Raw genomic sequence first — 56,530 nt, forward strand, 5'->3', positions numbered from 1 at the left:
GCGTTGTGCGCGGCGGGCGCTCGGAAACCGGAGATCTTCCTGACGTACTGCAGCGCCGCCGCGCGTACGTCCTCCTCGGTCACGCTCTCGGTGTAAGGGGGACGCAGGGTCTTGATGCTTCTGCACATGCCCTAACGGTAATAGCCCATGCGCTGGCTTATCTCCCGCGCGCCCTCCACCAGCACCTCGCCCACCTCGGGCAGCCGGTCAGGCGTCAGCCGGTAGGAGGGCGCGGAGACGCTGACGGCGGCCACGACGGAGCCGTCGTTGCCCCTGATCGGCGCGGCGACGGCGTTGAGCCCGACCTCGAGCTCCTCCACGGCCGCGGCCCAGCCGCGCTCCCTGATGGCGTCGAGCTCCAGCTCGTCCTCGGAGGTGATCGTCCTGGGGGTGTAGTGGTCGAGCTCGTCGGGCATGCGCAGGGCGCCGAAGGCCAGCAGCACCTTGCCGCTGGAACTGGCGTGGGCGGGGGTGCTCTGCCCGACCCAGTTGTGCCCGCTGATGGCGGCGGGGCCGCGGATCTGGGTGAGGTTGACCGCGTCGCCGTCCTGCGGGACCGCGATGTTGACGGTCTCGCCGATCTCCTCGGCCAGGCGCAGGCACACGTCCCTGCCCTCACGCGACAGGTCGAGCTGGGCCGTCGCCGCGCCGGCCAGCCGCACCACGCCGAATCCGAGCTGGTAACGGCCGCGGTCGCTGCTCTGCTCCACCAGACCGCCCTGCTCGAGAGCGGCGAGTAACCGGAACGCCGTGGACTTGTGCACGTCGAGCTCCGTCGCGAGGTCCGTCACTCGGGTCGAACCCTCACGGGCGAGGATTTCCAGGATGGCGATGGCCCGATCTACTGATTGTACGGTCGCGGTGTTGCTCATACCGCAACAGCATACTTCGCCGCACGGAGCTTCTCACGGGGATCTTCGTGGCCGGTGAGGGGGATTCGCCGCGTTCTCGCACGTCAGGAGGCTCGGAAAGGTAATTGACTACTCAACTGCCGCCGGCCACCGGGCTGAGCTCGTTCCCGAAGTCGAGCGCGATCTTACGCATGCCCTCCGCCAGCTCGTCACGGTCGAGCCCGTCGATGCGTTCCGCCGGGCCCGACACCGACATCGCGGCCACCACCCGGTCGCCGTCCCAGACGGGCACGGCCAGGCAGTGCACGCCCAGCTCCTCCTCGCCCAGGTCCATGGCGTAGCCGCACGACCTGACCCGTTCGAGCTCGGCGAGCATGGCGGTCAGCTCGGTGATCGTGTTGGGGGTGCGCCGCGGCATGCCGGTGCGCTCGAACACGGCGACCGCCTCGGAGGCCGGCCGCCCGGCCAGCAGCACCTTGCCCACCGCCGTGCTGTGCGGCAGCACCCGCCTGCCGACCTCGGCGAACATCCGCAGCCTGCGCGGCGAGGGCGCCTGGGCCACGTAGACGATGAAGTCGCCTTCGAGCACGGCCAGGTTGGCGGTCTCGCCGGACAGCTCGACCATCTTGCCGAGGTACGGCTGCGCCCACACCCCGACCATGCTCTCCGCGATGCCGCCCAGACGCACGAGCCCGCCGCCGAGGGCGTACCGGCGGTCGGACTCCTGACGTACGTAGCCGCGCGCGAGCAGCGTCTGCAGCAGCCGGTGGATGGTCCCGTACGGCAGGCCCGTCCTGGCGGCGATCTCCGACAGGCCAGCCTCGCCCCCATGTTCGGCCAGCGCCTCCAGCACGTCGAGCGCCCGCTCGACCGACTGGACGCTCATAGGCGCACACCGCGGAGCGAGGCGTCGAGCACCTCGGCCGTGTGCGCCACCCTGATCTCCTCGCCGGCACGCCGCATGGCGGCGGCGATCTGCATGGTGCAGCCGGGGTTGGCGGAGACCAGCAGGCCGGCGCCGGTCGTGCCGACCGCACGGGCCTTCCTGTCGCCGAGGTCGCGGGCGGCCTGCGGCTGCAGGATGTTGTACGTGCCCGCGGACCCGCAGCAGATGGCCGACTCGGGGATCTCGCGCAGCTCCAGGTCGGGAATGCCGCGCAGCAGCTCGCGCGGCTGGTCGCGGATGCCCTGGGCGTGGGCCAGGTGGCAGGCGTCGTGGTAGGCGACGGTGAGCGGCAGCGGGTGCCGCTTGGCCACGGGGCCCAGCTCGGCGAGATATTCGGACAGGTCGGCGACCTTGAACCGGGGCTCGCGGCCGAGCAGCTCGGCATATTCCTTCATGGAGGAGCCGCATCCGGCCGCGTTCACCACGACGGTGTCGACGCCCGCCTTCTCGAACGTCCTGACCGTGCGGCGGGCGAGCCTCGTGGCCTGCTCGGCGCGCCCGGAGTGCACGCTGAGCGCGCCGCAGCAGCCCTGGCCACGCGGGATGACCACGTCGCAGCCCTCCAGCGCGAGCACCCGCGCGGTGGCCGCGTTGACCTGGGGGAAGAACTCTCCCTGTACGCACCCGGTGAGCATGCCGACCACGGCCCTGCGCTCTCCCCTGGCCCTGACGACGCGCGGCATGCGCTGGCGGTGCTCCACCCGCGGCGCCAGCCCGGCCATGGAGCCGAGGCCGGGGTGCACCCGGGCCAGGAACGGCGCCATCCGCCCGGCCAGCCACATCGTCGGCCGCAGCAGCCGCAGCCTGCGCGGGTAGGGGAAGAGGCTGAAGACGATCTCGCGCACGGCCCGGTCCTCCGGCTCGCGCACGTGCTCCCGCTCGACCACGGCCCTGGTCTGCTCGATCAGCCGGTCGTACCGGACTCCGGACGGGCACGCCGTGACGCACGCCATGCACCCCAGGCAGGCGTCGAAGTGCCCGGCCATCTCCGGGGTGATGGGCGTGCCCTCGACGTGCTGCTTCATCAGGTGGATCCGGCCGCGCGGCGAGTCCATCTCCTCGCCCCACAACGCGTACGTCGGGCACGTCGGCAGGCAGAACCCGCAGTGCACGCAGTCGTTGATCAGCTCAGGATCCACGTCAGATCCCTCCCACGAACCGGCCGGGGGACATCCTGCGCCCGGGATCGAACCGTTCCTTCACCCGCCGCATCAGCGGCAACGTGCTCACCTGCCCCCACCTGTCGACCCCTTCGTACGGCGAGGCGGGAACGGTCAGCCGCCCGCCCAGCGCCTCGATCCGCGCCCTGAGCCGGTCGACGGTGGCCGTCAGCTCCTCCTCGGAGACGTCGCCCCAGAGTTCCAGGTAGGCCTGTCCCGTGACCGGCGAGCCGCGGAACGAGAACCCGGTCTCGCCTGCCGCGGCCAGCGTCTCGACCGTGCGCGCGGGCGGGAAGCGCACCTCCAGCAGCACGTCGTCGGTGAGGATCAGCCCCCACCAGTCCGGCGGCTCCGCCGTGATCGTGCCGTCGCCGAGCACATCGCGCAGGGCCGCCGCCCGCTGCCCGGCGGCCGACCCCTCCACCAGCACCGCGATCGTCGCGTACCGGCCGTCAAGGCAGTCGATGTCCACGGCGGAGGGCTCGGCCTGGGAGGAGGCCAGGCGCCGCAGCGTCTCGCCGGCGAGGTCGGCGACCTTCGTGCCGGTCACGATCCAGCGCCGCTCCGCGGGCAGCGGGTGCAGGCGGAAGGTCGCCTCGGCGATCACGCCGAGCGTGCCGCGGGAACCGGTGAAGAGCTTGCCGAGGTCGTAGCCGGCGACGTTCTTGACCACTTTGCCGCCCGACTTCGCGACGGTGCCGTCGGGCAGCACGACGGTGATGCCGATGAGCAGGTCGCGGGCGGTGCCGTAGCGGAAGGCGCGCGGGCCCGCGGTCGCGGTGGAGAGCGTGCCGCCGACCGTCGTGTGCTCCGCGAACGGCGGGTCGAGAGCCAGCTCCTGCCCCTTGTCCGCGAGCGTGGCGGCCAGGGCGTCCATGGTGACGCCTGCCTGTGCCCGCACCACGAGGTCGCCCGCCGCGTGCTCGATGATCTCGTTCATGCAGCACATGTCGAGCAGCACGTCGCACCGCTCGGGCGGGTGTCCCCAGTGCAGCTTGGTGCCGCCGCCCGCGGGCACCACCGCGAGGTCCTGCTCCGCGCAGGCCCGCAGCACCGCCGAGATCTCCTCCACCGTCTCGGGCAGGGCCACCCAGCGCGGGACCACGCCGCTCACGGCGTCCTTCTCGCCGGCCCGCCTGACCGTCACGCCGGTCGCCGCCAGGGTCATCAGAACTGCTCCGCCTTCCCCGACTCGACCAGCGGGTGCACGCCCTTGCGCACGCCCGGCACCTCGCCGCACAGCCGAGGCGTGGGGAACACCTTGCCCGGATTGGCCAGGCCCCGCGGGTCGAACGCGCACCGGACGAGCTGCATGGTGTCCAGGTCGTCATCGCTGAACATCCTCGGCATATAACGTGATTTGTCGACCCCGACCCCGTGCTCGCCCGTGATCGAGCCGCCGTGCTCGATGCACAGGTCGAGGATCGCGCCGGAGACCACCTCGGCCCGCTCGCCCGCGCCAGGCTCCGCGTCGTCGAACAACACCAGCGGGTGCAGGTTGCCGTCGCCCGCGTGGAAGACGTTGGCCACCTTGATCCGGTGCTCGGCAGAGAGCCGGTCGATGGCGGCCAGCACGCCGGGCAGGGACGTGCGCGGCACCACGCCGTCCTGGACGATGTAGGCCGGGCTGATGCGCCCCACGGCCGCGAACGCCGACTTGCGCCCCTTCCAGATCGCCGCCCGCTCGGCGGGATCGGCCGCCACGCGCAGCTCGAACGCGCCCGAGCAGATCTCTTCGAGCTGGGCGAACTGCCGCTCCACCTCCGCGGCGGGCCCGTCGAGCTCCACGATGAGCACGGCGCCCGCGCCCTCGGGATAGGCGCAGGCCACCGCCGCCTCGGCCGCCTCGATGGCCAGCGCGTCCATCATCTCGATCGCGGCCGGCACGATGCCCGCCCCGATGATCGCCGAGACGGCCTCGCCGCCCTGCTCGATGCTCTCGAACGCGGCCAGCACCGTGGTCACCGACTCGGGCGCGCGGCAGAGGCGTACCGTGATCTTGGTGGCGATGCCGAGCGTGCCCTCCGAGCCGACGAACGCCCCCAGCAGGTCATAGCCGGGGTCCATGCGGTCGAGCGTCACCAGGTCGCCGTCGGGGGTGACGATCTCGCAGGCCTCGACGTGGTTGACGGTGAAGCCGTACTTCAGGCAGTGGGCGCCGCCGGAGTTCTCCGCGACGTTGCCGCCGATCGAGCAGATCTGCTGGCTGGAGGGGTCGGGGGCGTAATAGTAGCCCTGGTCGCGCACGGCCTCGGTGATGGCCAGGTTGGTGACGCCCGGCTCGACCACCGCCCTGCGGTTGGCGAGGTCGACCTCCAGGATCGCGCGCATCTTCGAGGTGACGATGAGCACGCCGTCCTCGCGGGGGAGCGCGCCCCCCGACAGGCCGGTGCCCGAGCCCCTGGCCACGAAGGGCACGCCGAAGTCGTTGCACAGGCGTACCACGCGGGCGACCTGCTCGGCCGTGCCGGGGAGCACGACCACGCCGGGGGTCGCCCGGTGGTAGGTCAGGCCGTCGCACTCGTACGTGCGCAGGCGTACGGGATCGGTGATCACCGAGTCGTGGGGCAGCCGCGACCGCAGCGCCGCTATCAGCGTTTCCATCACCGATCCCCCTTTTCCTGTGGATATCTGCCTTTTCTATGGCATTTGAGCATAAGCCGGAAGAGTCAGGAACTCCGCGAAGTCGTCATCCAGCGCGACCTCCTTGAACAGCGCGGTGGCCTGGGCGTACAGCCCCTCGTCGTAGCCCGGCTCCTGCGCGATCTTGGCCAGCTCCTCCGCGATGATCTGCTCGACCAGCTCCTTCGTCACCCGCGCGCCCGTGTCGGCGAGCTCGATGTCGTTGTGGATCCACTGCCAGATCTGCGAGCGCGAGATCTCGGCCGTGGCGGCGTCCTCCATGAGGTTGTGGATCGCCGCCGCGCCCTGACCGCCCATCCAGGCGGCGAGGTAGCGCAGCCCCACGTCCACGTTGTTGCGCAGCCCCGCCTCCGTGATCTCGCCGGGCGTCTCCGAGACCGCCAGCAGCTCGGCGGCGGACACGCTGACGTCCTCGCGCAGCCGGTCGAGCTGGTTGGGCCGCGACCCCAGCACGCCGTCGAACACCTCCCGGCAGACCGGCACCAGGTCGGGGTGCGCCACCCACGACCCGTCGAATCCGTCGCCGGACTCGCGCGTCTTGTCGGCCCGCACCTTCTCCAGCGCCACCGCGTTCACCTCGGGGTCACGCCGCGAGGGGATGAACGCCGCCATCCCGCCGACGGCGTGCGCGCCGCGCTTGTGACAGGTGCGCACCAGCAGCTCGGTGTACGCGCGCATGAACGGCGCGGTCATCGCCACCGCGTTCCGCTCGGGCAGCAGGAACTCCCTGCCCCTGGTGCGGAACTTCTTGATCACGCTGAACAGGTAGTCCCAGCGGCCGGCGTTGAGCCCCGCGGAGTGGTCGCGCAGCTCGTAGAGGATCTCCTCCATCTCGAACGCCGCCGGATAGGTCTCGATGAGCACGGTCGCCCTGATCGTGGCGTGCGGGATGCCGAGCAGCTCCTGCGCCCGGGTGAACACGTCGTTCCAGAGCCGCGCCTCCAGATGCGACTCGATCTTGGGCAGGTAGAAGTACGGGCCCTTGCCCTTGTCGAGCTGCCGCTGGGCGCAGTGGAAAAAGTAGAGGCCGAAGTCGAACAGCGCCGCCGCGACCGGATGTCCGTCGACCTTGGCGTGCTTCTCGTCCAGGTGCCATCCGCGCGGCCGCACCACCACCGTGGCCAGCTCGTCGTCGGGGCGCAGCGCGTACGTCTTGCCGCCCGACTCGAAGTCGATCGTGCGGTCGAGCGCGTCGCGCAGGTTGAGGTGGCCGCTCACGCAGTTTTCCCAGAGCGGCGAGTTGGCGTCCTCGAAGTCGGCCAGCCAGACCTTCGCGCCGGAATTGAGCGCGTTGATGGTCATCTTCTTGTCGACGGGGCCGGTGATCTCGACGCGGCGGTCCTCGAGTCCGGGCGCCGGGGCGGCGACCTGCCAGTCGCCCTCCCTGATCTCCTTGGTCTCCGGTAGGAAGTCGAGCATGGCGCCGGCCGACAACTCCGCCTGCCGCGTCCGGCGGGCCTCCAGCAGCTCCAGCCGCCTGGCGTCGAACTCGCGCTGCAGAGTCGCCACGAACGCCTGCGCCTCCGGCGTGAGGATCTCGTCGAACCGGTCGAGCATCGGGCCGGTGATCTCCATGGAACCTCTTTCCGCACTTTTTCGCGATGTGGAAAACGACTTCTGGATTATGGAATCGACGCTACCCTTATGGTCCTTTCCCGGTCAAAGACGGGGTTCCCCCGGGGGATCGTCCGGGGCATCCCCGATGTGGGCGGGCGCCGCACCGCGAAAGGATGCGAGGCATGAGAACGATGGCGATCGCAGGCGGGCTGCTGGCCTCCGCAATGGCGCTGACCGGGTGCGGGCTCGCGAAGATCGCAGGCCCCACCGAGCAGGAGACGGCGTCGTACCAGGTGACGGAGAAGGTCACCAAGCTGCGGCTCGAGAGCGGCGCGGGCGACACCGTCATCACGGAGACCGGCGGCGCCGCCGTCCGGGTCACCGAGACGCTCCGCTGGAGCGGCGACGACAAGCCCACAGCCGAGCACAAGGTCGAGGGGGAGGCGCTGTTCGTCACCTACGACTGCCCGTCGAACTTCGGCAGCTGCAGCGTCGACTACAAGATCGAGGTCCCCAAGGGGCTGGCCGTCGACCTCGAGGCGGGCTCGGGCAACATCACGTTCAGGGACCTGACCGGGATGATCGACGTGAAGGCCGGCTCCGGCGACGTCGACGCCGCAGGGCTCGGTGGCAAGAAGGTGTACGCCGAGGCGGGGTCGGGGAACATCGAGCTCAAATACCGCAGCGCCCCCGACGACGCGCGGCTCAAGACCGGCTCGGGCGACACGAGACTCGTCGTGCCCGCGGGCAAGTACGCGGTGACGACCGACATCGGATCCGGCGACGAGAACGTCAAGGTCGACAACGACGGCTCCTCGCCGCACAAGATCTCGGTGACGGCGGGTTCCGGCAACGTCGATGTGGAGCCGGGATAACCAGGTGATTGCGCCAGGGATGTCATGCCACCATCGTGGGAAGACACCGTGGTGTCCAGACGTTTCCTCATAGAGATGACACGAATGCACGAATACTCCACGCTCGACGCGTACGAATCCGGCGACATGGACCTCGAGGAGCGCCAGGCACTGCGCCGTGTGGCGGGCCTGTCCACCGAGTTGCAGGACGTCTCCGAGGTCGAATACCGGAAGTTGCGGCTCGAGCGGGTCGTCCTGGTCGGCGTCTGGACCTCCGGCACCGTCGAGGACGCGGAAAACTCGCTGCTGGAGCTCAAGCTGCTGGCCGAGACCGCCGGGTCCGAGGTGCTCGACGGCCTGATCCAGCGCCGCCAGAAGCCCGACCCGGCGACCTACATCGGCTCGGGCAAGGCTCTTGAGCTGCGCGACGTGGTCGAGTCGACCGCCGCCGACACCGTGATCTGCGACGGCGAGCTGACCCCTGGCCAGCTCCGCCAGCTCGAGGAGACGGTCAAGGTCAAGGTGATCGATCGCACCGCGCTGATCCTCGACATCTTCGCCCAGCACGCCAAGAGCCGTGAGGGCAAGGCCCAGGTCGAGCTGGCGCAGCTCCAATACCTGCTGCCCCGCCTGCGCGGCTGGGGTGGCAACCTGTCCCGCCAGGTCGGCGGTCGCGCCGCTGGCGGCGTCGGCATCGGCGGCCGCGGCCCGGGTGAGACCAAGATCGAGCTCGACCGCCGGCGCATCCGCGAGCGGATGGCCAAGCTGCGCCGCCAGATCGGGAGCATGTCCACCTCGCGTGACACCATGCGCTACCAGCGCCAGCGGCGCGAGGTCCCGGCCGTGGCGATCGCCGGCTACACCAACGCCGGCAAGTCCTCGCTGCTCAACCGCGTCACCGGCGCGGGCGTGCTGGTGGAGGACGCGTTGTTCGCGACCCTCGACCCGACCGTGCGCAGGGCGCGCACGCCCGAGGGCCGGCTGTTCACGATCGCCGACACCGTCGGCTTCGTCCGGCACCTTCCGCACCAGCTCGTCGAGGCGTTCCGTTCCACGCTGGAAGAGGTGGCCGACGCCGACCTGATCCTGCACGTCGTCGACGGCTCCCACCCCGACCCCGAGGGTCAGCTGGCGGCCGTGCGCGAGGTGCTCGCCGACCTCGAGGGCGCCTCCGGCATCCGCGAGATCGTCGTGATCAACAAGGCCGACCTGGCCGACCAGGAAGTGGTCGACCGGATCCTGCGGCGCGAGCGCGACAGCATCGTGGTGTCGGCCCGCACGGGCAAGGGCATCCCCGAGCTCATGGCGCTCATCGACCGGGAGCTGCCGCGGCTCGACCACGAGGTCAACCTGCTGGTGCCGTACGACAGGGGCGACCTGATCTCGCGCGCTCACAAGGAGGGCGAGGTGCTCTCCGTCGAGCACGTCGAGGACGGCACCATCCTCCACGCCCGCGTGTTGCCGAGCCTGTCGCAGGAGCTCGAGCGGGTGGGCAAGCCGGTCGAGCGCGTCTCCTAGGGTTCTGGGCGGCCGGCGTGCGCCGGTATATCGCGGTGCGGTTGGGCAGCTCTCGCCGTAAAGCGTGCAGAGCTGCCCAAAAGCGGCAGTGGTCCCCGCACCCTGGGGTTGCTACCATTGGCCAGACCTAACGTTGGTCTGCATTTTGGGTTCGGGTTCTAGGTTTCGGATGATGACCAGTGGTGTGGATGTCGTCAACGGGGGCCATGGGGACGAGGCAGGGCTGGGTGACGGATGGGATCAGTGGTCTTTCTTCCGAATAAGCCTGTACACCAGCCCAGCCTGTGAAATAACGTAACTGAACTGAAATCGCCGGATCATGTCTCCGGCGATACGGTCACCGCACAGCATGACGCGGACTAGATCAGGAGACCCCCCATGTCGTCCGGACCCGGAGCGGACTCAGTGGGCGCGGCGCAGGCCGTGCGCTGGGCGCTGGGGCCATGCCGGGAAACGGGCAGAAGCGCTCCCGGGGCGGTGATGCGGTGACCGTTCGGCTGCTGACCAACATCGGCCGTCTCTGGACCGGCAACGAAGTCCTGAGCAACGCCGCCATCCTCGTGCACAACGACCGCATCGCGTGGGTCGGGCGCGCGCCCGACCTGCCGCAGACGGTGCCCGGCGTCGTCGACGACATCGTCGACGTCGACCACGTCGAAAACCTGGGTGGCGCTCTCGTCACGCCCGGCCTCATCGACGCCCACACCCACCCGGTCTACGCCGGCAACCGCTACGCCGAGCTGGCCATCCGCACCGGCGGCTCCACGTCAGCGTCGATCACCGCGGCCGGCGGCGGCGTGGGCTCCACCGTCACCGTGACCCGCGGCACCGACCCCTGGACGCTCTGCAACGGCGTGCGCGAGCGGCTGCGCGACTGGCTGCTCAGCGGCACCACCACCGTCGAGGCCAAGACCGGCTACCACCTCACCCGCGACGGCGAGCTGGCCGACGTGCGGCTCCTGCGCGAGCTGGAGAAGGAGCCGATGATGCCGCGGGTGCACGTCACCTTCCTCGCGGCGCACGTGGTCCCGCCGGAATACTTCGGCCGGCAGCGCGAATACGTCGAGGCCGTCGGCTCCTGGTGCGCCGACGCCGCCGCCGCGGGCGCCGACAGCGTCGACGTCTACTGCGACGATGGCCACTTCACCACCGAGGAGTCCCGCTGGGTCCTCGCCTCCGGCCGCAACGTCGGCCTGCTGCCGCGCATCCACGCCGGCCAGTACAGCCGCCGCGGCGCCGTCCAGCTGGCCGCCGAGCTCGGCTGCGCCTCCGCCGACGGGCTGCACCACATGTCCGATGAGGACATCGCCATCATGTCCCGCTACGGCGTGCCCGCCGTCGTCTGCCCCGCCACCGCCCTGCAGCGTGGCCACCTCCCGCCGGTCCGTCAGATGATCAAGCACGGCGTGCAGATCGCGCTAGGCAGCGACCACAACCCCGGCTACTGCGGCATCACCTCGATGGCCCTGGTCATCGCCATGGCGGTGTCGGCGTTCGGCATGAGCGTCAACGACGCGCTCCGCGCGGCCACCCTCGGCGGCGCCACCGTTCTGGGCGCCCCCGACCGCGGCGTGCTGGCCCCGGGCCGGCTGGCCGACATCGTGCAGTGGGACGCCGACCACGAGGGCGCCTTCGCCTGGTCCTTCGGCCTCCAGCCGCGCCGGGTGTGGCGGGGTGGCACCCCTGTCCAGTAACTGACCCCGGGACATGCCGCCCACGGTCGCCGTCGTCACCGACTCAACCGCCTATCTGCCGCCTGTGCCGCTGGTCACGGTCGTGCCCGTGCAGGTGATCGCCAAGGGCGTGCCTCATGACGAGGGCTCCTTCACCGGCGACCTCGCCTCCGCCACCACCTCCCGGCCCGCGCCCGCCACGTTCGCCTCCTGCTACGCCTCCCTGGCCGCCACGGGCGCCACGGGCATCGTGTCGGTTCACCTCTCGGCCGCGATGTCCGGCACCGCCGATTCCGCCGTGGCGGCCGCCTCCGACGCCTCCGTACCTGTGGAGGTGGTCGACAGCCGCTCGATCGCGATGGGCCTCGGCTACCCGGTCCTCGCGGCGGCCCGCGCCGCCGCCGGCGGGGCCTCCCTGGAGGAGGTGGCCTCGGCCGCCCGCAGCCGCGTGGCGCTCACCCGCACGTTCTTCTACGTCGACACCTCGACTACCTGCGCCGCAGCGGCCGCATCGGCACAGCGGTCTCCTCTTCGGATCGGCCCTGATGATCAAGCCACTGCTCCACATCGTGGACGGCCGGATCTCCCTCCTCGAGAAGGTCCGCACCTCGTCGCGCGCCATCGCCCGGCTCGAGGACCTGGTCGTGCAGGCGGCGGGCGCGGGGCCGGTGGAGGTGGCGGTGCAGCATCTGCGGGCCCGGGAACGCGCCCGGGCGCTGGCCGATCGGCTGTCCAGACGGATGCCCGCACGGGCGGAGCTGCGGGTGGTCGAGGTGGGGGCGGTGATCGGCGCCCACGTGGGGCCCGGCATGCTCGGCCTGACCGTCACCGCTCTCTAGCGCGCCGACCACTGACGTCCGCCGCCGGCGGACGACACACCGGTGGGCGTGCGAGGGATGGCCCGGCTCTGTGCGGCTCACATCCGATCCGGTGGTGTTCGGGTCGAGGTTCGACGCCGTCGCGCTTGTACGGGCTCGGCCATGCACCCTCCGCCGGCCGGTGCCGATCTCGCGGCCCAGCATTGTCCACACCCCTTTCTCGGCCGCCGATGTTGTCCACAGAACGTGACTCGGTCTCCTGGCACAGCCGCCCGCAGCCCTATTTTCACCTGCGTGCGAACCCCCGATCCGACGGCCGAACGAGCCATCGCCGAGTCCCGGCTGCGCTCGATCACCACCCCGCCCCGCCGCCCCCGCCGCCGGCCCGCGAGGGTGGCACGCAGGCCCGCCGAGGGTCGAAGAATGCCTTACGCCACCGGCTCCCACGACGGCCCACGCGCCCTCTCCCCTCAGGCACCGAGGTCCGTCGATGGAGATCGTGCGGTCGTTGACCGTTCTCCTGGGGAGCCGCGCGACGGTGTCCGTCAGCCCGTTGACGGGTTCCTCGGCGAGCCGCGGAACGTCGAGAGATTCCCTGAAACTCATGAGGCCCACGGTGGATTCTTCAGGGCGTCCGGCCAGTCGCGGACCGTGGAGAGCGTCAGTGAGGCCTGTGAGCCTTCTGAGGCCTTCGACCTGGCTCCTGAGCCACCATGGTCGTTCGGCTCCGCCTACGACCCCCCACAGCCTCACCTATCGCCTCGCTCACAGCCCGCACGGCCCACAGAGCCCGGACGGTCCGGACAGCCCGCGCAGTCCGGACAGCCCACACAGACCGCGCAGACCGCACGGCAGTGCGGTCCGGCCCCGGTTCCGCCGACCTTCCAGGCGTTCCGTGCGGCCCTGGCGTCCCAGAGCCCCGCCCTCGATCCCGGCAAGCCCGGTCTTCGTGTCCTCATGGCCGTGGGCGCCCTGGCCATAGCCGTCGCGGCGTTCTTCGTCTGGCGATCCCAGCCCTCGCCCGCGCCGCTCCCACCACCCACCCCCGTGTCGTCGCCGACCCCGTCCACGACCCCCACCGCACCCAAGGTGACGGTCCACGTGGCAGGCAAGATCCGTAAGCCTGGCGTCTACCTGCTCCCCGCGGGTGCCAGAGTCACGGATGCGGTGACCGCGGCCGGGGGAGTGTCACGAGGAGCGTCCCTGGACTCACTCAACCTCGCCAGACGGCTGATCGACGGAGAGCAGATCGTCGTGGGCGCACCTCCCGGCACGATGGCCCAGGGTTCGCCGATCACGGGCCCTGCCGGAGGCGTCATCGACCTCAACACCGCCACACCAGACCAGCTCGAAGAACTGCCGGGCGTGGGCGAGGTGCTGGCGGCACGCATCGCCGAGTTCCGTACCACCCACGGCGGTTTCACCTCCGTCGAGCAGCTTCGCGAGGTCAGTGGCATAGGGCCGCGCAAGTTCGACGAGATCAAGCCGAAGGTGCGCGTCTGACATGACCGGCCACCCGCTACCGCCCGTCACAGGCAAGAGCCACGCCTGGCCCCTGCTGCTCCCGGCGATCGCCGCCTGGGCCTGTGCGCTGGTCCTGCTCGGCTGCTCCGCACGCATCGGCACGGCCGTCGCCCTGGCCGCGGCCCTCGGCGCCGTCGCCGTGGCCTGGCACACCCGCTCACTCCCCGGACGACGGGACGGACGCTGCACCAGCCGGCCGGCCGCGTGGCGCGGTGTCATCCTGGCCACCCTCGTCTGCGCGGCCGCGGCATCCGGATCGGTCGCCTTCAGGGTGCACGCCGTGACCACCGGTCCCGTGGCCGAGCTCGCAGCCGCGAACGCCTTCGTCACCGCCCAGATCGTGCTGACGGACGACCCGAGACGCAGATCCAGCCAGAACATTCCGTTCGCCCCGGACAGCTACGTGACCCCGGCCACCCTGACGATCATCCGGACGGCTGAGGCCCGGCAGGCGGTCAACGTCCCCGTCACCGTTTTCTCCAGCGGGGCAGCCTGGGCCCGTCTCCTCCCCAGCCAGCATCTCGAAGTCACCGGCCGGCTCGCCATGCCGACCGCAGGCGACCTGGTGGCGGCCGTCCTCCTCGTACGCGGCCCGCCGCGGGTCCTGACACCACCGTCGGAGCTCCAGACGGCGGCGGGCGCCCTCAGGTCGGGCCTGCGGTCTGCCGCCGACGTGCTCCCTCCCGACCAGCGCGGCCTCCTTCCCGGCCTGGTCGTCGGCGACGTCTCGCGTATGGACCCGCAGGTGACGGCCGACTTCAAGGAAGCGGGCCTGAGCCACCTCAACGCGGTCAGCGGGGCCAACCTGGCCATCGTCGCGGGCGCGATGCTGGCTCTCTCCCGTCTGTTCGGCTTCCCGCTGCCCGTACGCGCCGTTCTGGCCGCGCTCTCCATGCTCGCGTTCGCCGTGGTGGCCCGTCCGTCCCCGAGCGTCCTGCGTGCTCTGCTCATGGGCCTGGCCGCCGCCGTCGCGCTGGGCACCGGCAGGGCACGAGACGGTTTCGCGGCCCTTTCCGCAACGGTTCTCCTTCTGGTGCTCTTCGTCCCCGAACTCGCCAGGTCTTACGGGTTCGCCCTCTCGGTGGCCGCCACCGCCGGGATCCTCCTCCTTGCCCCTCGCTGGCGCGACAGGCTGTCGGCGGCCCAGCAGGAGGAGAATGACGCGGGTGCGGCCGGCAGGCGGCAGGCTGGGTCCCGGTCACGGGTGCGGTTGCCGCGCTGGCTTGCCGAGGCCATCGCCGTGCCGGCGGCGGCGCAGGTGGCGGTGACACCGGTTCTGGTGTTGATGTCGGGACAGCTCACCCCCGTCGCTCTCATCGCCAACCTCCTCGTGGCTCCGGCGGTGGCTCCCGCGACCCTGCTCGGTTTCGGGGCTGCCCTGGTGGCCCCGGTGTGGCTTGAGGGTGCCCGGTGCCTGGTGGTCCCGGCTGGTTACGCGGTCGGGTGGATCATCACGGTCGCCCGATGGTCGGTGGGGCTGCCGTACGCCACCGTCCCGTGGCCGGGCGGCCTTCCCGGGCTGGCGTTGCTCGCGCTCGCGGTGGCGGCCGGGATACTGATCCTGCGGCGGCGCGCCTGGCGGGCGATCGTGCTGACGGCGGCCGGTGCCGCTCTGGTGGCGGTGCTGGTGATCCGGCCGATCGCGACGCCCTGGCCGCCGAAGGGCTGGCTCATGGTGATGTGCGACGTGGGTCAGGGCGACGGGATCGTCGTCGCGGCAGGGCCAGGACGAGGGGTGGTGGTGGACACCGGGCCCGACCCGGTCGCGATGGACCGCTGCCTGCGCGGCCTCGGCGTCGACGACGTTCCGCTGCTCGTCCTCACCCATCCGCATGCCGACCACGTGGGCGGCCTGCCCGGAGTGCTCCGGGACCGGCGCGTCGGCGCGGTGGTCGTCAGCCCGCAGCGGGCCATGGCGCGCGCCTCCGCACGCGTCTCGGGCACCCTGGAAGGGCGCCGGATACCGGAATGGACGGTCTCGCCGGGGACTCGCTGGACGTTCGGCCCGTCAGAGGTGACCGTGCTCGCCCCCGACCCGGCCTCCGGGGAGGTGACCGGCCAGGGCGAGGGCAGTGCGATCAACAACTCCAGCGTGGTGCTCCACGTACGCTGGCGATCGGGCTCCGTGCTGCTCAGCGGCGATCTGGAGACCGAGGCCCAGAAAGAGGTGTTACGCCGCTCCGCGGTCCGGGCCGACATCCTGAAGATCCCGCACCATGGATCCAACAGGCAGTCACCAGCCTTCCTGGAAGCCGTGGGTGCTCGAGCGGCGCTGATCAGCGTGGGGACGGACAACGACTACGGCCATCCGGCGCCTTCCACGCTCGCCCTGCTGCGCAGGCTCGGCGCCGCCGTCTACCGGACCGACCACTCAGGGGATATCGCCGTGGTGGAGAGGGAAGATGGCATGGCCGTGGTCTCGCGCGGCCGGGCATCCTGACTCCGGGCACCGGCCTGTCCGGCGTTGCCGCGGCGAATACCTGGTTGTCCTTGGCGTCTGGCATGCTTCCCCCATGGCGGGAACCGATCCAGCGCTCGTGACCCTGGTTGTCGGCGATGAGGAGTTGCTGGCCGAGAGGGCGGTGACCGGGGTCGTCGCGGCGGCGCGGGCAGCCGATCCCGAGTCCGAGGTGCATGACCTCCTGGGCGGCAAGGTGTCGGTGGGCGAGCTGACGCAATTGACCTCCCCGTCGTTGTTCGGCGGGCGGTCTGTCATCGTGATCCGGTCGGCGCAGGATCTGCCGAAAGACGTCATCGCCGAGGTCGTGGCCTATGCCAAGCAGCCCTCCGACGACACCGTGATGGTGCTGGCGCATCCGGGAGGGGTCAAAGGCAAGGCGCTGGTCGACGGGGTGAAGAAGGCCAAGGCCCAAGTGATCACCGTCAACAAGGTGACCAAGGCGGGGGAGCGGCTGGAGTTCATCAAAGGGGAGTTCAAGCGTGCGGGGCGGAGCATTTCCGGCGACGCCGCCACAGCGCTGCTCGATGCCGTGGGAAATGACCTGCGGGAGCTGGCGGCCGCCTGCAGCCAGCTGGTGTTCGACACCGAGGGCAAGACGATCAACGCGTCCGCCGTGGCGCGCTACCACAAGGGCCGGGCCGAGGTCACCGGCTTCAACGTGGCCGACTCCGCGATCGAAGGGCGGCTGGCCGAGGCACTGGAACAACTGCGGTGGGCGCTCGGCACCGGCGTCGCCCCCGTGCTGCTGGTCAGCGCGTTGGCAGGTGGGCTGCGGTCGCTGGCCAAGGTCGCGAGCGCGCCGCGCAGCCTGCGGGGTGGTCAGCTGGCGAGTCATGTCGGTATGCCGCCGTGGAAGGCCGACCGGGTGAAGCGGCAGCTGAACGGGTGGGGCCCCGACGGATTGTCGAAGGCCATCCAGGCGGTGGCCGAGGCGGACGAACAGGTCAAGGGCGGCGGCGCCGACCCGGCTTACGCGCTCGAGCACACGGTGCAGGTGATCGTAGCCAGCCGCACGGGCCGGTGAACGACGTCAGGTGAGGGCTTCCTCGCGGACCACGCCGTCACTGATCTCCAGCACCCGGTCCGCCAGCGTCATGAGGCTCGGGTCGTGGGTGGCGACCAGGGCGGTGACCCCTTCGCTCCGTACGAGTGCCCGCAGCAGCTCCATGATCTGCCGTCCCGTCTGCGAGTCGAGCTGCCCCGTCGGCTCGTCGGCCACCAGCAGGCGCGGCCGGTTGGCGAGCGAGCGGGCGATCGCCACCCGCTGCCGCTGCCCTCCGGACAGTTCGTACGGCCGCTGGTTGACGTGCTGTTCCAGCCCGACGAGCGCCAGCAACATCCGGATCCGCTCCTCGCGTTCCTTCACCGGCATGCGCACCAGCCGCATCGGCACCCCGACGTTCTCGGCCGCCGACAGTACGGGGATCAGTCCGAACGACTGGAAGACGAACCCCACCACGTCTCTGCGCAGGGCGAGGAGTTCGTCGTCGGACATGGCGGTGACCTCGTGCCCGTCCACGACCACCCGTCCGGCGTCCGGTTTGTCCAGGCCGCCGATCTGGTTGAGCAGCGTCGTCTTGCCCGACCCGGACCGCCCGCGGATCGCGACGAGCTCTCCGGGGAACACCGAGAACGACACGTCCCGCAGCGCCTCGACCTCCTTGGGCCCGCTCCGGTAGATCTTGCGCACCCCTTCCACCACGACCAAGGGCGACTCACTCACCTGACGGCTCCTCTCGCGCGGGCCACACGCCGATGTGGTCGGATTCGAGCTCGAGACGTACCCGGCGTTCCATCTCGAGGGCGTTCATGAAGTCGCGCGGGAGTTGCAGGCGCCCCACCCGGTCGAGTACGGCGTACTCCTCGGCGATGATCTGCCCTTCGGCGTCCTCGCGCCGCAGCGTCTCGCTGCTGGTGCGGCCGTCGCGGATGCCCACCGTCCGGTCGACCTGCTCGGACACGAGCGGGTCGTGGGTGACGACCACGACGGTCACGCCCAGTTCCCTGTTGGCCTTGCGCAGCGCGTCGAACACCAGCTCCGACGTCTCGCTGTCCAGCTCGCCCGTCGGCTCGTCGGCGAGGATGAGCTGGGGGGAGTTGGCGAGGGCGACGGCGATGGCGACCCGCTGCTGCTCGCCGCCCGACATTTCGGGAGTTCTGCGGTTGGCGCAGTAGCCGACGCCGAGCAGTTCCAGCAGCTCGCCCGCCCGCTCCCGCCGTCCCCCGCGCCCGCCGGCCAGCTTCATCGGCAGCTCGACGTTCTCCTTGGCGGTGAGGTACGGGAGCAGGTTGCGGGCCGTCTGCTGCCAGATGAAGCCGACCACGGAACGCCGGTAGCGCAGCCGGGCGCGGGCGTTCATCGACAGCAGGTCCATGCCCGCCACCCTGGCCACCCCGGCCGTCGGGACGTCGAGCCCGGACAGCACGTTGAGCAGCGTCGACTTGCCCGAGCCCGACGCGCCCACGATGGCCACCAGCTCGCCCTTGTCGATCACCAGGTCGAGGCCCTGCAGCGCGACGACCTCGACGCCTTCGGTCTTGTAGATGCGCACGAGGTTGTCGCACACGATGTGCGCGTCGCCGCCGAACGCGGCCTTCTGCCGCGTGGCCTTCGCTTCCAGCTCGGACAGGGTCGGGTTCACGTGAGGTCTCCCACTCGAAGGACGGCGCCGAGTCTGCGGCGGCGGCTGACGGCGGTGTGGGCGTAGGCGCCGAGCACGGCGACGGCGGCCAGCCCGGCCGCCAGCGCGCTCGGCAGGAACAGGTCGAGAGAGTAGTCGCCGACGGGCAGGTCGCCGGCGTAGGAGGACAGGTCGACGCCGGGCCCGAGCGCGGCGGGCAGGCCGAGGCCCAGGCCGAGCCCGACCAGCGCGGTGACGAGGATCATGGGGAGGATCTCCAGCACGGTCAGCCGCTGCGCCTGACGTTCCGACAGGCCGAGGGTGCGCAGGAACGACACCGCCCTGGCCCGGTCTGCCGCCCCGACCACCAGCGCCAGCACGACGGCGACCAGCGCGTACGCGGCCAGCGCGATCGTCACGACGACCATGGTCCAGCGTACGGTGCTCGTCAGCGGGTCGTCCTGGATGGCCCGGAGCGTGCCTTCCTGCGACACCACGGTGGCCGACGGGACCAGTTGTTTCAGCTCGTCGACGGAGGCGTCCCCCTTGATCAGCAGAGTGTTCACCGCCGGCCGGGTCAGCACGTCGATGGGCACCACGAGGAACTTGCCCTTGGTGAAGAAGCCGGGCACCGACTCGATCACGCCGCGCGTGGCGAGCTTCACCCGCGACTGCCAGCCGATCTCGAACGTGCCCCGCCCCTGCAACTCGGGGGAGACGAGCGCGCCGCTGGGCAGCGCGGGCAGGTCGAAGGGGGCCTCGCCCATGAGCCGCCGCCACTGCGCCACGTCCACGGCGATGGCCTCGGCCCGCTCGGCGCCGTAGCCGACCTGCACGCGGGCGGTCTGCGCGGGCACCACCTGTTCCACGCCTGGGGCCCTGCGTACCCGCTCGATGGCCTCGGCCGGGATCTCGATGTTCGACGTCATCTTGATCGGCGCGCCTGCCTGCTGCCATGACGCCCGGGTCTGCGTGCCGGCGATCCCGTCGGAGACCACCGCGGCGAACACCGACACGCCCAGCGCGGGCAGCATGATCAGCACGGGCAGCACGCTGGCGGAGCGCGCCCTGGCCGCCCGGGTCAGCCCGAGGAACGGCACGGCCGCCCGGCCGCGCGCGGTCAGCCGTACGAGCAGGCGCAGCGGGTACGGGTAGCAGCGCAGGGTGATCAGCGCGGCCGCCAGCGTCAGCGCGATCGGCACCAGCAGCAGGAACGGGTCCTGCCCCGCGGAGTCGTCCAGCCCGCGCGCCCGCAGCAGGTAGGCCCCGGCCAGCGCCAGCACGACGACCAGCACCTCCAGCGTGATCCGCCTGGCCGAGGGGCGGGCGGTGGCGACGTCGTCGCGGCGTTCGTGCAGCGGCGTGCGATAGGTCAGGGCCAGCCGCGTGGCGGCGTAGCCGACGGTCACGAGGATGACGAGGACCGGTCCGGCGTGCACGATCGGCAGCACGGGACCGGGCACGAGGTACGACAGCGCGTACCCGGCCAGGGCCGCGGGCACCACGGCCAGCCCGGTCAGCGCCGCGCCCGTGCCCGCGACCTGGCGCAGCGACCCGCCGCGGGCGCGGGCCAGCGTGAGCGTCGGCTCCATCCGGTCGGCCAGCAGCTGCACGCCCAGCACGAGGACGCCGAGCGCGACGGCGAGGAGGCCGCCGAGCACGAGGTACATCACGGTCTCGGCGGTGGCCAGCCCGGCGCGGAAGTCGCCGAGCAGCTTGGGCAGCCCGGTGATCAGGCGGTAGGGGCTGACGGTGCCGGTCGCCTGGATGCCGATCAGGCGGTCGAAGTCGGCGATCGCAGCGGTGAGGACGGGGACGTCCAGCGCGTTCGCGGTCGTGGCGTCGATGGGCAGGACCCAGTGGTAGGCCAGGTGGCGTCCTTCGCCGCTGAGCGCGGTCAGCCCGTCGTCGGACATCAGCGAGGTGATGTGCTTCTCGAAGTCGAGAGAGCCCGGCGGCTGGATCTTCGTGACGTGCAGGATGTCGGGGTTGTGGTCCCAGTAGCGGTCGCCGGGGTTCTTGGCCTCGAAGGCGCCGACGATCTTCACGGCGACGTAGTCGTTCTCGCCGAGCGTTCTCGTGTCGCCCACCCGCAGGTCCATCTCCCGCAGGGCCTCCGTCACGACTCCGACCTCGAACACCGGGATCGTCTCGCCGTCGTACCGCGTGGTGCCGGGTTTGCCGGGTGGCCGCCCCTGGACCCAGGTCACGCGCCGGCCGGCGTCGGACAGCCAGCCGAGGTTGAAGTATTTGGTGCCGCTGGTTCCGGTGATCGGCGTGAGGGTGGTCTTGGCGCTCATGTGGCTGGAGCCGGTGCCCTCGGGCGTGATGAGCGGGCGCAGCCCTGGAGGCAGGAGGTCGCGCCATTCGCGGTCGCGGGCGGTGAACTGGTCGCGGTCGTGGAGATCGTCCTCACGCGAGTCGGACGTCACGGCCACGGTGAGGTCGGCCTGCTGGGCGGCCGCGGTGCTCAGCGAGCGCCGCAGCGCCTGGTCGAACGACGCCTGCATCCCCCTGGGCAGGCCCGCGATCAGCAGGCAGGCGCTGATCGTCAGCACGGAGAGCACGGCGACCGTGCCCAGGTGCACCCGCGCGAGCAGCGGGATCCTCACTGTTCCTCCCGGAGGACGAGGCCTTGCCTGCGCACATTGCGTGCCAGGCCGGCCACGATGGCGAGCAACACCGCCGCGACCAGCAGCAACATCGCGAGGGTTGCGGCCCACGGGATGTCGAGCAGCACTCCGGGCGTGACGGCCGAGGCCTGCCCGGTCAGCACGATGTGCGGCACGACCAGCGTGCCGACGACCACGGCCAGCCCGGTGCCCGCCGCCAGGGACAGGCCGATGACGAACGCCTGCTCGACCGCCAGCATCCCGAACACCTGCCGGGAGCTCACCCCGAGCGCCCGCAGGATCCCGAACTCGGCCATCCGCTCGCGCGCCGCGACCGCCGCGTTCACGAGGAAGCCGAGCGCCGCGAACACCAGCGCCGCGAGGAACCCGAGCATCAGCGCCCCCTGCAGCCCGCTGGCCAGCGGGTCGTCCTGGAGCTGGGCCGTCAGCGCGCGCTGGTCGAGCGGGGTGACGTCCCATTCCGGCCGGCTCTTGAGCACCCCCATCGCGGCCGCGGTGTCGTCGGCCGCGAGCCACCACTCGGTCGCGGGCCGGGGCAGTTGCGCCGCGGCAAGATCACTCGTCTGCAGCGTCTCCAAGTCGGCGAGCACCGCCGGCTGGCCCGCGGTGGTCGTCGGCAGCGTCTGCACGACGGCCACCACCTTGATCTCCAGGACCCTGCGGTCGATGCTGGCCCGCCCGACCTGACCGACACTCATCTTGAGCGAGGCGGCCAGGTCGGACGTGAGCACGACCGGCAGCGGCGCCTCCGGGCGGGTCCCGAAAGTGGCCACGGCCGGCCGGGTGTCGTCCTCCTCCAACGAGACCTGGGGCGTCGCGAGCTCGCGGCCGTCGACGCTCAGGCCGGTCAGCGTCAGGTTCGCGGTGCCCTCGTGAGCGCCGGCGACGAGTCCGCGCAGAGCCACCGGGTACGTGATCTTCCCGCTCTGCCCCGCCAGGGCCTTGAGGCTCACCTCCACGCGGTTGTCCCCGGGCTTCAGCACGCCGAGCGGCACGTCGCGCCAGACGCCGAGACCGTCGGACAACACCAGCCGCAGCGGCAGGTCGGCCTCCACCTTCGCGCTGAGGGTGAGCGTCGTCGGCCGCCCGGGAAGCTCGAGCCTGTCCGCGTGCGTCCCCACCAGCTCGCGTGACATGTCGGTGACCGGCTTCGCGGACAGGTCGGGCCGCAGATGGAACACCTCGCCGAGCTTGCTCGCCTCGAGGCCGATCAGCACCGCGCTCTCGCCGCCCACCTCGGTCTGCCCGCGGAAGCCGGGGGAGGCCGCCGTCACGCCCGGCAGCGCGGTGAACGCAGTCCCGCGTCCCAGCGACCCCAGTTCCGGCCCGTCCGCGGGACCCGACAGGCGCAGGTCGGCCCCCGCCTGGTGGCGTGCCTGGTCGAGCTGCGAGGTGCGCCAGGTGGACGCGGTGGCCAGGGAGACGATGCCGATCGCGATCGCCATGGTCAGCAGCAGCGCCGGGCCCGCGTACCTGAGCGGCCGCCTGGCCACCTGCCAGGCACCGAGTGCGGGGGCGAGCGTGGGCCGCTCGGAGGTCAGCCGTTCGGCCAGCTTCGAGATGCGCGGCACCAGCCGCAACCCCAGCATGCCGCCCGTGAGCAGGGCCAGCGCGGGTCCCGAGATGATCAGCGGGTCGATGCCCAGCCCGCCGCCCGCCGTCGCGGTCACGGGCGCGCCGTAGTGCTGGAGCTGCCAGATCGCCAGCCCGGCCACGACCAGCAGCGCCACGTCGGCGCCCGCACGTTCGATCAGGCCGCGCCCGCCGCTGCGGCCGCGCGCCGACTGCTCCTCCACGTACGTGCGCCGCGCGCCCGCCAGCGCCGGCAACAGCAACAGCACCGCCGAGGCCAGGGCCACGCCGAACGACACGAGGAACGTGCCCAGATCGGCCGTGGGAGACAGCCGAACGCCCGAGGCTTTGATCCACGGCAGCGTGTTGACCAGCGCGAGCAGGGGCGGGCCGAGGAACGGCGCGGCGATCGCGCACGGCACCGCCACCAGCAGCGCCTCGCCCCCGGCCAGGGTCGCCAGCCGCATCGTGCCCGCGCCGCGCGAGCGCAGCAGCGCCACCTCCATGCGCCGATGGTCGGCGAGCAGTCGCGCGGTGAGCATCAGCGCGTACGCGGCCAGCAACAGCAGTTGCAGCACCGGGATCAGCATGGTGGAGCGTGCCACCAGGGACGCGGTGTCGAGCTGGGTGAGCATCTCGGGCAGGTGTCCGGTGACCGTGCAGCGGCCGCAGCCGTCCGCCTTCAGCCGCTCGCCCACCTGGCCGAGCGCGGCGGCCATCGGGCGCAGCTGCTCGGGCGTCAGCGCACTCAGGTCGGGGACGGCGGTCCAGGTGGCGTTGACGTTGCTGGCGAAGCGGGCGATGAACGTCTCGCGCGCCACCATCAGCGGCCCGTACGTGGTGAAGTCGCCGCGGTCCACGCCCCTGGCCAGCAGCTGCTCGCCGGCCCAGCGCGCGCCGGAGGGGTCGTTGAGCTGGAAGACGCCGACGACGCGGACCTTGACCGGGCGGGGGTCGAGGCGGCCTCGCGTGGTGAACTCGTCGCCCGTCTCGAACCCGGTGGCCGAGGAGGCCGACAACGAGATCGCGGCCTGCACGTGGTCGCCGCCGTCGCGCGGCCAGGCGCCGGAGATGAGCCTGGCGTGCTGGTCGATCCCGTCGTGGCTGCCGAACCTGAGCAGTTCGGGCCGCTCCTCGCCCTCCTGGCCGGGCATCACGTAGGAGTCGGAGCGGAAGCTGGTGGTGATGGCAGGGGGCCGGGTGTAGGCCCGGTCGAGCTGGGCGCGTACGGTCCGGTCGAAGGCGGGAAACGTCTCCGCGGTCACGGGCGCGCTGATGGTGGCGGCCGTCTGCTCGAACGACGCCGTCTCCATCGTCCTGCGCACGCCTGCCTCGGCGATGGAGGAGGCGTACATGGTCAGCGCGACCAGCGTGGTGGTGGCCAGCAGGATCGACCCGAACGCGGCCAGAAGCAGCAGTGGCTCGCTGAACGCCCGTTTGACGACCAACGGCCCCCGCATGTGCCCCCCTTTTGCCCGATTAGCTGCACTGTCGGGTACCCGCGGGACGGAGGGCAAGGTGATCTTTGCAACGGTGACGGAGCCGATACGAGGCGGCGACGCCCGTGTGATATCGAAACTGTGACAAAAGTCTGGCAAACGGAAAACGCCGCATCCCTCAGAGGGATGCGGCGTCTCTGCTGCTGCGTTACTTGGCGGACAGCGCCGCGGCCTGCCTGGCGATCGCGGACTTGCGGTTGGCGGCCTGGTTTTTGTGGATGACGCCCTTGCTGACGGCCTTGTCGAGCTGGCGGGCGGCGGCCCGCTGCAGCGCGACGGCCTGCTGGACGTCGCCCTGCTCGGCGGCCTCGCGGAACCTGCGGACGGCCGTCTTCAGCGACGACTTGACCGCCTTGTTGCGCAGGCGAGCCTTCTCGTTCTGCTTGTTGCGCTTGATCTGGGACTTGATGTTCGCCACGAAGAAGCCTCGGTGAAAGTCAGTGATGGATGGGGCGCGCGGGCTCGATGAGAGGGCGCGCCACACGCAGTTGAACAGATTACCAATAACCCAGGCGGCTGCTCAAATCAACGGCCTGGGAGAATGGGTCCGTCCATCAGTGTACGGGAGCTCAGGCCATCCAGCGCGTCATGTACTCCCGCCAGTCGTCCTCCGTGGCGGCGAAGTCGACGTAGAGGGCCAGCCCGAAGCGCTCGCGGCGGCCGTGCTCCGACAGGGCCAGCTTGGCGCCCTCGGCGGCCATCTCGACGCTCTCGGCGTTGTCGGCCCAGGCCAGGCCGTGGTCGTGGTAGGCGGGGGCGCCGATGAACAGCGACGTGTCGCCGGGCACCAGGTCGAGGGCCAGCTCCGACTGCCTGACCACGTGACCGCCGTAGAGCGACTGCAGCGGGGTGCCCGAGTCGTACGTCATGATCGCGACCTGGTCGACCCGGTTCACGACCTGGGTGAAGTAGCCCGATGACCAGTATTTGTCGTGGCCCAGGACGGCCCTCGCCGTCAGGCGCATGCCGGGGTAGGGCTCGATCTGCGGGCTGGCGGTGGACAGCAGTCGCGTGTGCCGCCGGGTCTCGTCGAGGAGCCGCAGGAATTCGGTGTCGCCGTCGCCGATGGGCTCGAAGTTGTAGTGGATGCCGTCGTAGCCCTCTTTCATGATGGCGGCGACGCCGGCCAGCACGTTCTGGCGGGCCTTGGGGTCGTCGAGGTCGAGGGCGTCGTCGACGGACTGGCCGAGCCAGGCGGAGATGCGGACGGCCGGGAGATGCTCGCGCATCCACGTAACGAAATGTCGGGCGCTGGGGTATTTAGCTGGATCTAATCGACCATCCATCTCGAAAGGGCCCGAGTGGACGTACACGTCCTTGATCCCCGTGGCGCGCAGCCGTACGGCCAGCCGCTCGACGTCGCGCTCGGTGCGCCGCCCGTCGACCCACGCATGGCCCAGCCACAGGGCGTCATGGCCCGTGCTCTTCGCCCATGCGGCCGGGTCACCGGTAAACTGGATGCGGAGCGCGGCGGCGATCAGGCCGACCAGCGCCAGCACGATGGCCGCGGCAAGCGCGAGCAGGCGCAGGCCGTGGCGAATGACGGTCCGGGCATTCATCCGGGCATGTCACCATGAAAGACTGCTTGATTCAACCCTGTCGAAACGGACTTCGGTGCGCACTCAGCCTGGCCAGACCGACCCCGCGTTGATCCGCAACTTCTGCATCATCGCGCATATCGACCACGGCAAGTCGACCCTTGCCGACCGGATGCTGCAGATCACCGGGGTGGTCGACGAGCGCTCCATGCGCGCTCAATATCTCGACAGGATGGACATCGAGCGCGAGCGCGGCATCACGATCAAGTCGCAGGCCGTGCGGCTCCCGTGGGACGGCCACGTGCTCAACATGATCGACACGCCGGGGCACGTCGACTTCACCTACGAGGTGTCGCGGTCGCTGCAGGCGTGCGAGGGCGCGATCCTGCTGGTCGACGCGGCCCAGGGCATCGAGGCGCAGACGCTGGCCAACCTCTATCTGGCCATGAACGCCGACCTGCACATCATCCCGGTCCTCAACAAGATCGACCTGCCCGCGGCCCAGCCGGAGAAGTTCGCCGAGGAGCTGGCGGGCCTGATCGGCTGCGACCCCTCCGACGTGCTCAAGGTGTCGGGCAAGACGGGTGAGGGCGTGCGTGAGCTGCTCGACCACGTGGTCGCGACCGTGCCGGGGCCGGTCGGCGACGCCGACGCGGCCGCCCGCGCGCTGATCTTCGACTCGGTCTACGACACCTACCGCGGCGTCGTCACCTACGTCCGGGTCGTGGACGGCCACCTGGGCAAGCGCGAGCGCATCCTCATGATGTCCACCATGGCCACCCACGAGACGCTGGAGATCGGCGTCATCTCGCCCGAGCCCAAGGTCGCCGAGCTCGGGCTGGGCGTCGGCGAGGTGGGCTACCTGATCACGGGTGTGAAGGACGTGCGCCAGTCACGGGTCGGCGACACGGTGACGGCCGCGGCCAAGCCCGCTCCCGAGATGCTGGCCGGCTACGACCACCCCAAGCCGATGGTGTTCTCCGGGCTCTATCCGATCGACGGCGACCAATATCCCGAGCTGCGCGAGGCGCTCGACAAGCTGCAGCTCAACGACGCCGCGCTGGTCTACGAGCCGGAGACGTCGGCCGCGCTCGGCTTCGGCTTCCGCGTCGGGTTCCTCGGGCTGCTGCACATGGAGATCGTCCGTGAGCGCCTGGAGCGGGAGTTCGGGCTGTCGCTGATCTCCACGGCGCCCAACGTGGTCTACCGCGTGGTCATGGAGGACGGCAAGGAGCTCACCGTCACCAACCCGTCGGAGTTCCCCACCGGAGGCAAGATCGCGCAGGTCTTCGAGCCGGTCACCAAGTCCACGCTCCTGGCGCCGGCCGAGTTCATCGGCGCGATCATGGAGATCTGCCAGGGGCGGCGCGGCCAGCTGCTCGGCATGGACTACCTGTCGGAAGACCGGGTCGAGATCCGCTACACGCTCCCCCTGGGCGAGATCATCTTCGACTTCTTCGACCAGCTGAAGTCGCGCACCCGCGGCTACGCCTCGCTCGACTACGAGCCCGCGGGCGAGCAGGAGTCCGAGCTGGTCAAGGTCGACATCCTGCTGCAGGGCGAGCCGGTCGACGCCTTCAGCGCGATCGTCCACAAGGAGAAGGCCTACGCCTACGGCGTCGACATGGCGAAGAAGCTGCGCGAGCTGATCCCGAGGCAGCAGTTCGAGGTGCCGATCCAGGCGGCCATCGGAGCCAGGGTCATCGCCCGCGAGAACATCCGCGCCATCCGCAAGGACGTCCTGGCCAAGTGCTACGGCGGCGACATCTCCCGTAAGCGCAAGCTGCTGGAGAAGCAGAAGGAAGGCAAGAAGCGGATGAAGATGGTCGGCCGCGTCGAGGTGCCGCAGGAGGCCTTCGTCGCCGCGCTGTCCACCGACTCCAGCACCGACAAGGCCAAGAAGTAGGCCTCCGCGGCCCTACAACCCGAGCACGGCCGGTGTCCGCGCCAGCGCGCGCCAGCGGTTCTTCGGGTCGTCGAGCAGGCGGCGGGCCTGGAGATCCATGAGCCCGCCGACGCCGGTCATCTCCGCCGCCAGCTCACCGTCGGGCTTCCTGAACTCCTGCCTGACCCGGAACGTCTTCCCCTCGCCCCACTCGAACGCGCACGTCACCTCGACCTCGTCGCCGGCGCGCAGCTCGCGGTGGTAGCGGATGGTGTTCTCCAGGGTCACGGGGCCGATGCCGTCGTCCCACAGGTCGTCGACCGAGATGCCGGCCTCGCGCAGGCACTCCCAGCGGGCGTGGTCACCGTACTGGAAATAGACCGCGTTGTTGACGTGGCCCTGCCCGTCGAGCTCGTAGCCGCGCACGGCGATGCGCACCGAAAAGGTCATGATCGTTCCTCCAGCCAGGCGAGTGATCGGGCGGTGAGATAGCGCAGGCCGTCATCGCCGATCTCCACCCAGTCGCCGCGCGCCCACCCGCCCGTCGTCTGCGGGGCGAATCCGTGCCGCTGGAACAGCGCCGACGCCTCCTTCTGGGTGAGCCCGCGCCGCCCCCACTCCTCGATGACGCGTGCCGTGCGCTCGTCCTCGCTCGACTCCGGCTCGCCCAGCGCGGCGGCCAGCTCTTCCAGCCCGCGGGCGATGAGCCGCAACGAGGATTGGAGCTTCGGTACGTCCATCACATCGCCCATCAATCGGTCTCAATTGCTCAGCGATTTTACATATTACCCTGTAAGGGTGGAAGTGGTACGGACGGCACGCTTGGTCCTCTCCCGTGTCACCGCCGACGATCTCGACGCCGTCCATGAGATCCACTCGGATCCGCGGACGAGCGTCTACCACCCCGACGGTCCCGTGACCGACGTGGAGTCCAGCCGGGCCATGCTGGACCTGTGGCTGGCCGACTGGGAAGAGCGAGGGCTCGGCTACTGGGCGGTGCGCCGCACGGGAGAGTCGCATGTGCTCGGCTTCGGCGGCCTGCGCCGCGCGGTCGTGGACCGGGAAGAGGTGCTCAACCTGTACTACCGCTTCCGGCCGTCGGCATGGGGGCAGGGATACGCGCTGGAGTTGGCCAAGGCGGCGCTGCGGGTGGGAGAGGGCTTGGGCGGCCCGGTCGTGGCGGTGATCCGCGAGGTCAACGAGCCGTCGCGGAAGGTGGCCGAGAAGGCGGGCATGCGCAAGGACCGCACGATCCCGTACGGGGGCGTGCCGAGCGACGTGTACGTCGCCTGAGCAGCGAAGGGACTACCCTGCCTTGCGCGTGCCGGCGCGCAGCACGTAACCCGCCAGGACCAGCGCGCTCGCCACGCCCTGAGTCGCGAGGAGGGCGCCCAGGCCGTTCGCGGGAACCAGCGGCGCCGACAGGGCGGGCAGGCATCCCAGCACGGCCAGATCCGCACCCGTGACCGCCCAGATCAGCGGCCCGGTCGGGATCGAGCCGGCCGGGGTGTCGATCACCGGCATGGAATGATCGACGGGGCTGCGCCTGGCCATCCGCAGCGCCCCTGCCGCGAGGGCGGGAGCCACCAGCGGCCCGAGCAACCACCACGCCCCAGACCACGGCCCGCCGGTCACGGCCTCCCCTGCCCACGCCCCGCCGGCCACGGCCTCCGCTCCAGGGAAGCCGCCGGCGATCAGGGCCGGCCCGGCCAGAGCCAGGGTCGTCCAGGCGGTGCTCAGCAGCGTGGGAAGCACGGCGCGGGCCGCCAGCGCCGGGCGCCGGCCCACGCCGATCAGCCGGGCCATGGCCGGGTTGTCGTTGTCTCTGCGCGCCCCCGTCACGCCGGTGCAGGCCACGGCCAGCGCCCCCGCCAGCACGGCAGCCCAGAGCGCCACGCTCGTGACGCCCGCCTGGGCCAGCACGGCGGGCAGTGCGGCCGTCGCCGTCATGGTCGCCAGCCGCCGGGGCCTGCGGGCCAGGCGGAGCCAGTCCTGCCAGGCCAGAGCGAGCGGGGCGGGCAACGACGGCCAGCGGCGCGAGCCGAGTTTCCTGGCCCGCCAGTGGTTGTCCTCGGCGATCCAGGTCAGCGCGCCGGGGTCGAGGGTCACGGTCGCGTTGGCCACATGGCCCGCCCGGGTGGAGGCGCTGACCAGGGTGCGCGCGGGGATCCGGCCGAGCGCCGCCCACGCCCGCCCTGCCAGCAGCCCAGAGATTACGGCGCCGCCCGCGACGGCGGCCGCGACCACGGGCGGCGGCGCGCCCGCCGCGATCGCCAGCGCCGAACGCAGCTGACCGCTCATGGCCACCACGGCCAGCACCACCAGCGCGGCGATCGCGGCGGTCAGCCAGACCTGCCACGACGGGAAGGCCTGGCCGAGCACCGCCAGCGCCATCCCGCCCACCGCCGCCGAGACGCCGAGCGCCAGCGCGGCGAGCAGCCGCCACACGAGCTGGTCGGGCGCGCCCAGCACGGCCAGCGTGCAGAGTCCCAGCAGGAGACCGGCCACGACCGCCACCGCGGTCAGCGCCCGCGCCGTGCGGCCGAGCAGATGCCGCCGGTGCAGCGGGGAGAGCAGCAGCCAGGTCGCGTCGGGGGCGGGCAGCAGCACCGGCCCAGCCGCCCTCGCGGCGGCCAGGAAACCGGCCATGGCCAGCGCCACCAGGGCCACGCCCGCCCCCATGCGACCGGGCTCGGCGGATCCGGCCAAACCGCCGACCATGGTGGAGATGGGCTGACCGGCCACGGCGACCAGCATCGCCAGCCCGAACACGGTGACATAGCGATCGGCCAGGCTCACGGGGGCGCGGCCGCGCGAACGCAGGTAGGCGCGTACGGACCGCACGCCGGTCTCGGATCCGGACATCTGGGGCGGGTGCGGGCCTGTCATGTGGTGACTCCTGAGGGAGAGACCTGGCGGGCGTGCGAGGCCAGGCCCTCGTCATGCGTGGCCATGACGATGGTGCCGCCCTCGGCCGCGTAGTCGCCGAGCAGCCCGGCCAGTCGCGAACGGAAGGCGGAGTCGAGCCCGCGTTCCGGCTCGTCGAGCAGGAGCAGCGTGCTCGGCCTGAGCAGAGTGGCGGCCAGGCAGAGGCGCTGGCGCTGGCCGGTGGACAGGTTCAGCGGAACCGCGTCGCCCCGCTCCACCAGGTCGAACACGTCGAGCGCCGTGTCCACGGCCATGCGGGGCGTGGCGTGCACCGCGCCCATCAGCTCCAGGTGCTCGCGAGCGGTGAGCCCGGGATACCAGGCCGGCTCGTCGCCCAGCAGTGCGACCCGGGCCCAGAAACGGGCGTCGTCGGCCGGCGGCTCCCCGAACACCCGGACCTCGCCGGACGTGGCGGGCTGGAGGCCGGCCAGGCAGCGGAGCAGCGTCGACTTGCCGCACCCGTTGGGGCCGACCACCGCCACGATCTCGCCCGGCGCCACGGTCAGCCGCATATCCCGCAGCACGGGATTGGCGCCCAGTTCCACCGCGAGATCTGTCACTTCGATGATCGGCTCGTACACCGTTCGAGGGTACCCAATCGCGCGGGCCGCGCGGCACGCGGACCGTCGCCGTGTGGAGATGGCCATCCCGTGCGGCGGCGATGCCGTGTGGGCGCGGAGGGTGCGAGCACCGTCCTGGAGGGCGGCGATCGCCGTGTGCGTAAGGGATTCTGTCGGTGCCGCCCTCTACCTTCGATACCGAACACCTGTGCGATGGGAGGGTGACGTGATCGCTTCTGAGCGGTTCGAGCGTGCTGCGGTGCTGGGGGTCGCTGTGGCTGAGGAGACCCGGAGGTTGCTGCGGCACCATCTGGGCTCGCCAGGGGAGGAGGGTGATGACGGCACGGTGCTCGTCGATGTGCCCTATCCCGACGCGGCCGTGTTGACGGCGGTGCTCGACGTGGCGGCCGAGTGTTTCGGTGAGCGGGGTGACTCGGTCGAGGAGTCCAGGCAGGCGGCGCTGGAGACGTTGTTACAGCTGGCGGGCTTCGACGCGGAGTCGCAGCTCAACCCGGGAGCGCCGGAGGGTGGCTGCTAGCCAGGTCTTGAGGTGGTTCCTGCGCAGCCATCCAAGGGATGTTCAAGGACGCCTGATTCCTGGCGTGCGGCGATCTCATTTAGAATGTTCATGACATCGGGATGTTGAAAACATCTGAAGGGATCGTGATGGCGACTCGGCATCTGTACGTGGTGAGGCATGGCGCAGCCGACCCGTTCGGGAAGCTCACCGACGTGGGGGAGCGGCAGTCGCACCTGGTGGCGGAGCGGCTCGCCCGCCTGCCGGTCGATGCGGTGTGGCATTCGCCCCTGTCCCGGGCGGTGCGCTCAGCGCAGATCATCGGCGAGCGTCTGGCGGCTCCCGTGCGCGAAGCGGCCGAGCTGGTCGACCATGTGCCACACGTGCCGGAGGACATACCGCCGGCGTGGGCGGGCTTCTTCGATGGCTACGACGCCGCGGAGGCGGCCGCGGGCGCGAGACTCGCGGATGCCCTCATCGATCGGTTCGCGCGCCCTGCAGAGACCGAGACCCACGAGGTCCTGGTCACGCATGCCTACCAGGTCGCCTGGCTGGTGCGGCAGGCCCTCGACGCACCGCCGGCTCGGTGGCTGGGATTGGGCTGCGGCAACACGGCGCTGACCGCGATCGACTATTACGACGGCGCCGCGCCGGCCGTGCTGCTCTACAACGACATGGGTCACCTTCCGGCCGACCTGCGCTGGACCGGATTCGGGCCGAGCGTCCGGCCGTGAGAGACGGCGGGGCCCCGACTCCGGGTGGCGTTCTCCCGCGGGTCCCGCCCTGGTGAGGACGTGGCTCGGAGCCGGCGCGCTAGTCGTGACGGAGGGTGGCGTGGGCGGCGGTGAGGCGTTGGGCCTCCTCGCGTTCGGAGTGATCGCCCGACACGTCGTCCGCCCAGGCGAGGAGCCGGCGCAGGTGGGCGTCGGCCGCGTCCGTGGAGACGGGAGGGCTGCCGAGGGCGACCTCGCCGCTGGTCCCGTCGATGGTGACGAGGGTGCCTTCGCTGACGGTGTGCCCATCGGCTCTCCATGAGGCGGCGGCGACATCGACGACGAGGCCGGCGACGCCGACGACGGCGGGCTTTCCCATCGCCCGTGCGACGACCGCGGCGTGGCTGGCCGACCCGCCGCGCGCGGTGACGATGCCCGTGGCGGCGGCCAGGCCGCGCATGTCGTGCGGGGATGTCTCCGGGCGCACCAGGATGACCGGACCGTCGGCGGCCATGCGCACCGCCGCTTCGGTCGTGGTCGCCACCTTGCCTGCCGCGACTCCGGGACAGGCTCCCACTCCCCGGGCCACGATGTCAGCCTTCGCCGAGGCCGCTATGCGGGGCGTGCGGACGTGCCGCAGATGGCGTGGTGAGACCCTGAGCAGCGCTTCTCGCCGGGTGATGAGGCACTCGTCGGCGAGTTCGGTCGCGACGCGAACGGCGGCGCCTCCGACGAACCGGCCGGGCCGGACCTGCAACAGCCACAGCTCGCCGGCCTGGAAGGTGAACTCGACGTAGCACGCATCGCGGTAATGCCCCTCGACCCGGCGCAGGGCTTCGATCAGGGCGGTCCACACGGCCGGTTCCCGGCCGGCGAGTTCGTGCAGGGGACGGGTCGGCGATCGGCCTGAGACGACGTCTTCGCCCTGGCGCCTGAACAGGACGTCACCGTACGGGATGTTCTCCCCGGTGTTGGGGTCACGGCTGAAGGCGACTCCGGTGCCGCTGCGGTCGTCACGGTTCCCGTACACCATCGCCTGCACGATCACGGCTGTGCCGAGATCGTGCGGGATGTTATGCAGTTCGCGGTACGTACGCGCCCGAGGTGCGTCCCACGACGAGAAGACGGCCTCGACCGCCAGCTCCAGCTGCTCGGCCGCGTCGTCAGGGATCGGCCGGCCGGCTCGTTGCCGGATGAGCTCCTCGACCGCTTCGATCAGTTGTGCGTCCCCGTCGCCTGGGGCTCCGCCGGGGTCGGCGGCCACTCCCATGGCGTCGGTGTTCGTGATCGCGGACGCGAAGCTCGACAAGAACCGCAGCCGCGAGTCCAGCGCGAACCGCGCGTCGCCGGTTTCGGCGGCCAATCCCGCTGACGCTGCGGTCGTGAGGCCGAGATTCAGGATGGTGTTCATCATGCCGGGCATCGACACGCTCGCCCCGGAGCGTACCGACACGGCCAACGGCGCCTGAGCCCCGCCGAACCTGCGTCCCGTCGCGGCCTCCAGGCCGGTCATGGCGATCGCGAGCTCCCCGTCCAGTCCGGCGGGAAGACGGCCCTCACGCATGAACGCCCGGCATGCCTCGACGGTGACGACGAACCCGGCGGGCACCGGCAACCCCAGACGGTGCAGGACCACGAGGCCGCGTGCTTTGGCCCCGAGAACCTCCGCAGGCTCCTCGGCCCGCGCGGACAGCGGCCGGACCCACCTCACCGGGGGATCCCGAGCGTCGCGAGCAGGTCCTCGTGAAGCTGGGCCCACACGGTGTGGTAGGAGGCGGCGACGTGGTCGGCCACGTACTCCAGCTCGCCCGAGTGGGCACGATCAAGGGCTTCGGTCAGGCGGGTTCGATAGCGGCCGAAGCGCGGCAACGCCGCGGCCAGTTCGGCGCAGACGACCGCGGCCCGCTGGTCCAGGGCGGAGAACCGGTCGAGGACGCGAGTGTCGTACGCGGGGTCGCTGTGGTCGTTGACGGTCATGACGCCGTCGATGGGCCTCAGCTGCCAGGCCGTGCAGAGATCGAGCAGTTCCGGGTTCAGTACGAGAAAGCGCTCGTAGGCCGCGGTGACAGCGGGACGCGCGCCACCTGATTCGAGCTCATCGGTGATCCACTCGGCGTCGGCGACCCGGCCGGCATCCGTCGGGCCCCATACGTTGAACCCGTCGGCCAGATGCGTGACGAGACCGGCGACCGCGAGATCGATCAGCTCGGACTCGACCTCGGACTCGTCCATGCCCGTGGCCGCGGCCACACGGGTGAGGCCGGCATGGCCGACACAGCGCAGTGCATGGAGCACGAGCAGCCCGGTCTCGGTGCGGCGAGGTGCGGGCCGGCTCACGGAGTTGCCCTTCTCGACCGCGTGCCGTGCCGGGTCACCAGGTGCGGGCCGGCTCATGGTGTGGTCCTTCGCGACCGCGCGCCGTGTGCGGTGTCGGCTGCCGTCATGGCTCCGTCGTCCACCGCGCGCCGGGTCTCCGCCCGTGAGCCCTGCTCGATGGGCTCCCGCCTCGCCGCCGTTGCGCGTTCCCGCGCCTGCCGGATCCGTGCCGGCCGTATCTCTACCGCTTCTTCCCGCCAGAACATGATTGAGATGCTCTCACAATCCAGATGATGTTGTCATCTGAAGGGCATGGCGACGAGCGCTTCGTCAACGCCCGAAGCCGGAGCACTCCCGCGGGGCGGGCAGACTGGAAGGCGTGCCATCCACCCCGCCTGACGGCGATCCCGCGCCCGCCACGGGCGAGCTGCCCGCGAGCGCGCTGAGCGGGCTCGGCGAGCGTCCGTTCGGCTTCTACGTGCACGTGCCGTTCTGCGTCACCCGCTGCGGCTACTGCGACTTCAACACCTACACCGCCGCCGAGCTCGGCCCCGGCGCCTCCCACCGCGACTACGCCGACACGGTCGTCGAGGAGATCCGGCTCGCGCGCCGCGTCCTGGGCACGGCCGAGCTGCCGGTGGGGACGGTGTTCTTCGGCGGGGGCACCCCCACACTGCTGCCTCCGGAAGACCTGGCCAGGATCCTGAGCGCGATCGGCTCGGAGTTCGGGCTCCGGCCGGGGGCCGAGGTGACGACCGAGGCCAACCCGGAGTCCGTCACCCCGTCCTCCCTCGACAAGCTCCGCCATGGCGGGTTCAACCGGGTCAGCTTCGGCATGCAGAGCGTCCGCGAGCACGTGCTCCAGGTGCTCGACCGCGGGCACACGCCGGGGCGGGCCGCCGCGGCCGTGCGGGAGGCGCGGGCGGCCGGGTTCGAGCACGTCAACCTCGACCTGATTTACAGCACGCCCGGCGAGTCCGACGACGACTGGAGGGCCTCGCTGGACGCGGCGATCGAGGCCGGGCCCGACCACGTGTCGGCGTACTCGCTGATCGTCGAGGACGGCACCAGGCTGGCGGCCAGGATCCGGCGGGGCGAGCTGCCGATGCCCGACGACGACGTGGCCGCCGACCGCTACCTGATCGCCGACGAGAAGTTGTCGCAGGCAGGTTTCCGCTGGTACGAGGTGTCCAACTGGGCCACCTCCGACGCGGCGCGCTGCCGGCACAACCTGCTCTACTGGACCGGCGGAGACTGGTGGGCCGCCGGTCCCGGCGCGCACAGCCACGTCGGCGGCACCCGCTGGTGGAACGTCAAACACCCGGCCGCCTACGCCCAGCGGCTGGCCGGCGGCGTCTCGCCCGCGCATGCCCGCGAGGTGCTGGACACCGGCGACCGCGACGCCGAACGCCTGATGCTGGAGCTGCGGCTGGCGTCCGGCTACCCGCTCGCCGAGGTCGCGCCCGCCGCGCGTCCCGCTGTGGCGAGCGCGCTGGCGCGGGGGCTGCTCGAGCCCGGGCCGTTCAGGTCGGGGCTGATGGTGCTCACGCTCCAGGGGCGGCTGCTGGCCGACGCCCTCATCAGGGATCTGCTCGTCTAGGTGATCATGCGGATGGCGAACGGATAGCGGTACATCTGTCCCTTGTTCGTGGCCATGGCCGCCTGGATGTGGAAGATCAACGAGACGATCCAGACCACCGGCAGCAGCAGGATGCCGACGAAGACGATCATCAGGATGCTCGAGATGAGATAGCCGATGAACATCGTGATCTGGAAGTTGAGCGCCTCGGCCGCCTGGTCCCGCACGTACGGCGACTCGTCCTTCTTCATGAGGTAGATGACCAGCGGACCGATCCAGGAGGCCAGCAGGCCCAGAAGGTGCGCGATCATCGCCAGCGAGGTGTCGTCGGTCCCCGGGCGAGGGCCGTAACGGCCGGGGACGTACGGCTCGCGGGAGCCTCCGGGGTAGGCGTGGCCGGGGGAGGGGCCGTAGCCGGGCGGGGGAGCGCCGTATCCCGGGGCCTGGCCCTGGCCGGGCGGCGGTGCGTAACCGGGAGGCGGACCGTAGCCGGGCTGCCCGCCGTAGCCTGGCTGCTCCCCGTACCCGGGCTGCCCCCCATAGCCTGGCTGCCCGCCGTAGCCGGGCGGCTGGGGTCCGTAGATGGGCTCGGAGTCGGGCATCCGGCCGTAGGGCTGCTCGCCGTAGGCGGGCTCGGACCCGGGCTGCGGGCCGTACCCGGGCTGGCTGCCGTACCCGGGCTGGCCGGTGTAGCCCGGCTGGCCCGTATGGCCGGGCTGCCCGCCGTAGCCGGGCTGGGAACCGGGTTGCAAAGCGTATCCGGGCTGGCCGCCGTATGCGGGCTGGGATTGCGGTTGGGATCCGTATCCGGGTTGGTCGCCGTATGCGGGCTGGGATCCTGGTTGAGGGCCGTAGCCGGGTTGGGAGGCCTGCTGAGGGCCGTAGCCGGGGTGGGAGCCGGGTTGGCCGCCGTAACCCGGGTGGTGGCCGGGGGCCGGGGGCTGAGGGCCGGAGCCGTGGTCCGGCTGGAGGTCCGACGCGGACACCTTGCGGGTGCGTTCGTCGTCGGGCGGCGGCTGGGGATCCTGGCTCATCTCTCGTTCCTTCGCTGGAGACCCCGGGCTTCAGCCCGGGGGAGGAAAGCGAACCTGCCGCGTAGCGGCGCACAGGACGTCAGTCCGCCGTCAAGGCGGAATGGCGTTAAGCAGACGTGGAGTCGGCTGCTAAGATCTTGAGTGTGCGGACGGCGTACAAGTGCCGGGCCTACCCGACCCCCGAACAGGCAGCGGTGCTCAACCGCACGTTCGGCTGTGTGCGCGTGGTGTGGAATCAGACGCTCGCCTGGCGGCACCGCCGCTGGCACACCGAACGGGCATCCACGAACGTGCCGCAGGCCAACGCCTTCCTCACCCAGCTCAAGCGGACCGAGGAGTTCGCCTGGCTGAACGAGGTGTCCTCGGTCCCGCTTCAGCAGGTGCTGCGCACTCAGCAGAAGGCGTTCGCCAACTTCTTCGCCGGACGCGCCCGATATCCGCGCTACAAGTCCCGCACCGGCCGCCAGGGCGCCGAATACACCCGCTCCGGGTTCCGCTACCGCGACGGGCAACTGTTCCTGGCCAAGATGAACACGCGACTGGCGTTCGTGTGGTCGTGGCCGGACATCGACCCGGCCACGATCAACCCGTCCACGGTGACCGTCTCCCGCGACCCGTGCGGACGCTGGTACGTCAGCTTCGCCGCCGAGGCCCACGACCCGGATCAGGCCGCCCCTGCCGGCGGCGTGCTCGGCGTGGACCTGGGGGTCAAGGACTTCGTGGTCACATCCGGCGGCGAGAAGATCGCCAACCCTCGCAGCCTGGCCGAACGAGAACGCAACCTGGCCCGCTACCAACGCCGGATGGCCCGTAAACAGCGCGGCTCGAACAACCGGGCCAAGGCGAAAGCCAAGGTCGCCCGCGCCCACCGCAAGGTCCGCGCGTCCCGGGCGGACTTCCTGCACCGCACCTCGACGCGGCTGGTCCGCGACCACGACGTGATCGTGATCGAAGACCTGGCCGTGAAGAACATGGTCCGCAACCGGAGCCTGGCCAAGGCCATCTCCGACTGCGGCTGGGGCACCTTCCGCCGCATGCTCGAATACAAGACGGCCAAGTACGGACGCCACCTGATCGTCGTGGACCGCTGGTTCCCCAGCTCGAAGACATGCTCCGACTGCGGACACCTGCTCGCAACGCTCTCGCTCTCCACCCGGACGTGGACCTGTCCGGGCTGCGGCACCCTGCATGACAGGGACGTCAACGCCGCGAAGAACATCCTGGCGGCAGGTCTTGCCGTGTCTGCCTGTGGAGGTGATGTCAGACACTCCGGGTCCGCCCGGGTGCAGTCGCCCACGAAGCAGGAAACCCAACCTGTGAAGGTTGGAATCCCCCGCCTTTAGGCGTGGGGAGGAAGTCAAGATGCCTCCGTCACGAAGTCGATCAGTTCTTCGACCCGGCCGAGCAGCTCCGGCTCCAGGTCGGTGTAGCTCGAGACGGCGCCGAGGATGCGCCGCCATGCCTGCGCGGGCTCCATGCGCCAGCCCAGGGCCGCGATCACGCCTTCCTTCCAAGGCACTCCGCGCGGCACGTCCGGCCAGCCGGGGATGCGCAGCACGGACGGTTTGACCGCCTGCCAGATGTCGACGTAGGGGTGCCCCACGACCAGCACGTCCGGTGATGTGATCTCGGCGGCGATCCGGCTCTCCTTGGAGCCGGGCACGAGGTGGTCGACCAGCACTCCGAGACGGCGGCCAGGCTCGGGACCGAACTCCGCCACGATGGCGGGAAGATCGTCCACGCCCTCCAGATATTCGACCACGACCCCTTCGACCCGCAGGTCGTGACCCCAGATCTTCTCCACGAGGGCGGCGTCGTGCACGCCCTCCACGTAGATCCTGCTCTCCCTGGCCACCCTGGCCCGCAGCCCTTGGACGGCGATCGAGCCCGACGCGCTGCGTTTGGCGCCCGTGGGGGCCGCCGCCGGGCGTACGAGTGTCACGGGCCTGCCCTCGAGCAGGAACGCCGCGGGCGCGAGCGGGAACAGCCGGCGTTTGCCGAACCGGTCTTCGAGCGTGACGGCCTCCTTGTCGCAGGCCACGACGGCGCCGCAGAAGCCGCTGTCGGCGTCTTCCACGACGAGCTCCAGCTCGGCGGGCACTTTCGGGATCTTCCCCTTGCCCGGCCGACGCCAATTCCCCGCCAGTACATCGCCCTCGTACACACGGGGACGGTAGCAAATCACCCGCCGACCGCAAGGCGCCTGCGCGACGCACCCCGGCCTGCCAGGACGACGACCGTGCCGATGACGGCGGCGAGCAGCCCCGCGCCGCCGATCAGCAACGGGGTGGTCGTCCCGCCGCCCGTGGAGGAAGCGTCCTTCCCGATGCCGTACCGTACGGCGGCCTGCTCCTGATGGGTGCAGATCAGCCGGTAGTCGCCCCTGGCGGGCGCGTTGATGACGAGGAACTGCTGCCAGACCGTGCCACCCTCCGTGACCCTCGGAAGGCCCGTGGTCTTGGCCAGCCTGGCCGGTCCGGAGATCTCGCACGAGTAGTGGACGGCCGTGTCGCTGGCGATGTAGACGGCCGGTCTGTCCGCGGGGTCGATCGGCACCGTGACGCTTTCGCCGGACGCGAACGCCTTGGTCGGCGCCAGGCCGGACGCGCCGGTCCCGCCGCCGAACATGACGGCGGCGGTGATCAGGCACACGGCGGCCACGCCCCAGACGGCTGCCAGCCACCACAGGGGCGGCGTCACGGCCTTCGGGTCGATGCGGGGCGGGAACCGGGGTGGCCTGCCATCAGGTCCGTACTGCGGCTGCGGGCCGAACGGGGGTTGCGGGCCGTACCGGGGTTGCTGCGCGTACGGCCCGGGCTGGCTGTGGTGCGGCTGTCGCGCGTACGGCCCGCTGTGGTAGGGCGGTTGCCCGTGCGGCGAAGGCTGACCGTAGCCCGAGGGCTGATCATAGGGTGGCGATGGATGCCCGAACTGAGGCGGCGGACTGTAACCAGGCTGTGAGTCCGCCTGAGGCTCGTAGCCGGGTTGGGAGCTCGGCTGAGGGCCGTAGCCGGGCTGGGAGCCTGGTTGGGGGGTGTGGCCCGGCTGGGAGCCTGGTTGCGGGCCGTACTGCGGGCGTTGGGGCTGACCTTGGTCGGGATCCTGCCCTGGCGGCTGGTTGGACGACGGGGGCTGGGAATCGTCGGTCATGTGCGCAAGTGTGAGGCCTGTCCCTTCCTGGAAGCTAGAAGCGGGACGGGACACGGTGTTATCGCACCTTGTGGGCGAGAGCCGTACACTTGGCACTCGGGAACACAGAGTGCTAGAGCCTGTGTTTTCCCCATGGCACGAGGGCAGGAGGTGAGCGCGTGCTTGACGAACGGAAGCTGGCGGTGCTCCGCGCCATTGTCGAAGACTACGTGTCGACCAACGAACCGGTGGGTTCCAAGGCGCTGGCCGATCGCCACAATCTGAAGGTCTCCCCGGCGACGGTCAGGAACGACATGGCGGCGCTGGAGGAGGAGGGATACATCACTCAGCCGCACACCAGCGCGGGCCGGGTGCCGACGGACAAGGGCTACCGCCTGTTCGTCGATCGGCTCTCGCAGGTCAAGCCGCTGTCGGGGGCCGAGCGCCGGGCGATCGAGACGTTCCTGGCGGGCGCGGTCGACCTCGACGACGTGGTGACCCGCACGGTTCGCCTGCTCGCGCAGCTGACCAGGCAGGTGGCGGTGGTGCAATACCCGACGCTGACCCGTTCGACGGTGCGGCACGTCGAGCTCGTCCCGCTGAACGACCGGCGGGTCATGCTCGTGCTGATCACCAACACCGGCCGCGTCGAGCAGCGGGTCATCGAGCTGCCCGAGGTGGTGGAGGAGGCGCGGATCGCGCACCTGCGCGCCGTGCTCAACTCCTGCCTCGACGGTTGCGGCCTGGCCAGCGTGCCTGACCTGGTGGCCGACCTGCCCGAACGGTTGCCCGCCGAAGACCGGCCCGTCGTGGCGACGATCCTGTCGGTGCTGCTCGAGACCCTGGTGGAGCGGCACGACGAGAAGATCGTGTTCGCCGGGGCGGCCAACCTCGCCGGCGCCGGCTTCTCCACCGGCCTCCGCGACGTGCTGGAGGCGCTGGAAGAGCAGGTGGTGCTCATGCGGCTGCTCGGCGAGACCACGTCCGACACCCCGTCCGCGCTCACCGTGCGCATCGGCTCGGAAAACCCCTACCTGCGGGGCACATCCATCGTCGCGACCGGATACGGTTCTGGCGACAACCAACTGGCCCGGCTCGGGGTGCTGGGACCCACGAGGATGGATTATCCAGTGACGATGGGCGCCGTGCGCGCGGTGGCACGCTACGTCAGCCAGATCCTGGCTGCATCTTAAGAGGTCGATAAGTGGCAAACAGCGACTATTACGCCACCCTCGGGGTGCGCCCTGACGCCAGTCAGGACGAGATCAAGAAGGCCTACCGCCGGCTCGCCCGCGAGCTGCATCCCGACATGAACCCCGATCCTGAGACCCAGGACAGGTTCAAGGAGATCACGCAGGCCTACGAGGTGCTGTCCGACCCGAACAAGCGCCAGATGTACGACCTGGGCGGCGACCCCTTCGGCGGCGCCGGAGCGGGTGCGGGCGCCGGAGCCGGCGGGTTCGGCGCGGGTTTCCCCTTCAGCGACATCATGGACGCCTTCTTCGGCACCGCGGCCGGCGCCAGGGGCCCCCGTTCGCGTGCCCGCAGGGGCCGCAACGCCACCATCAGGGTCGAGCTCGACCTGCGCGAGACCGCGTTCGGCACCACCCGCGAGCTGGTCGTCGACACGGCCGTGATCTGCGAGGTGTGCCAGGGCGCGGGCGCGGCGGCCGGCACCCACCCCGACACGTGCGACATGTGCAACGGGCGCGGCGAGATCTCCCAAGTCACCCGCTCGTTCCTGGGCCAGGTCATGACCTCGCGGCCGTGCCCGCAGTGCGGCGGGTTCGGCACCATCATCCGCAACCCCTGCCAGGAGTGCTCGGGCGACGGCCGGGTGCGCACCCGGCGGACGATCAAGGTCCGCATCCCCGCGGGCGTCGAGGACGGCACCCACATCCAGCTCGCCGGCGAGGGCGAGGTCGGTCCCGGAGGCGGCCCGCCCGGAGACCTGTTCCTCGAGATCGTCGAGCGGCCTCACGAGATCTTCGAACGGCGCGGCGACGACCTCCACTGCACCGTGCAGATCCCGATGACGGCCGCCGCGCTGGGCACGGTGCTGACGGTGGAGACGCTCGACGGCGCCGAGGAGATCGACGTCCGCCCGGGCACCCAGTCGGGCCAGGTCATCACGATGTACGGGCGCGGCGTGCAGCGGCTCAACGAGTCCGGCAGGGGCGACCTGCTGATCCACGTCAACGTCGAGACGCCGACCCGCCTCGACACGGCGCAGGAGGAGCTGCTGCGCGAGTTGTCCAGGCAGCGCGGCGAGGAGCGGCCTCCCGGCAAGTTCGCCCCCGGGCAGCAGAGCTTCTTCTCCCGCCTGCGCGACGCCTTCAACGGCAGGTGACGTGACCGTCCCCGTCTTCCTGTCGCGGGAGCTGGACGGCACGGAGCTGACGCTCGACGGCCCGGAGGGGCGCCACGCGGCCTCTGTCAGGCGCCTGCGGGCCGGCGAGCGGGTCGACCTGACCGACGGCGCCGGCTCCGTCGCCGAGTGCGTCGTACGCGAGGTGCTGAAGGACGCGCTCAGGCTCGACGTGATCGGCCGGCACACCGTCGAGCCGCCCAGCCGGCGGCTGGTCGTCGTCCAGGGGCTGCCCAAGGGCGACAGGGGCGAGCTGGCGGTCGAGATGATGACCGAGGCGGGCGTCGACGTCATCGTGCCGTGGTCGGCCGCCCGGAGCGTCACGCAGTGGAAGGGCGACAAGGTCGCCAAGGCGCTGGGGCGCTGGCGGTCCACGGCACGTGAGGCGGGCAAACAGGCCCGCAGGTTCCGCCTGCCCGAGGTCGCCGACCTCGCCTCCACCTCGCACGTCGAGCGGCTGCTGTCGGAGGCGGCGCTGGGGCTGGTGCTGCACGAGGAGGCGGCCGAGCCGCTGTCGGGCGTGGAGTTGCCGGCGGGCGGCGACATCGTGGTGGTCGTGGGGCCTGAGGGCGGCGTCTCCGCGGACGAACTCGACAGGTTCCGCGCGGCGAAGGCCGTGCCGGTGCTGCTGGGGCCCACGGTCCTGCGTACGTCCACGGCGGGTGTGGCGGCGGCGGCCGTGCTGATGACGCGTACGGGGCGCTGGTAGGGCCTCTGAGGGCCGTCAGGGCGCCGGCTGGGAGGCGTCGAGGAGCGGGCTGCTGCCGCCGGTGGGCGTCTCCTCCACGACGTCGCCCGGCGGGCACTCCTCCATCGGGCACGCCGTGGGCTCCATGGACGTCTCTTCCGGGGTGGGCGTCGGACTGGGGGTGCTCGTGGGGCAGTCGGGCGCCGGCTCGGCCGGTACGACGGTCGCCGGCGGGCACGTGGTGGGCGTGGGGCTGGACGAGGGCGACGGCGCCCTGGTCGAGTCGGCCGTCTTCGAGGTCCGCGGCGTCGGGGACTTCGACTCGGGCGGCACGAAGACGACCTCGGAGCGCGAGGGGACGGGCTTCTTCGGCGGAGGCTCCTGCGAGCGGGTGGTGGAGGAGTTGGACGGGACCTCGGAGGACTCGACACCGGCGGGCTGGACGGGGCTCTCCTCGGTGATCTGAGAGCGCAGCCCGGGAACCATCATCACGATCGTCCCCGCCACGAGAAGGGCACTGGCGGCGGCCGCCCCCGCGCGCCACCAGAACAGGTTACGAACGCCGCGCCGCTCGATGCGGGCACGGATGATCTCCAGTCCTTCCGGCGAGGGCACGACCGCATCCGCCTCCGCACGGAGCGCACGACGCAGCGCGTCGCCGTACTCGTCGGGGGGCTGGGTCATGACATTTTCTCCAGAACGGATCGCAACGCGGCCATGCCACGAGCGGTGTGGCTCTTGACCGCCCCCTTGCTGATGCCCATGGCGTGAGCGATCTCAGCTTCGGACAGATCACCGTAATAGCGTAGGACCAGTGCTTCTCTCTGTCGGGTCGGCAGGGCTCGTAACGCCTCGATGACGGCGGAGCGTTCCAGCTCGCCGATCGCGCCGTTCTCGGCGCTCGGGGCGTCAGGCAGGCCCTTGGGAGCGTACTTCTCGACGACCGCGCGGTGACGCAGCACGGAGCGGGACCGGTTGACGACGGATTGACGCAGGTAGGCGAGTGCTTTGTCGGGATCACGCAGCCTACGCCATGCGCCATGAATGGCGACGAACGCATCCTGCACGACTTCCTCAGCGGTTGCCATATCGCGCACCAGCAACACAGCGAGACGCACCAACGACCGGAAATGCGCGCTGTAGAGCGCGGTAACGGCCATGTCGGCATCCCACCCGACCGGCACCGCCCCCATCGACCTGTCGGCCAGAAGGGTTTCGGTGGTCACATCAGTGGGACGCGCGGCCTTCCCAGAGGGTTTACGCTCTTCCGGTTCTTGAGGTTTCCCCGGTTCCTTAGGGTGCATTACCCAGTCGTGTTCCTCGCCAGGTGGCGCTCGCCCGACCCTGAATCGTGTTCTTTTTTGCTGAAGTGTCGCACACTCACCCTAACCGCGTGGATCTTCCTGCGCACGACACAGCTGATTACCGATTCGCAACGGACTTCTGACGGCGAGGCTGTCGATAGGGTACCGGTGTGAACGACTGCCTCTTCTGCAAAATCGTGGCCAAGGAGATCCCGGCCGAGATCGTCTACGAGACCGGCAGGGCACTGGCGTTCCGCGACATCAACCCGCAGGCCCCCGCCCACGTGCTGGTCATCACGAAGGGCCACTACTCCGACGCGGCGGCGCTCGCCGACGCCGACGACGGGCTGGCCGACGAGGTGCTCAAGGCCGCCCACGCCGTGGCCGTCATGGAGGGCGTGGCCGAGGAGGGCTACCGCGTGGTGTTCAACACCGGGCCGGGCGCCGGGCAGACCGTCTTCCACGTGCACGCCCACGTCCTGGGCGGGCGTGCACTGACGTGGCCGCCGGGTTAGCCGGACCTCTGCTGCCCAACCCGGTGATATTGACGCGAGCATTCGGCGTCGTCCCGGATACGATGGGCTCAGAAGACACCGAAAGAGACCGGGAGGCATCAGGCCGCTGGCCTGCCCATGTCCGAACTACACGAATCCCGACGCACGGCACCTCCCTCGCGCACACAAGCCAAGGTGCTGATTCCGGACGAATACCCAATGGTCAGCCTCCTCGGCTCCCGTGACGAGCTGCTTCGCGTCATCGAGGCCGCCTTCAAGGCCGACATCCACGTACGCGGCAACGAGATCACCGTCACGGGCTCTCCCGACGAGAGCGGCACCGTGGTGCGGCTCTTCGAGGAGCTCGTCGAGGTGCTGCGCAGCGGCGGTGAGCTCACGCCCGACGCGGTCGAGCGCAGCATCGCCATGCTCCGCATGACCTCCGACCGCCCCGCCGAGGTGCTCTCCCTCGACATCCTCTCCTCCCGCGGCCGCACGATCCGGCCGAAGACGGTCAACCAGAAGCGCTACGTCGACGCGATCGACAAGCACACCGTCGTGTTCGGCATCGGCCCAGCCGGCACCGGCAAGACCTATCTCGCGATGGCCAAGGCCGTGCGGGCGCTGCAGGAGAAGCGGGTCAACCGGATCATCCTGACCCGGCCCGCGGTCGAGGCGGGAGAGCGGCTCGGCTTCCTGCCCGGCACCCTCTACGAGAAGATCGACCCCTACCTGCGGCCGCTCTACGACGCGCTGCACGACATGATCGACCCCGACTCGATCCCCAAGCTGATGGCCGCGGGCACGATCGAGGTCGCGCCACTCGCGTACATGCGGGGTCGCGCGATGCCGACTGGAACGGGCGTTCTGACTCCGGAGGGTTTCCGCTCTATAGGGGAGTTGGAGGTCGGTGACCTTGTCATCGGATCCAACGGTGAGCCGACTCCTGTGCTGGGCGTTTATCCGCAGGGAGAGAAGAAGATCTACCGGCTTTACAGCCAGGACGGTGCCTCGGTGCTCGCCTGCGAGGACCACCTCTGGGCCGTCCGCACTCGTGACGACGCCAGTCGCGGAAAGCCGTGGCGGGTGTTGGAGACGAAGGAGATGATCGGCGACCTGCGGACGGCGCACTACCGGAAGTGGGAGTTGCCGGTGCTCAGCGCGCCGGTCTGCTTCCCTGAGCGCGACGTTCCCATGGACCCCTACGCACTCGGGTTGCTCCTGGGAGACGGGTGCGTCACCGGGTCCACGACCCCGAGCTTCGCGACGAACGACCCAGAGTTGGTGGAGGCACTGGAGCGTGCTCTTCCTGGCGTGCAGACGAGGTGGCGGGGAGGGCCCGACTATGTGCTCAACCGGGTGAGGCAGCCCGGGGACAGCATGACCATCGCCAACCCCGTGACTGACGTCATGCGTCAACTGCACCTGTTGGGCTGCGGGTCTCGCACGAAGTTCGTCCCCGAGGTCTATCTCCGTAACACCCCGGAGATCAGGATCGCGGTTCTGCAGGGCCTGCTTGACGCGGACGGTGGCCCTGTCACCCAGAAGGGCCGCACCTGCCGGATTCAGTTCACCACCGTCTCGCCACGGCTCCGTGACGATGTGGTCTTCCTCGTCCAGTCCCTCGGGGGAGTGGTCTACTGGCGCGCCCGTCCGTCGAGCGAGCGCAAGCCGGGGCTGGCGAAGGGGAGGCAGGTCCGTCATCGCCATGATGCGTATGTTCTCGACGTCCGGCTTCCAGAGAGCATCGAACCTTTCCGGTTGTCGCGGAAGGCGGACACCTACAAGGCGCATGGTGGCGGCCGCCCCATGCGCTACGTGGACCGCATCGAGCCGCGTGGCACGGCGGAATGCGTGTGCATCCAGGTGGCGGCAGAAGATTCGCTCTATGTCACCGAGGACTTCCTGCTGACGCACAACACCCTCAACGACGCGTTCATCATCCTCGACGAGGCGCAAAACTCCTCGGCCGAGCAGATGAAGATGTTCCTCACCCGGCTCGGGTTCAACTCCAAGATCGTGGTGACGGGCGACGTGACGCAGGTCGACCTGCCCGCGGGCACGGTGAGCGGGCTGCGGGTGGTGCAGGAGATCCTCGACGGCATCCCCGACATCCACTTCTCCCGGCTGAGCAGCTCCGACGTCGTACGCCACAAGCTGGTGAGCGACATCGTCGACGCCTACGGGCGCTACGACGCCACGCGGGCCGCCCAGGAGCTCAAGCCCGTCCAGCAGCGGGGGAAGCGGCGGGTGAGCGACCGTGAGCATTGAGCTGAACAACGAGTCCGGCGTCGAGGTCGACGAGGAGTCCCTCGGTGCCCTGGCCGCCCATGTGCTCGGCGAGATGGGCATCAACCCGCTCGCCGAGCTGTCCATCGTGATGGTCGACGAGGACACCATGGCCGAGCTGCACGAGAAGTGGATGGGCGAGCCGGGCCCGACCGACGTGCTGGCCTTTCCGATGGACGAGCTGCGTCCCGGCGGCGGCGCGCGCGGCGAGGCCGACGGCGCCGCCGATCCCGCGCTCCTGGGCGACGTCGTGCTCTGCCCGCACGTGGCCGCCAGGCAGGCGGCGGAGGCGGGTCACGGCGCCGCCGACGAACTGGAGCTGCTGTGCACCCACGGCATCCTCCACCTGCTCGGCTACGACCACGCCGAGCCTGAGGAGCACAAGGAGATGTTCGGCTTGCAGGCCCGGCTCCTCGAGTCGTGGCAGGAGGTGCGCAACTCGCGGTGAACGCCTGGTTGTTGCTGGTCATCGCCCTCGTGATCATCGGTGGCCTGATCGCCAGTGCGGAAACGGCACTGACGCGCATCTCCAGGGTGCGCGCCGAGGAATACGCGCGCGAGAGCCGGCGCGGCGCGGCGCGGCTGCAGGCCATCGTCAACGACCCGCCGCGCTACCTCAACCTGCTGCTGCTGCTCAGGCTGAGCTGCGAGCTGGTCGCGACGGTCATCGCCACCCTGCTGTTCATCGACCTCATGCACGACCAGGGCTGGGCCTACGTCTGGGCCGCCGTCGTGATGATCGTGATCAGCTATGTGGTGGTCGGGGTCATGCCGCGTACGCTGGGCCGCCAGCACGCCGAGCCGGTCGCGCTGGCCAGCGCGCCGATCGTGTACGGCCTGACCCGCATCTTCGGCCCCCTGCCCAAGCTGCTCATCCTGCTCGGCAACGCGCTGACCCCCGGCAAGGGGTTCCGCGACGGGCCGTTCACCTCGGAGGCCGAGCTGCGTGACCTGGTCGACCTGGCCGAGGAGCGCAGGGTGATCGAGCCCGACGAGCGCGAGATGATCCACTCGGTCTTCGAGCTGGGCGACACGCTGGTGCGCGAGGTCATGGTGCCCCGCACCGACATGGTCTACATCGAGCGCGCCAAGACGATCAGCCAGGCCCTGTCGCTGGCGCTGCGGAGCGGGTTCTCCCGCATCCCGGTCGTGGGCGAGAACGAGGACGACGTCGTCGGCATCGCCTATCTGAAGGACATCGCCCGCAAGATTCACGAGTCGGGCGAGGGCGGCGGCAAGGACACCGTCGAGTCCATCATGCGCCCGGCCGCGTACGTGCCCGAGAGCAAGCCCATCGACCAGCTCATGCGGGAGATGCAGGCCAGGCAGATCCACATCGCCATCGTCATCGACGAATACGGCGGCACGGCCGGACTGGTCACGATCGAGGACGTCCTGGAGGAGATCGTCGGGGAGATCACCGACGAGTACGACCAGGAGGCGCCGCGCGTCGAGCCCATGCCCGACGGCGGCATGCGGGTGACCGCGCGCATGCCGGTCGACGAGCTCGGCGAGCTTTTCGACACGGAGATCGAGGTCGACGACGTGGAGACGGTGGGCGGCCTGCTGGCCCACGCGCTCGGGCGGGTGCCGATCGCCGGCTCGCACGCGCAGGTGGCCGGGCTCTCGCTGACCGCCGAGAGTCTCGCGGGACGCCGCAACCGCATCAGCACCGTGGTGGTGCGCCGGGTGGTGCCTCCCGAGGACGAGGCCGTTCCCGCCGCCGTCGAGCGGGAGTGACGCGAGCGGGACCTGTACGGATGGATGCCGCAAGCGTTCTACAAGTGGTCTGCAAGCTCCGCACGGCAGTCTTCTCACCAAGACATCCAGTGCGGTGGGTGTCAGGGAGCGTCAGTAGCCGGATGGGGTTCGCGGCAGGCTGGCGCTTCGGGGGGCGACGGCGTCACGGCCTGCTAGGGGGTTGTGGCGTCGGTCGGCGCAAGGGTGTTCTCGTCCAGGAAACCGGATGAGAACACCCTTTTTGCGGGTTGGTGGGAATTTCGGTGGATTGCTGCTTCGCCGGTTGGGGAGGCTGCGACCAGGGGGAATCATGAGGCGCGAACGAGGGATCGTCGGCTGCGGGCTGCTGGCCTGCGTCCTGGCCGGATGCGGCGGCGGGCCGGCGGGGAGCCACCTTGATCCGGGGGTCATGGCGCAGCTGCGCGCGGTGCTCAGCGAGGAGCCCCGGCTGCCCGACGGGTTCACGCCCAGGCCGGGGGAGGCCTGGCGGATACCGTTCGACAAGGCGGGCAAGAACTGCCGCACCATGCTCCGCCCCGCTGAGGGGCGGGCCCCGAGCCAGGCGCTGACCGCACAGGTGGCGGTCAGCTACGCCGGCGACGACCTGGGCGAGCAGGCCGGGGTCGCGCTCGCCAGGTACACCGGCGGCGAGGCGGCCGACCACCTCGACGACCTGGCCGACGCGCTGGAGTCGTGCCGGCGCGTCAGCTCCCCTTCCGGCACCGACCTGCGCTCACGCGAGCTGCCGATCGAGGACGTGGGGGACGAGGCCGTGGGCGCACGGCTGACCGGCCGGCTGAACGGCTACCCGTACGCGATGGACGTGGTGTTGTCGCGGGCCGGCGACACGCTGGTGTCGGTGGTGCACACCGGTCTGGAGGATGTGGACGCCGGCCGTACGCGGGCGATGGTCGACGCGGTCATCACCATGGCGGAGGACCGCTGAGGCCGGGAACGGAGGACCCGTGAGGTCGGCCCCTCGCCGTCATCCGTACGGCGCTCCACTCGTTAGCCTGGACCCGTGACTCTCGATCCGGAAGACAACAAGCTCATCGTTCTGGCCCGGTCCGCCAGGGCCCGCAACGGCTCCGCGGAAGGAGCCGCCGTGCGCGACGAGACCGGCCGCACCTACGCGGCGACGAACGTGGCGCTGGAGGCGCTGACGCTGCCGGCCGTGCAGGTCGCGGTGGCCATGGCGATCTCCAGCGGGGCACGGTCGCTGGAGGCCGCCGTGCTGGTGAGCGAGGGCGGGCCGAGCGCCGCCGACGAGGCCGTGGCCGCCGAGCTGGGCGTCAAGGCGCTGCTCGTGGCCGGCCCCGACGGCACGGTGCGGGGCTGACATGCCGATGTCGCCCTTTCTGGCGCGGCTGCGGGAGAAGGTCGGCACCGACCTGATGATGTTGCCGTCGGCCTCCGGCTTCGTGTTCGACGACGGGGGCAGGCTCCTGGTGGCCCGGCACGGCGACGTGGGGCTCTGGGCGGCGCCGGGCGGCGGCATCGACCCGGATGAGCGGCCGGCGGACGCCGTGGTCAGGGAGCTGCACGAGGAGCTCGGCCTCGAGGTCGAGGCGCTGGGCCTGATCGGCGTGTACGGCGGCCCCGAGTTCCGCACCGTCTATCCCAACGGCCACCGGGTCGGCTACGTCATCGCGGCGTACGCCTGCGCGGTCGTCGCCGGGCGTCCCCGACCCGACGGCGTGGAGATCGACGACTTCCGCTGGGTGTCGGAGCAGGAGCTCGCCGGGCTGAAGACGACCCCGTGGACGCCGCTCGTGGCGCCCGAGGCGTTCACCTGGTGGCGTGAACACGTCGGTTGATAGGCCACAATGCACAGTGTGACTTCGCCAGACAGCCATCGCGCCGGATTCGCCTGCTTTGTGGGGAGGCCGAACGTCGGCAAGTCCACGCTGATGAACGCCCTCGTCGGCAGCAAGGTGGCGATCACCTCGTCCAAGCCGCAGACCACCAGGCGCGCTATCAGGGGCATCGTGCACCGTCCCGACGCCCAGCTCGTCATCGTCGACACGCCGGGGCTGCACCGCCCGCGCACGCTGCTCGGCGAGCGGCTCGACAGCCTGGTGTTGTCCACGCTGACCGAGGTCGACGCGATCGGCTTCTGCGTGCCGGCCAACGAGCCGATCGGCAAGGGCGACCGGTTCATCGCCGACAAGCTGGCGGCGGTGAAGAAGACCCCAGTCGTCGCGGTGGTGACCAAGTGCGACCTGGCGAGCAAGGAGCAGATCGCCGAGCAGCTGCTGGCGGTTTCGGAGGTGGGGGAGTTCGCCGCCATCGTGCCCGTGTCGGCGCAGTCGGGTGACCAGCTCGGCGTGCTGGCCGACGTGCTGATCGAGCACATGCCCGAGTCACCGCCGCTCTATGAGGACGGCCGGCTCACCGACGAGCCCGAGCAGATCCTGGTCGGCGAGCTGATCAGGGAGGCGGCGCTGGAGGGTGTGCGTGACGAGCTGCCCCACTCGATCGCCGTCGTCGTGGACGAGATGTTGCCCAGGGAGGGGCGCGACGACCTGCTCGACATCTACGCGCACCTGTTCGTGGAGCGGCCGTCCCAGAAGGCGATCGTCATCGGGCACAAGGGCGCGCGGCTGCGCGAGGTCGGCACCAAGGCCCGCCAGCAGATCGAGGGGCTCCTGGGCACGCGGGTCTTTCTCGACCTGCGCATCAGCGTGGCCAAGGACTGGCAGCGCGACCCGAAGCAGCTGCGCCGCCTGGGCTTCTACGACTGACGGGCGGACCTGGCAGGCGTGCTGCGGCGCCGTTCAGTCCGGTGCGGGCGACGGCGGGCGGGTGGCGACGAGGGCCGGCTGGAGCAGGCCGGTGACGTCGTCGCGGGCCGCCAGCCCGCGGACCTGCCGGGCGAGCGCCGCGACGGCCTCCGGCGGGAGCACGCGCGAGGCGTTCAGCCGGTACTTCTCCTCCAGCTCGTCCATGCTCAGCGGGTGCTCGGGCCCGCCCCGCGAACTGTGCACCCGATGCTCCAGCCGCCGCCCGTCCTTGGTGCGGACGCGCAGCACGGCCGAGAACGCCAGCGGGAACTCCTCCGTGCACACCTCGTCGGCCACCACCCGCACCCGAGCGGCCAGGGCGAGCCGCTTCTCGTCGCGGAAGGCGGCCTCGGTGAAGTCGTCGAGGTGCAGCCCGAGCCCGCCGCCGCCGACCAGCGCGCTGGCCACCGTGTACGGCCCGGAGAACTTGGCATGGTACGGAGTCCGGGGCCGCACCTTCTCCTCGTACGGCTCGCCGATCGTGCGCAGCGGCGCGGCCGCCACGCCCAGCTCGATCTCCGCCACGTCCTCGGCCCGCAACCCCTGTGCCCGCAGCGCGAGCGCCGCGTCGATGCCGGGATGGGTGAAATGGTTGGACGGGTACGGCTTGTAGACCGTACGCAGGAGTTCCCACCGCTCGCCGAGCCCGTCGGTGATCGCGGCCGCGTCGTATCGCCCGTCGAGGAACGCCTGGAAGAAGCCGAAACGCCCCTCGAAGACCGTCGGCGGCCCGGTCACCCCTTCGGCGGCCATCATGGCGGCGACGACGCCCGCGTGGGCCGCCCAGCCGCAGTGGACGCGCTTGACGGTGCCCCCGGTGCGGTTGGCCTCGATGACCCCGGCTCCCATGCTCGCGGCGATGCCCATGGCCGCCGCGACGCCGCCGGCGTCCAGGTCCATGAGCAGGGCCGACGCGGCGGCGGCGCCGACGGTGCCGCAGATGGACGTGGCGTGCCAGCCCTTCTCGAAGAACAGCGAGTTGCGCAGCTCGGGCAGGTAGGAGGCCATGCCGAGCCGGTTGGTGATCTCGTTGCCCACGGCGGTGGCCTGGCACAGCGCGGCCCCGGGCGCGCGTGCCGACTCCGCGACCGCGAGGGCGGCGGGCACGACGGAGGCGGACGGGTGGAGCACCGAGGGCAGGTGGGTGTCGTCGAAGTCGAGCGCGTGCGCGAGCGTGCCGTTGACCAGGGCGGCCGACGGCGCGGGCAGCGCGAGCGGGTGGCCGAGCACGGACGACTCGCCGGCTCCGCCCCACCGGCCGGCCAGCCGCCGCACCGCCTCGTGCGGCTCGTCGTGACCGGTGAGCTCCAGGGCGGCCAGGCCGTTGCCGAACATGTCGAGCACGCGACCCGTGACGTCGTCCATGACGGGCGCGGGCAGCCCCGCGCGGGCGTGCACGGCGAACTCGGCGAGGGCGGTCACGATGGTCGCGGCGGCGGAGGTGCCGGTCATGGGGCGAGCACCGCGAGCGGCCGTACGGGGGCGCCGGTGGCGCCGACGACGTGCAGCGGGTTGATCACGAGCAGGAACTCGGTGGCGCCGAGCTCGCGCAGCCGGGTCAGCCGCATGGTCTCCACGATGTTCACCCCGGCCTCCACGAGGAGGATGCGGTGCACCGGCAGCGTGGCGTGGCCGCGTCCCGCCGCGATGTGCTCGAACGCGATGGTCTCGCCGCCGGCCACCTTGACGCCCCGCTCGACCAGCCAGCGGGCGGCGTCGGCGCCGGGCCCCGGCACGCCGCCCTCCTCGCCGACGAACCGGGACGGCCGGTCCCATTCGAGCGACCAGCCGGTGCCGATCAGCACCGCGTCGCCGGGCCGGATGGCCACGCCCGTCCTTTTCAGCGCCGCCTCCAGGTCGTCGCGGGTCACCTCGTATCCGGGGGGCAGCACGTCCACGCCGTGCACGGCGGTCACGTCGAGCAGCACGCCGCGCCCCACGTACGGGGGGAAGGTCTCGATGCCCAGCCGGGACAGCCCTTTGTGCGACTGGATGCCCGCGACCTCGACCCCGCCGTACGCGTGCCCGTCGTGGGAGACGTGGCCGAGCGCGTCGACGTGGGTGCCCACGTGCCCGCCGGTCACGATCAGCTCGTTGGCGGCCGACCCGCCGTCCTCGCGCACCATGTCGCCGTGGCGGCGCTCGATGACCATCCGGAACCTCGGATGGTTCGGCGACTGGGGCATGCCCGTCCGCATGGGCTGGGCGAGGTCCACGATCTCGGCGCCGTCGAGCTGCTGCCAGAGCGTCGTCCCTGTCTGTTCAACCTGCATGCGAAGATTGTCGCAGCAACCTGAACATCGTCCGTGCCTTGCCGAGGCCGTCAGCCGCGGCGCACCAGGGCCACGACGGCCAGCAGGATCACCGCGACGGCCGACGCCAGCGCCGCGAACCAGCCGAACCTGATCACCGGCTCGATCGACAGCAGGTCGCCGAGGTCGACGGAGACCCGATCGCGCAGGCCACGGTCGCCGGTCACGAACGACACCAGCACCACCACGGCCGCGCCTCCCGGGACGGCGGCCAGCGCGGCCAGCCGCGGGCGCCCGAGCACCCCGGCGAACCCGCACGCCAGCGCCGCCAGCCCGGCGACCAGGGTGTAGACCCCGGCCGCCGCGTCGACGCCGCGGACGTCATCGGCGATCGCACCACCGATGAGCTCGCTGCGCGCCTCCACCCCGGCCCACGGCAGGACCGCGCAGGACATCAGCAGGGCGCCCGCGATCACGACGCCCAGCGGTGCGCCGCGGCGGGCGCGCGGCCTGGCGGGCGAGCGGGTGGGCGGGCCTGCGGGCCTGGGCTGCGGGAAATCGGCCACACGATCAGGGTAAGCCGGACCCCGCCCCGCCACCAGCGGCCGCTACCTCACGCGACGAAGCCCTCACCGCCCCGCGAGCCGCCGCCGCGACCGCCGCCGCCGATTCATGAGCCGCCCGCTCTCCCCATTCCAGCCGCGAGCGCAGCTGCACCGCGTCGGCGGCCAGAGCGGACACCAGCGTGCCCGACACCGCCAGCGGCAGCACGGCGACCCCGTCGGCCACGACCGTCTCCCCGGCGCAAGCCGTCAGGAACGTGGTGCCGACGCAGCGGGCCGCACCATAGACGGCGGGGGAGGCGTCGAGGTCCGGGTCGCCGACGGTGAACTCCTGCCGGAGCAGCGGCCGGCCGTCGCAGGTGGCGTCGAAGCGGGCATGGCAGCGGCCCGGCGCCTCACCGTGCCGGCCGAAGACGATCTCCTCCCGCCACGACACGCTCGCGTCCGGCTCCAGCGCCAGCCGTACCAGCAGGCGGTGCTCGCAGCCGGCGGCGAGCACCGTCGGCTCCGGCGCGAACCGGAGCGTGGCTCCCGCCCCCACCCGGGCGGTGACCATCAGCTCCGACACGCCCTCGCCGGGCAGGACCAGCGTGCTCGCGACCGAGCCCAGCTCCAGCGTGGTGCGCGGGGCGACGTCGAGGTCCAGGGCGAGCCGGTCGCCGCCGAGCGGACCGGCCGCGGTGGAGACGAGGTGGACGGCGCACGGGCCGGTCTGGCGCAACGTGAGCGGCGGCGCCGAGGCCAGCCGCCGCACGACGGTCGTGCCGTCCCGCGCCCGCGCCGTCGCCACGGCGGCGTACGCCCGCATGGCCCGGCGTCCCGAGCCGGCGCCCGCGCGGGGGACCGTGTCCCCGGACATCAGGCGACGGGCGCCGGGTGGGCGTGCGACCAGGCGCGTACCTGCTCCGCGACCCAGCCGGCCACGTCGCCGGCCGCTGGGTCCCGCCTGATCGAGGTGAACATGACCGGCCGCTCGCCCCGCACGGCCGCCGCGTCACGCGCCATCACGCCCAGGTCGGCGCCCACCATCGGCGCCAGGTCGGTCTTGTTGACCACCAGCAGGTCCGCCGCCGTGACCCCCGGTCCGCCCTTGCGCGGCACCTTGTCGCCGCCCGACACGTCCAGCACGAAGATCTGCCGGTCGGCCAGCCCCCGGCTGAACGTCGCCGTCAGGTTGTCGCCACCGCTCTCCACGATCACCAGGTCCAGCGGGCCGAACCGGCATTCCAGCGTCTCCACGGCGTCGAGGTTGGCGGCGATGTCGTCGCGGATGGCGGTGTGGGGGCAGCAGCCGGTCTCCACGGCCAGGATGCGCTCCTTGTCGAGCACGCCCGCACCGCGCAGGAAGTCGGCGTCCTCGGTGGTGTAGATGTCGTTCGTCACCACGCCCAGCGACAACGACGGGCCCAGCGTCCGGCACAGCGCGGCGACCAGGGCCGTCTTGCCGCTGCCCACGGGGCCGCCGACCCCCAGCCGCAGCGCCCTGCCCCGGCCGTCGGGGGCGTGGTGGTGATCGTCGT

General features: G+C 71.0%; 52 protein-coding genes and 4 pseudogenes (2 of these 56 running past the window's edge). 27 read left to right on the top strand and 29 right to left on the bottom strand.

Annotation, left to right across the window (positions count from 1 at the left end; all coding sequences use genetic code 11):
* The 7 genes from ABGB01_RS01325 to aceB form a co-directional block, all read right to left on the bottom strand.
* Positions 1-128: the 5' portion of a DUF2277 domain-containing protein gene (locus ABGB01_RS01325; RefSeq protein ID WP_132596886.1), read on the bottom strand. 85 nt of this gene lie to the left of the window's left edge; only the first 128 of its 213 coding nucleotides appear in the window; the start codon lies at positions 126-128; its stop codon lies beyond the left edge, outside the window.
* A 3-nt stretch (positions 129-131) separates the two neighbouring features.
* Positions 132-872, bottom strand: coding sequence for an IclR family transcriptional regulator (locus ABGB01_RS01330; RefSeq protein WP_347769381.1), 741 nt, complete (start codon positions 870-872; stop codon positions 132-134).
* 112 nt (positions 873-984) lie between these two features.
* Positions 985-1,737 (bottom strand): IclR family transcriptional regulator, encoded by a 753-nt coding sequence (locus ABGB01_RS01335; RefSeq protein WP_347769383.1) that lies wholly within the window; start codon positions 1,735-1,737, stop codon positions 985-987.
* Positions 1,734-2,936 (bottom strand): heterodisulfide reductase-related iron-sulfur binding cluster, encoded by a 1,203-nt coding sequence (locus tag ABGB01_RS01340; protein ID WP_347769385.1) that lies wholly within the window; start codon positions 2,934-2,936, stop codon positions 1,734-1,736. Before ABGB01_RS01340 ends, ABGB01_RS01335 begins: the two co-directional genes overlap by 4 nt.
* A 1-nt stretch (position 2,937) precedes the next feature.
* Positions 2,938-4,125, bottom strand: a complete 1,188-nt coding sequence (locus ABGB01_RS01345; RefSeq protein ID WP_347769387.1) for an FAD-binding oxidoreductase — start codon at positions 4,123-4,125, stop codon at positions 2,938-2,940.
* Positions 4,125-5,561 (bottom strand): FAD-linked oxidase C-terminal domain-containing protein, encoded by a 1,437-nt coding sequence (locus ABGB01_RS01350; RefSeq protein WP_347769389.1) that lies wholly within the window; start codon positions 5,559-5,561, stop codon positions 4,125-4,127. Before ABGB01_RS01350 ends, ABGB01_RS01345 begins: the two co-directional genes overlap by 1 nt.
* Positions 5,562-5,597: 36 nt before the next feature.
* On the bottom strand, positions 5,598-7,175 hold the full coding sequence (aceB, locus tag ABGB01_RS01355; RefSeq protein WP_347769391.1) for a malate synthase A: 1,578 nt from the start codon (positions 7,173-7,175) through the stop codon (positions 5,598-5,600).
* A 164-nt stretch (positions 7,176-7,339) separates the two neighbouring features.
* On the opposite strand from aceB, the gene ABGB01_RS01360 reads away from it, so the two are divergent.
* The 8 genes and pseudogenes from ABGB01_RS01360 to holA all read left to right on the top strand — a co-directional run bounded on the left by ABGB01_RS01360 (position 7,340) and on the right by holA (position 17,029).
* Positions 7,340-8,032, top strand: a complete 693-nt coding sequence (locus ABGB01_RS01360; RefSeq protein ID WP_347769393.1) for a DUF4097 family beta strand repeat-containing protein — start codon at positions 7,340-7,342, stop codon at positions 8,030-8,032.
* Positions 8,033-8,116: 84 nt separating this feature from the next.
* Positions 8,117-9,529 (top strand): GTPase HflX, encoded by a 1,413-nt coding sequence (gene hflX / locus ABGB01_RS01365; protein WP_347770162.1) that lies wholly within the window; start codon positions 8,117-8,119, stop codon positions 9,527-9,529.
* A gap of 485 nt (positions 9,530-10,014) precedes the next feature.
* Entirely contained in the window at positions 10,015-11,223 is a 1,209-nt protein-coding gene (gene hutI / locus ABGB01_RS01370) for an imidazolonepropionase (protein WP_347620203.1), read from the top strand.
* 13 nt (positions 11,224-11,236) lie between these two features.
* Positions 11,237-11,626 (top strand): annotated as a pseudogene (locus tag ABGB01_RS01375) (DegV family protein); the annotation flags it as partial.
* 121 nt (positions 11,627-11,747) lie between these two features.
* Positions 11,748-12,041: a DegV family protein gene (locus ABGB01_RS01380; protein WP_347769396.1), complete on the top strand. Its 294-nt coding sequence runs from the start codon at positions 11,748-11,750 to the stop codon at positions 12,039-12,041.
* A gap of 936 nt (positions 12,042-12,977) precedes the next feature.
* Positions 12,978-13,523, top strand: a complete 546-nt coding sequence (locus tag ABGB01_RS01385; RefSeq protein WP_347769398.1) for a ComEA family DNA-binding protein — start codon at positions 12,978-12,980, stop codon at positions 13,521-13,523.
* 1 nt (position 13,524) lies between these two features.
* Entirely contained in the window at positions 13,525-15,984 is a 2,460-nt protein-coding gene (locus ABGB01_RS01390; protein ID WP_347769400.1) for a ComEC/Rec2 family competence protein, read from the top strand.
* Between the two features lie 73 nt (positions 15,985-16,057).
* Positions 16,058-17,029: a DNA polymerase III subunit delta gene (holA, locus tag ABGB01_RS01395; protein ID WP_347769402.1), complete on the top strand. Its 972-nt coding sequence runs from the start codon at positions 16,058-16,060 to the stop codon at positions 17,027-17,029.
* A gap of 6 nt (positions 17,030-17,035) precedes the next feature.
* Here holA and ABGB01_RS01400 read toward each other — a convergent pair whose 3' ends face one another.
* The 6 genes from ABGB01_RS01400 to ABGB01_RS01425 form a co-directional block, all read right to left on the bottom strand.
* A complete protein-coding gene (locus ABGB01_RS01400; protein WP_347769404.1) occupies positions 17,036-17,728 on the bottom strand; it encodes an ABC transporter ATP-binding protein in 693 nt (230 codons plus the stop codon).
* Complete coding sequence (locus ABGB01_RS01405; RefSeq protein WP_347769406.1) at positions 17,721-18,647, bottom strand: ABC transporter ATP-binding protein; 927 nt, start codon at positions 18,645-18,647, stop codon at positions 17,721-17,723. Before ABGB01_RS01405 ends, ABGB01_RS01400 begins: the two co-directional genes overlap by 8 nt.
* Positions 18,644-21,238 (bottom strand): FtsX-like permease family protein, encoded by a 2,595-nt coding sequence (locus ABGB01_RS01410; RefSeq protein ID WP_347769408.1) that lies wholly within the window; start codon positions 21,236-21,238, stop codon positions 18,644-18,646. Before ABGB01_RS01410 ends, ABGB01_RS01405 begins: the two co-directional genes overlap by 4 nt.
* Positions 21,235-24,291: an ABC transporter permease gene (locus ABGB01_RS01415; RefSeq protein ID WP_347769410.1), complete on the bottom strand. Its 3,057-nt coding sequence runs from the start codon at positions 24,289-24,291 to the stop codon at positions 21,235-21,237. The genes ABGB01_RS01410 and ABGB01_RS01415 overlap by 4 nt, the downstream gene beginning before the upstream one ends.
* A 187-nt stretch (positions 24,292-24,478) precedes the next feature.
* Complete coding sequence (gene rpsT / locus ABGB01_RS01420) at positions 24,479-24,748, bottom strand: 30S ribosomal protein S20 (RefSeq protein WP_347620193.1); 270 nt, start codon at positions 24,746-24,748, stop codon at positions 24,479-24,481.
* A 151-nt stretch (positions 24,749-24,899) separates the two neighbouring features.
* Entirely contained in the window at positions 24,900-25,889 is a 990-nt protein-coding gene (locus tag ABGB01_RS01425) for a hypothetical protein (protein WP_347769412.1), read from the bottom strand.
* A 55-nt stretch (positions 25,890-25,944) separates the two neighbouring features.
* On the opposite strand from ABGB01_RS01425, the gene lepA reads away from it, so the two are divergent.
* Complete coding sequence (gene lepA, locus ABGB01_RS01430; RefSeq protein ID WP_347769414.1) at positions 25,945-27,774, top strand: translation elongation factor 4; 1,830 nt, start codon at positions 25,945-25,947, stop codon at positions 27,772-27,774.
* 12 nt (positions 27,775-27,786) lie between these two features.
* Here the strand turns inward: lepA and ABGB01_RS01435 are convergent, their stop codons facing one another.
* On the bottom strand, positions 27,787-28,203 hold the full coding sequence (locus tag ABGB01_RS01435; RefSeq protein WP_347620190.1) for an acyl-CoA thioesterase: 417 nt from the start codon (positions 28,201-28,203) through the stop codon (positions 27,787-27,789).
* Positions 28,200-28,505 (bottom strand): hypothetical protein, encoded by a 306-nt coding sequence (locus ABGB01_RS01440; RefSeq protein WP_347620189.1) that lies wholly within the window; start codon positions 28,503-28,505, stop codon positions 28,200-28,202. Before ABGB01_RS01440 ends, ABGB01_RS01435 begins: the two co-directional genes overlap by 4 nt.
* Before the next feature lie 46 nt (positions 28,506-28,551).
* Between ABGB01_RS01440 and ABGB01_RS01445 the strand changes: the two genes are divergently transcribed.
* Positions 28,552-29,046 (top strand): GNAT family N-acetyltransferase, encoded by a 495-nt coding sequence (locus ABGB01_RS01445; RefSeq protein WP_347769417.1) that lies wholly within the window; start codon positions 28,552-28,554, stop codon positions 29,044-29,046.
* A 12-nt stretch (positions 29,047-29,058) separates the two neighbouring features.
* Here ABGB01_RS01445 and ABGB01_RS01450 read toward each other — a convergent pair whose 3' ends face one another.
* Both ABGB01_RS01450 and ccmA read right to left on the bottom strand, forming a co-directional pair.
* A complete protein-coding gene (locus tag ABGB01_RS01450; protein ID WP_347769419.1) occupies positions 29,059-30,642 on the bottom strand; it encodes a DUF6297 family protein in 1,584 nt (527 codons plus the stop codon).
* Positions 30,639-31,262, bottom strand: coding sequence for a heme ABC exporter ATP-binding protein CcmA (ccmA, locus tag ABGB01_RS01455; protein ID WP_347769421.1), 624 nt, complete (start codon positions 31,260-31,262; stop codon positions 30,639-30,641). The genes ABGB01_RS01450 and ccmA overlap by 4 nt, the downstream gene beginning before the upstream one ends.
* A 205-nt stretch (positions 31,263-31,467) precedes the next feature.
* On the opposite strand from ccmA, the gene ABGB01_RS01460 reads away from it, so the two are divergent.
* Positions 31,468-31,779, top strand: a complete 312-nt coding sequence (locus ABGB01_RS01460) for a hypothetical protein (protein ID WP_347769423.1) — start codon at positions 31,468-31,470, stop codon at positions 31,777-31,779.
* A gap of 128 nt (positions 31,780-31,907) precedes the next feature.
* Entirely contained in the window at positions 31,908-32,492 is a 585-nt protein-coding gene (locus ABGB01_RS01465) for a histidine phosphatase family protein (protein ID WP_347769425.1), read from the top strand.
* 79 nt (positions 32,493-32,571) lie between these two features.
* On the opposite strand, the gene ABGB01_RS01470 is transcribed toward ABGB01_RS01465, so the two are convergent.
* Together ABGB01_RS01470 and ABGB01_RS01475 are read right to left on the bottom strand one after the other, a co-directional pair.
* The gene (locus ABGB01_RS01470) at positions 32,572-34,182 is read right to left on the bottom strand and encodes a pyruvate, phosphate dikinase (RefSeq protein ID WP_347769427.1); all 1,611 of its coding nucleotides are present in this window, start codon (positions 34,180-34,182) and stop codon (positions 32,572-32,574) included.
* Positions 34,179-34,865 carry a transcriptional regulator gene (locus ABGB01_RS01475; protein WP_347769429.1) on the bottom strand — a complete coding sequence of 229 codons (687 nt, stop codon included), beginning with the start codon at positions 34,863-34,865 and terminating at the stop codon, positions 34,179-34,181. Before ABGB01_RS01475 ends, ABGB01_RS01470 begins: the two co-directional genes overlap by 4 nt.
* A 301-nt stretch (positions 34,866-35,166) precedes the next feature.
* Between ABGB01_RS01475 and hemW the strand changes: the two genes are divergently transcribed.
* On the top strand, positions 35,167-36,387 hold the full coding sequence (hemW, locus tag ABGB01_RS01480) for a radical SAM family heme chaperone HemW (RefSeq protein ID WP_347769431.1): 1,221 nt from the start codon (positions 35,167-35,169) through the stop codon (positions 36,385-36,387).
* On the opposite strand, the gene ABGB01_RS01485 is transcribed toward hemW, so the two are convergent.
* On the bottom strand, positions 36,384-37,400 hold the full coding sequence (locus ABGB01_RS01485) for a DUF4870 domain-containing protein (protein WP_347769433.1): 1,017 nt from the start codon (positions 37,398-37,400) through the stop codon (positions 36,384-36,386). The two genes, hemW and ABGB01_RS01485, sit on opposite strands and share 4 nt — an antisense overlap.
* 143 nt (positions 37,401-37,543) lie before the next feature.
* Between ABGB01_RS01485 and ABGB01_RS01490 the strand changes: the two genes are divergently transcribed.
* Positions 37,544-38,743 (top strand): RNA-guided endonuclease TnpB family protein, encoded by a 1,200-nt coding sequence (locus ABGB01_RS01490; RefSeq protein ID WP_347769435.1) that lies wholly within the window; start codon positions 37,544-37,546, stop codon positions 38,741-38,743.
* Positions 38,744-38,757: 14 nt separating this feature from the next.
* Here ABGB01_RS01490 and ABGB01_RS01495 read toward each other — a convergent pair whose 3' ends face one another.
* Together ABGB01_RS01495 and ABGB01_RS01500 are read right to left on the bottom strand one after the other, a co-directional pair.
* Positions 38,758-39,564 carry a DUF3097 domain-containing protein gene (locus ABGB01_RS01495; RefSeq protein WP_347769437.1) on the bottom strand — a complete coding sequence of 269 codons (807 nt, stop codon included), beginning with the start codon at positions 39,562-39,564 and terminating at the stop codon, positions 38,758-38,760.
* Between the two features lie 17 nt (positions 39,565-39,581).
* Positions 39,582-40,100, bottom strand: a complete 519-nt coding sequence (locus ABGB01_RS01500; RefSeq protein ID WP_347769439.1) for a hypothetical protein — start codon at positions 40,098-40,100, stop codon at positions 39,582-39,584.
* Positions 40,101-40,708: 608 nt separating this feature from the next.
* Here ABGB01_RS01500 and hrcA point away from each other — a divergent pair.
* The 3 genes from hrcA to ABGB01_RS01515 are packed head-to-tail and all read left to right on the top strand — an operon-like array spanning position 40,709 to position 43,606.
* Complete coding sequence (gene hrcA, locus ABGB01_RS01505; RefSeq protein ID WP_347769441.1) at positions 40,709-41,722, top strand: heat-inducible transcriptional repressor HrcA; 1,014 nt, start codon at positions 40,709-40,711, stop codon at positions 41,720-41,722.
* 11 nt (positions 41,723-41,733) lie between these two features.
* Entirely contained in the window at positions 41,734-42,879 is a 1,146-nt protein-coding gene (gene dnaJ / locus ABGB01_RS01510; protein WP_347620176.1) for a molecular chaperone DnaJ, read from the top strand.
* A gap of 1 nt (position 42,880) precedes the next feature.
* Positions 42,881-43,606, top strand: coding sequence for a 16S rRNA (uracil(1498)-N(3))-methyltransferase (locus ABGB01_RS01515; RefSeq protein WP_347769443.1), 726 nt, complete (start codon positions 42,881-42,883; stop codon positions 43,604-43,606).
* 15 nt (positions 43,607-43,621) lie between these two features.
* Here ABGB01_RS01515 and ABGB01_RS01520 read toward each other — a convergent pair whose 3' ends face one another.
* Positions 43,622-44,269 carry a hypothetical protein gene (locus ABGB01_RS01520; RefSeq protein ID WP_347769445.1) on the bottom strand — a complete coding sequence of 216 codons (648 nt, stop codon included), beginning with the start codon at positions 44,267-44,269 and terminating at the stop codon, positions 43,622-43,624.
* On the bottom strand, positions 44,266-44,778 hold the full coding sequence (locus ABGB01_RS01525; protein WP_049573205.1) for a SigE family RNA polymerase sigma factor: 513 nt from the start codon (positions 44,776-44,778) through the stop codon (positions 44,266-44,268). Before ABGB01_RS01525 ends, ABGB01_RS01520 begins: the two co-directional genes overlap by 4 nt.
* Positions 44,779-45,059: 281 nt before the next feature.
* Between ABGB01_RS01525 and ABGB01_RS01530 the strand changes: the two genes are divergently transcribed.
* From ABGB01_RS01530 to era, 10 genes and pseudogenes are all read left to right on the top strand, one after another.
* On the top strand, positions 45,060-45,404 hold the full coding sequence (locus ABGB01_RS01530) for a histidine triad nucleotide-binding protein (RefSeq protein ID WP_347769447.1): 345 nt from the start codon (positions 45,060-45,062) through the stop codon (positions 45,402-45,404).
* A 117-nt stretch (positions 45,405-45,521) separates the two neighbouring features.
* Positions 45,522-46,226: pseudogene (locus ABGB01_RS01535) on the top strand (PhoH family protein); the annotation flags it as partial.
* Between the two features lie 567 nt (positions 46,227-46,793).
* Positions 46,794-47,042 (top strand): annotated as a pseudogene (locus ABGB01_RS01540) (LAGLIDADG family homing endonuclease); the annotation flags it as partial.
* Positions 47,043-47,303: 261 nt separating this feature from the next.
* Positions 47,304-47,654 (top strand): annotated as a pseudogene (locus ABGB01_RS01545) (PhoH family protein); the annotation flags it as partial.
* Positions 47,644-48,120, top strand: a complete 477-nt coding sequence (gene ybeY, locus ABGB01_RS01550; RefSeq protein ID WP_347641700.1) for an rRNA maturation RNase YbeY — start codon at positions 47,644-47,646, stop codon at positions 48,118-48,120. The pseudogene ABGB01_RS01545 and the gene ybeY, both read left to right, overlap by 11 nt.
* On the top strand, positions 48,093-49,412 hold the full coding sequence (locus tag ABGB01_RS01555) for a hemolysin family protein (RefSeq protein ID WP_347620170.1): 1,320 nt from the start codon (positions 48,093-48,095) through the stop codon (positions 49,410-49,412). The genes ybeY and ABGB01_RS01555 overlap by 28 nt, the downstream gene beginning before the upstream one ends.
* A 310-nt stretch (positions 49,413-49,722) precedes the next feature.
* Positions 49,723-50,358 (top strand): hypothetical protein, encoded by a 636-nt coding sequence (locus ABGB01_RS01560; protein ID WP_347769450.1) that lies wholly within the window; start codon positions 49,723-49,725, stop codon positions 50,356-50,358.
* Between the two features lie 75 nt (positions 50,359-50,433).
* Entirely contained in the window at positions 50,434-50,751 is a 318-nt protein-coding gene (locus ABGB01_RS01565; RefSeq protein ID WP_347620168.1) for a cytidine deaminase, read from the top strand.
* Position 50,752: 1 nt separating this feature from the next.
* Positions 50,753-51,229, top strand: coding sequence for an NUDIX domain-containing protein (locus ABGB01_RS01570; RefSeq protein WP_347769452.1), 477 nt, complete (start codon positions 50,753-50,755; stop codon positions 51,227-51,229).
* Positions 51,230-51,247: 18 nt separating this feature from the next.
* Positions 51,248-52,156: a GTPase Era gene (era, locus tag ABGB01_RS01575; protein WP_347769454.1), complete on the top strand. Its 909-nt coding sequence runs from the start codon at positions 51,248-51,250 to the stop codon at positions 52,154-52,156.
* Between the two features lie 33 nt (positions 52,157-52,189).
* On the opposite strand, the gene ABGB01_RS01580 is transcribed toward era, so the two are convergent.
* The 5 genes in view from ABGB01_RS01580 to ureG are tightly spaced (at most 50 nt apart) and all read right to left on the bottom strand, a layout consistent with a single transcriptional unit that may run on beyond the window.
* On the bottom strand, positions 52,190-53,647 hold the full coding sequence (locus tag ABGB01_RS01580) for an MmgE/PrpD family protein (protein ID WP_347769456.1): 1,458 nt from the start codon (positions 53,645-53,647) through the stop codon (positions 52,190-52,192).
* A complete protein-coding gene (locus ABGB01_RS01585; protein ID WP_347769458.1) occupies positions 53,644-54,468 on the bottom strand; it encodes a cyclase family protein in 825 nt (274 codons plus the stop codon). Before ABGB01_RS01585 ends, ABGB01_RS01580 begins: the two co-directional genes overlap by 4 nt.
* Before the next feature lie 50 nt (positions 54,469-54,518).
* Entirely contained in the window at positions 54,519-55,013 is a 495-nt protein-coding gene (locus ABGB01_RS01590) for a hypothetical protein (RefSeq protein WP_347769460.1), read from the bottom strand.
* A 4-nt stretch (positions 55,014-55,017) separates the two neighbouring features.
* Positions 55,018-55,869, bottom strand: a complete 852-nt coding sequence (locus tag ABGB01_RS01595) for an urease accessory protein UreD (RefSeq protein ID WP_347769462.1) — start codon at positions 55,867-55,869, stop codon at positions 55,018-55,020.
* A protein-coding gene (gene ureG / locus ABGB01_RS01600; protein WP_347620161.1) for an urease accessory protein UreG crosses the window boundary here: on the bottom strand, positions 55,869-56,530 show its 3' portion. 13 nt of this gene lie beyond the right edge of the window; the window shows 662 of its 675 coding nt (coding positions 14-675); its start codon lies off the right edge, out of view; the stop codon is at positions 55,869-55,871. Before ureG ends, ABGB01_RS01595 begins: the two co-directional genes overlap by 1 nt.

The organism is Nonomuraea sp. B5E05, from assembly GCF_039880665.1.
Classification (GTDB): Bacteria; Actinomycetota; Actinomycetes; order Streptosporangiales; family Streptosporangiaceae; genus Nonomuraea.

What these genes read in the sequence shown, in the direction of transcription:
- ABGB01_RS01380 (WP_347769396.1), top strand. Translation starts at nt 11,748, where the DNA reads ATGATCAAGCCACTGCTCCACATCGTGGACGGCCGGATCTCCCTCCTC.
- ABGB01_RS01525 (WP_049573205.1), bottom strand. Translation starts at nt 44,778, where the DNA reads ATGGGGGCGGTGCCGGTCGGGTGGGATGCCGACATGGCCGTTACCGCG.
- ABGB01_RS01440 (WP_347620189.1), bottom strand. Translation starts at nt 28,505, where the DNA reads ATGGGCGATGTGATGGACGTACCGAAGCTCCAATCCTCGTTGCGGCTC.
- ABGB01_RS01390 (WP_347769400.1), top strand. Translation starts at nt 13,525, where the DNA reads ATGACCGGCCACCCGCTACCGCCCGTCACAGGCAAGAGCCACGCCTGG.
- ABGB01_RS01330 (WP_347769381.1), bottom strand. Translation starts at nt 872, where the DNA reads ATGAGCAACACCGCGACCGTACAATCAGTAGATCGGGCCATCGCCATC.
- ABGB01_RS01585 (WP_347769458.1), bottom strand. Translation starts at nt 54,468, where the DNA reads ATGCAGGTTGAACAGACAGGGACGACGCTCTGGCAGCAGCTCGACGGC.
- aceB (WP_347769391.1), bottom strand. Translation starts at nt 7,175, where the DNA reads ATGGAGATCACCGGCCCGATGCTCGACCGGTTCGACGAGATCCTCACG.
- ABGB01_RS01360 (WP_347769393.1), top strand. Translation starts at nt 7,340, where the DNA reads ATGAGAACGATGGCGATCGCAGGCGGGCTGCTGGCCTCCGCAATGGCG.
- ABGB01_RS01560 (WP_347769450.1), top strand. Translation starts at nt 49,723, where the DNA reads ATGAGGCGCGAACGAGGGATCGTCGGCTGCGGGCTGCTGGCCTGCGTC.
- holA (WP_347769402.1), top strand. Translation starts at nt 16,058, where the DNA reads ATGGCGGGAACCGATCCAGCGCTCGTGACCCTGGTTGTCGGCGATGAG.
- ABGB01_RS01465 (WP_347769425.1), top strand. Translation starts at nt 31,908, where the DNA reads ATGGCGACTCGGCATCTGTACGTGGTGAGGCATGGCGCAGCCGACCCG.
- ABGB01_RS01485 (WP_347769433.1), bottom strand. Translation starts at nt 37,400, where the DNA reads ATGAGCCAGGATCCCCAGCCGCCGCCCGACGACGAACGCACCCGCAAG.
- ABGB01_RS01450 (WP_347769419.1), bottom strand. Translation starts at nt 30,642, where the DNA reads ATGACAGGCCCGCACCCGCCCCAGATGTCCGGATCCGAGACCGGCGTG.
- ABGB01_RS01570 (WP_347769452.1), top strand. Translation starts at nt 50,753, where the DNA reads ATGCCGATGTCGCCCTTTCTGGCGCGGCTGCGGGAGAAGGTCGGCACC.
- ABGB01_RS01475 (WP_347769429.1), bottom strand. Translation starts at nt 34,865, where the DNA reads ATGAGCCGGCCCGCACCTGGTGACCCGGCACGGCACGCGGTCGAGAAG.
- ABGB01_RS01335 (WP_347769383.1), bottom strand. Translation starts at nt 1,737, where the DNA reads ATGAGCGTCCAGTCGGTCGAGCGGGCGCTCGACGTGCTGGAGGCGCTG.
- ABGB01_RS01350 (WP_347769389.1), bottom strand. Translation starts at nt 5,561, where the DNA reads ATGGAAACGCTGATAGCGGCGCTGCGGTCGCGGCTGCCCCACGACTCG.
- ABGB01_RS01345 (WP_347769387.1), bottom strand. Translation starts at nt 4,125, where the DNA reads ATGACCCTGGCGGCGACCGGCGTGACGGTCAGGCGGGCCGGCGAGAAG.
- ABGB01_RS01385 (WP_347769398.1), top strand. Translation starts at nt 12,978, where the DNA reads ATGGCCGTGGGCGCCCTGGCCATAGCCGTCGCGGCGTTCTTCGTCTGG.
- ABGB01_RS01425 (WP_347769412.1), bottom strand. Translation starts at nt 25,889, where the DNA reads ATGAATGCCCGGACCGTCATTCGCCACGGCCTGCGCCTGCTCGCGCTT.
- ABGB01_RS01595 (WP_347769462.1), bottom strand. Translation starts at nt 55,869, where the DNA reads ATGTCCGGGGACACGGTCCCCCGCGCGGGCGCCGGCTCGGGACGCCGG.
- hflX (WP_347770162.1), top strand. Translation starts at nt 8,117, where the DNA reads ATGCACGAATACTCCACGCTCGACGCGTACGAATCCGGCGACATGGAC.
- ABGB01_RS01580 (WP_347769456.1), bottom strand. Translation starts at nt 53,647, where the DNA reads ATGACCGGCACCTCCGCCGCCGCGACCATCGTGACCGCCCTCGCCGAG.
- ABGB01_RS01520 (WP_347769445.1), bottom strand. Translation starts at nt 44,269, where the DNA reads ATGACCCAGCCCCCCGACGAGTACGGCGACGCGCTGCGTCGTGCGCTC.
- ABGB01_RS01435 (WP_347620190.1), bottom strand. Translation starts at nt 28,203, where the DNA reads ATGACCTTTTCGGTGCGCATCGCCGTGCGCGGCTACGAGCTCGACGGG.
- ABGB01_RS01415 (WP_347769410.1), bottom strand. Translation starts at nt 24,291, where the DNA reads ATGCGGGGGCCGTTGGTCGTCAAACGGGCGTTCAGCGAGCCACTGCTG.